Annotated in this window: 63 protein-coding genes and 5 tRNA genes (1 of these 68 cut by a window edge); 35 read left to right on the top strand and 33 right to left on the bottom strand. The window is 36.1% G+C overall.

The window, feature by feature from the left end; genetic code table 11:
- The 7 genes from lipA to Q0X89_RS04020 form a co-directional block, all read right to left on the bottom strand.
- Nucleotides 1-415: the start of a lipoyl synthase gene (gene lipA, locus Q0X89_RS04050; RefSeq protein WP_297691385.1), read on the bottom strand. Its footprint begins 461 nt before the window's first position; only the first 415 of its 876 coding nucleotides appear in the window; it begins with the start codon at nucleotides 413-415; its stop codon lies beyond the left edge, outside the window.
- Nucleotides 416-506: 91 nt separating this feature from the next.
- On the bottom strand, nucleotides 507-1,073 hold the full coding sequence (locus Q0X89_RS04045) for an RNA polymerase sigma factor (protein ID WP_297691383.1): 567 nt from the start codon (nucleotides 1,071-1,073) through the stop codon (nucleotides 507-509).
- Nucleotides 1,074-1,107: 34 nt separating this feature from the next.
- Entirely contained in the window at nucleotides 1,108-1,320 is a 213-nt protein-coding gene (locus tag Q0X89_RS04040) for a membrane or secreted protein (RefSeq protein ID WP_297691380.1), read from the bottom strand.
- Nucleotides 1,321-1,394: 74 nt separating this feature from the next.
- Entirely contained in the window at nucleotides 1,395-2,153 is a 759-nt protein-coding gene (locus Q0X89_RS04035) for an anti-sigma factor (RefSeq protein WP_297691378.1), read from the bottom strand.
- Nucleotides 2,150-2,716 carry an RNA polymerase sigma factor gene (locus tag Q0X89_RS04030; RefSeq protein ID WP_297691377.1) on the bottom strand — a complete coding sequence of 189 codons (567 nt, stop codon included), beginning with the start codon at nucleotides 2,714-2,716 and terminating at the stop codon, nucleotides 2,150-2,152. The genes Q0X89_RS04035 and Q0X89_RS04030 overlap by 4 nt, the downstream gene beginning before the upstream one ends.
- Nucleotides 2,717-2,948: 232 nt before the next feature.
- A complete protein-coding gene (gene murB / locus Q0X89_RS04025; protein WP_297691375.1) occupies nucleotides 2,949-3,965 on the bottom strand; it encodes a UDP-N-acetylmuramate dehydrogenase in 1,017 nt (338 codons plus the stop codon).
- On the bottom strand, nucleotides 3,962-5,155 hold the full coding sequence (locus Q0X89_RS04020) for a pyridoxal phosphate-dependent aminotransferase (protein WP_297691373.1): 1,194 nt from the start codon (nucleotides 5,153-5,155) through the stop codon (nucleotides 3,962-3,964). Before Q0X89_RS04020 ends, murB begins: the two co-directional genes overlap by 4 nt.
- Before the next feature lie 113 nt (nucleotides 5,156-5,268).
- On the opposite strand from Q0X89_RS04020, the gene Q0X89_RS04015 reads away from it, so the two are divergent.
- The gene (locus Q0X89_RS04015) at nucleotides 5,269-6,642 is read left to right on the top strand and encodes an aspartyl protease family protein (RefSeq protein ID WP_367176952.1); all 1,374 of its coding nucleotides are present in this window, start codon (nucleotides 5,269-5,271) and stop codon (nucleotides 6,640-6,642) included.
- Nucleotides 6,643-6,695: 53 nt separating this feature from the next.
- Here Q0X89_RS04015 and Q0X89_RS04010 read toward each other — a convergent pair whose 3' ends face one another.
- Nucleotides 6,696-7,082 carry a DUF1573 domain-containing protein gene (locus Q0X89_RS04010; protein ID WP_297691369.1) on the bottom strand — a complete coding sequence of 129 codons (387 nt, stop codon included), beginning with the start codon at nucleotides 7,080-7,082 and terminating at the stop codon, nucleotides 6,696-6,698.
- Nucleotides 7,083-7,284: 202 nt separating this feature from the next.
- On the opposite strand from Q0X89_RS04010, the gene Q0X89_RS04005 reads away from it, so the two are divergent.
- From Q0X89_RS04005 to Q0X89_RS03980, 6 genes are all read left to right on the top strand, one after another.
- A complete protein-coding gene (locus Q0X89_RS04005; protein ID WP_297691367.1) occupies nucleotides 7,285-9,915 on the top strand; it encodes a valine--tRNA ligase in 2,631 nt (876 codons plus the stop codon).
- 83 nt (nucleotides 9,916-9,998) lie between these two features.
- Nucleotides 9,999-10,658 carry a hypothetical protein gene (locus tag Q0X89_RS04000; protein WP_297691365.1) on the top strand — a complete coding sequence of 220 codons (660 nt, stop codon included), beginning with the start codon at nucleotides 9,999-10,001 and terminating at the stop codon, nucleotides 10,656-10,658.
- 104 nt (nucleotides 10,659-10,762) lie between these two features.
- Nucleotides 10,763-10,966 (top strand): hypothetical protein, encoded by a 204-nt coding sequence (locus Q0X89_RS03995; RefSeq protein ID WP_297691363.1) that lies wholly within the window; start codon nucleotides 10,763-10,765, stop codon nucleotides 10,964-10,966.
- 17 nt (nucleotides 10,967-10,983) lie between these two features.
- Nucleotides 10,984-11,208 carry a hypothetical protein gene (locus Q0X89_RS03990; RefSeq protein ID WP_297691361.1) on the top strand — a complete coding sequence of 75 codons (225 nt, stop codon included), beginning with the start codon at nucleotides 10,984-10,986 and terminating at the stop codon, nucleotides 11,206-11,208.
- 77 nt (nucleotides 11,209-11,285) lie between these two features.
- Nucleotides 11,286-12,554: a sterol desaturase family protein gene (locus Q0X89_RS03985; protein WP_297691359.1), complete on the top strand. Its 1,269-nt coding sequence runs from the start codon at nucleotides 11,286-11,288 to the stop codon at nucleotides 12,552-12,554.
- Nucleotides 12,555-12,563: 9 nt separating this feature from the next.
- Nucleotides 12,564-13,331, top strand: coding sequence for a creatininase family protein (locus Q0X89_RS03980; RefSeq protein ID WP_297691357.1), 768 nt, complete (start codon nucleotides 12,564-12,566; stop codon nucleotides 13,329-13,331).
- A 6-nt stretch (nucleotides 13,332-13,337) separates the two neighbouring features.
- Here Q0X89_RS03980 and Q0X89_RS03975 read toward each other — a convergent pair whose 3' ends face one another.
- The 6 genes from Q0X89_RS03975 to rsfS are packed head-to-tail and all read right to left on the bottom strand — an operon-like array spanning nucleotide 13,338 to nucleotide 18,102.
- Nucleotides 13,338-13,604: an acyl-CoA-binding protein gene (locus Q0X89_RS03975; RefSeq protein WP_297691355.1), complete on the bottom strand. Its 267-nt coding sequence runs from the start codon at nucleotides 13,602-13,604 to the stop codon at nucleotides 13,338-13,340.
- The gene (locus Q0X89_RS03970; protein WP_297691353.1) at nucleotides 13,594-14,262 is read right to left on the bottom strand and encodes a phosphatidylserine decarboxylase family protein; all 669 of its coding nucleotides are present in this window, start codon (nucleotides 14,260-14,262) and stop codon (nucleotides 13,594-13,596) included. Before Q0X89_RS03970 ends, Q0X89_RS03975 begins: the two co-directional genes overlap by 11 nt.
- On the bottom strand, nucleotides 14,252-15,055 hold the full coding sequence (locus Q0X89_RS03965) for a phosphatidate cytidylyltransferase (protein ID WP_297691351.1): 804 nt from the start codon (nucleotides 15,053-15,055) through the stop codon (nucleotides 14,252-14,254). The genes Q0X89_RS03970 and Q0X89_RS03965 overlap by 11 nt, the downstream gene beginning before the upstream one ends.
- A gap of 1 nt (nucleotide 15,056) precedes the next feature.
- A complete protein-coding gene (locus Q0X89_RS03960) occupies nucleotides 15,057-15,668 on the bottom strand; it encodes an LUD domain-containing protein (protein WP_297691350.1) in 612 nt (203 codons plus the stop codon).
- A gap of 55 nt (nucleotides 15,669-15,723) precedes the next feature.
- Nucleotides 15,724-17,715 (bottom strand): ATP-dependent zinc metalloprotease FtsH, encoded by a 1,992-nt coding sequence (ftsH, locus tag Q0X89_RS03955; RefSeq protein WP_297691348.1) that lies wholly within the window; start codon nucleotides 17,713-17,715, stop codon nucleotides 15,724-15,726.
- A 9-nt stretch (nucleotides 17,716-17,724) separates the two neighbouring features.
- A complete protein-coding gene (gene rsfS, locus Q0X89_RS03950) occupies nucleotides 17,725-18,102 on the bottom strand; it encodes a ribosome silencing factor (RefSeq protein ID WP_297691346.1) in 378 nt (125 codons plus the stop codon).
- A gap of 94 nt (nucleotides 18,103-18,196) precedes the next feature.
- Here rsfS and Q0X89_RS03945 point away from each other — a divergent pair, with 94 nt between their 5' ends.
- Nucleotides 18,197-18,928, top strand: coding sequence for a biotin--[acetyl-CoA-carboxylase] ligase (locus Q0X89_RS03945; RefSeq protein WP_297691344.1), 732 nt, complete (start codon nucleotides 18,197-18,199; stop codon nucleotides 18,926-18,928).
- Between the two features lie 35 nt (nucleotides 18,929-18,963).
- On the opposite strand, the gene Q0X89_RS03940 is transcribed toward Q0X89_RS03945, so the two are convergent.
- Complete coding sequence (locus tag Q0X89_RS03940) at nucleotides 18,964-19,356, bottom strand: SRPBCC family protein (protein ID WP_297691342.1); 393 nt, start codon at nucleotides 19,354-19,356, stop codon at nucleotides 18,964-18,966.
- Between the two features lie 4 nt (nucleotides 19,357-19,360).
- The gene (gene pyrE, locus Q0X89_RS03935; protein ID WP_297691340.1) at nucleotides 19,361-20,002 is read right to left on the bottom strand and encodes an orotate phosphoribosyltransferase; all 642 of its coding nucleotides are present in this window, start codon (nucleotides 20,000-20,002) and stop codon (nucleotides 19,361-19,363) included.
- A gap of 7 nt (nucleotides 20,003-20,009) precedes the next feature.
- Between pyrE and Q0X89_RS03930 the strand changes: the two genes are divergently transcribed.
- Nucleotides 20,010-20,597 carry an NUDIX domain-containing protein gene (locus Q0X89_RS03930; RefSeq protein WP_297691338.1) on the top strand — a complete coding sequence of 196 codons (588 nt, stop codon included), beginning with the start codon at nucleotides 20,010-20,012 and terminating at the stop codon, nucleotides 20,595-20,597.
- A 161-nt stretch (nucleotides 20,598-20,758) separates the two neighbouring features.
- Here the strand turns inward: Q0X89_RS03930 and Q0X89_RS03925 are convergent, their stop codons facing one another.
- The 4 genes from Q0X89_RS03925 to Q0X89_RS03910 form a co-directional block, all read right to left on the bottom strand.
- Nucleotides 20,759-21,163, bottom strand: a complete 405-nt coding sequence (locus Q0X89_RS03925; protein WP_297691336.1) for a response regulator — start codon at nucleotides 21,161-21,163, stop codon at nucleotides 20,759-20,761.
- Complete coding sequence (locus Q0X89_RS03920) at nucleotides 21,150-23,807, bottom strand: PAS domain S-box protein (protein WP_297691334.1); 2,658 nt, start codon at nucleotides 23,805-23,807, stop codon at nucleotides 21,150-21,152. Before Q0X89_RS03920 ends, Q0X89_RS03925 begins: the two co-directional genes overlap by 14 nt.
- A gap of 190 nt (nucleotides 23,808-23,997) precedes the next feature.
- Nucleotides 23,998-24,453, bottom strand: coding sequence for a pantetheine-phosphate adenylyltransferase (gene coaD / locus Q0X89_RS03915; RefSeq protein ID WP_297691332.1), 456 nt, complete (start codon nucleotides 24,451-24,453; stop codon nucleotides 23,998-24,000).
- Nucleotides 24,454-24,488: 35 nt separating this feature from the next.
- On the bottom strand, nucleotides 24,489-25,463 hold the full coding sequence (locus tag Q0X89_RS03910) for a D-alanine--D-alanine ligase (RefSeq protein WP_297691330.1): 975 nt from the start codon (nucleotides 25,461-25,463) through the stop codon (nucleotides 24,489-24,491).
- 109 nt (nucleotides 25,464-25,572) lie between these two features.
- Here Q0X89_RS03910 and Q0X89_RS03905 point away from each other — a divergent pair, with 109 nt between their 5' ends.
- From Q0X89_RS03905 to Q0X89_RS03890, 4 genes are all read left to right on the top strand, one after another.
- On the top strand, nucleotides 25,573-26,160 hold the full coding sequence (locus Q0X89_RS03905) for a PASTA domain-containing protein (protein ID WP_297691328.1): 588 nt from the start codon (nucleotides 25,573-25,575) through the stop codon (nucleotides 26,158-26,160).
- A 3-nt stretch (nucleotides 26,161-26,163) separates the two neighbouring features.
- A complete protein-coding gene (locus Q0X89_RS03900) occupies nucleotides 26,164-27,189 on the top strand; it encodes an RluA family pseudouridine synthase (RefSeq protein ID WP_297691326.1) in 1,026 nt (341 codons plus the stop codon).
- A gap of 97 nt (nucleotides 27,190-27,286) precedes the next feature.
- Complete coding sequence (gene yaaA, locus Q0X89_RS03895; RefSeq protein WP_297691324.1) at nucleotides 27,287-28,048, top strand: peroxide stress protein YaaA; 762 nt, start codon at nucleotides 27,287-27,289, stop codon at nucleotides 28,046-28,048.
- A 57-nt stretch (nucleotides 28,049-28,105) separates the two neighbouring features.
- Nucleotides 28,106-28,471, top strand: a complete 366-nt coding sequence (locus tag Q0X89_RS03890) for a hypothetical protein (RefSeq protein ID WP_297691322.1) — start codon at nucleotides 28,106-28,108, stop codon at nucleotides 28,469-28,471.
- Here Q0X89_RS03890 and Q0X89_RS03885 read toward each other — a convergent pair.
- Entirely contained in the window at nucleotides 28,468-28,596 is a 129-nt protein-coding gene (locus Q0X89_RS03885; protein ID WP_297691320.1) for a 30S ribosomal protein THX, read from the bottom strand. The genes Q0X89_RS03890 and Q0X89_RS03885 overlap by 4 nt on opposite strands.
- A 130-nt stretch (nucleotides 28,597-28,726) precedes the next feature.
- Here Q0X89_RS03885 and Q0X89_RS03880 point away from each other — a divergent pair, with 130 nt between their 5' ends.
- Nucleotides 28,727-29,419, top strand: coding sequence for a uracil-DNA glycosylase family protein (locus Q0X89_RS03880; protein ID WP_297691318.1), 693 nt, complete (start codon nucleotides 28,727-28,729; stop codon nucleotides 29,417-29,419).
- A gap of 237 nt (nucleotides 29,420-29,656) precedes the next feature.
- Nucleotides 29,657-32,203: a phosphoenolpyruvate carboxylase gene (locus Q0X89_RS03875; protein WP_297691316.1), complete on the top strand. Its 2,547-nt coding sequence runs from the start codon at nucleotides 29,657-29,659 to the stop codon at nucleotides 32,201-32,203.
- Between the two features lie 76 nt (nucleotides 32,204-32,279).
- On the opposite strand, the gene Q0X89_RS03870 is transcribed toward Q0X89_RS03875, so the two are convergent.
- The 12 genes from Q0X89_RS03870 to Q0X89_RS03810 form a co-directional block, all read right to left on the bottom strand.
- Nucleotides 32,280-33,794 carry a M20/M25/M40 family metallo-hydrolase gene (locus Q0X89_RS03870; protein WP_297691315.1) on the bottom strand — a complete coding sequence of 505 codons (1,515 nt, stop codon included), beginning with the start codon at nucleotides 33,792-33,794 and terminating at the stop codon, nucleotides 32,280-32,282.
- 260 nt (nucleotides 33,795-34,054) lie between these two features.
- On the bottom strand, nucleotides 34,055-34,828 hold the full coding sequence (trpA, locus tag Q0X89_RS03860; protein ID WP_297691311.1) for a tryptophan synthase subunit alpha: 774 nt from the start codon (nucleotides 34,826-34,828) through the stop codon (nucleotides 34,055-34,057).
- A 14-nt stretch (nucleotides 34,829-34,842) separates the two neighbouring features.
- Nucleotides 34,843-36,024, bottom strand: a complete 1,182-nt coding sequence (gene trpB, locus Q0X89_RS03855) for a tryptophan synthase subunit beta (protein ID WP_297691309.1) — start codon at nucleotides 36,022-36,024, stop codon at nucleotides 34,843-34,845.
- A 14-nt stretch (nucleotides 36,025-36,038) separates the two neighbouring features.
- A complete protein-coding gene (locus Q0X89_RS03850) occupies nucleotides 36,039-36,680 on the bottom strand; it encodes a phosphoribosylanthranilate isomerase (RefSeq protein ID WP_297691307.1) in 642 nt (213 codons plus the stop codon).
- Nucleotides 36,677-37,462: an indole-3-glycerol phosphate synthase TrpC gene (trpC, locus tag Q0X89_RS03845; RefSeq protein WP_297691305.1), complete on the bottom strand. Its 786-nt coding sequence runs from the start codon at nucleotides 37,460-37,462 to the stop codon at nucleotides 36,677-36,679. Before trpC ends, Q0X89_RS03850 begins: the two co-directional genes overlap by 4 nt.
- Nucleotides 37,462-38,454: an anthranilate phosphoribosyltransferase gene (gene trpD, locus Q0X89_RS03840; RefSeq protein WP_297691303.1), complete on the bottom strand. Its 993-nt coding sequence runs from the start codon at nucleotides 38,452-38,454 to the stop codon at nucleotides 37,462-37,464. Before trpD ends, trpC begins: the two co-directional genes overlap by 1 nt.
- 36 nt (nucleotides 38,455-38,490) lie before the next feature.
- Nucleotides 38,491-39,054 carry an aminodeoxychorismate/anthranilate synthase component II gene (locus tag Q0X89_RS03835; RefSeq protein ID WP_297691301.1) on the bottom strand — a complete coding sequence of 188 codons (564 nt, stop codon included), beginning with the start codon at nucleotides 39,052-39,054 and terminating at the stop codon, nucleotides 38,491-38,493.
- A 19-nt stretch (nucleotides 39,055-39,073) separates the two neighbouring features.
- Nucleotides 39,074-40,471 (bottom strand): anthranilate synthase component I family protein, encoded by a 1,398-nt coding sequence (locus Q0X89_RS03830; RefSeq protein WP_297691299.1) that lies wholly within the window; start codon nucleotides 40,469-40,471, stop codon nucleotides 39,074-39,076.
- A gap of 268 nt (nucleotides 40,472-40,739) precedes the next feature.
- Nucleotides 40,740-42,281 carry an aryl-sulfate sulfotransferase gene (locus tag Q0X89_RS03825; RefSeq protein WP_297691297.1) on the bottom strand — a complete coding sequence of 514 codons (1,542 nt, stop codon included), beginning with the start codon at nucleotides 42,279-42,281 and terminating at the stop codon, nucleotides 40,740-40,742.
- Nucleotides 42,282-42,576: 295 nt separating this feature from the next.
- Entirely contained in the window at nucleotides 42,577-43,155 is a 579-nt protein-coding gene (locus Q0X89_RS03820; protein WP_297691295.1) for a YceI family protein, read from the bottom strand.
- A gap of 46 nt (nucleotides 43,156-43,201) precedes the next feature.
- Nucleotides 43,202-43,834, bottom strand: coding sequence for an NAD(P)H-dependent oxidoreductase (locus tag Q0X89_RS03815; protein WP_297691293.1), 633 nt, complete (start codon nucleotides 43,832-43,834; stop codon nucleotides 43,202-43,204).
- Nucleotides 43,835-43,842: 8 nt separating this feature from the next.
- On the bottom strand, nucleotides 43,843-44,289 hold the full coding sequence (locus Q0X89_RS03810) for a MarR family winged helix-turn-helix transcriptional regulator (RefSeq protein WP_297691292.1): 447 nt from the start codon (nucleotides 44,287-44,289) through the stop codon (nucleotides 43,843-43,845).
- 135 nt (nucleotides 44,290-44,424) lie between these two features.
- Here Q0X89_RS03810 and Q0X89_RS03805 point away from each other — a divergent pair, with 135 nt between their 5' ends.
- The 20 genes from Q0X89_RS03805 to nusG all read left to right on the top strand — a co-directional run bounded on the left by Q0X89_RS03805 (nucleotide 44,425) and on the right by nusG (nucleotide 56,733).
- Entirely contained in the window at nucleotides 44,425-44,964 is a 540-nt protein-coding gene (locus Q0X89_RS03805; protein ID WP_297691290.1) for a TlpA disulfide reductase family protein, read from the top strand.
- A 10-nt stretch (nucleotides 44,965-44,974) separates the two neighbouring features.
- On the top strand, nucleotides 44,975-45,595 hold the full coding sequence (locus Q0X89_RS03800; RefSeq protein ID WP_297691288.1) for a thioredoxin family protein: 621 nt from the start codon (nucleotides 44,975-44,977) through the stop codon (nucleotides 45,593-45,595).
- A gap of 63 nt (nucleotides 45,596-45,658) precedes the next feature.
- Nucleotides 45,659-45,967, top strand: a complete 309-nt coding sequence (locus tag Q0X89_RS03795; protein ID WP_297691286.1) for a rhodanese-like domain-containing protein — start codon at nucleotides 45,659-45,661, stop codon at nucleotides 45,965-45,967.
- 58 nt (nucleotides 45,968-46,025) lie between these two features.
- A complete protein-coding gene (locus tag Q0X89_RS03790; RefSeq protein ID WP_297691284.1) occupies nucleotides 46,026-47,306 on the top strand; it encodes a DUF2851 family protein in 1,281 nt (426 codons plus the stop codon).
- 12 nt (nucleotides 47,307-47,318) lie between these two features.
- The gene (locus Q0X89_RS03785) at nucleotides 47,319-47,546 is read left to right on the top strand and encodes a PspC domain-containing protein (RefSeq protein WP_019671389.1); all 228 of its coding nucleotides are present in this window, start codon (nucleotides 47,319-47,321) and stop codon (nucleotides 47,544-47,546) included.
- Nucleotides 47,547-47,548: 2 nt separating this feature from the next.
- Nucleotides 47,549-48,556 (top strand): TrkA family potassium uptake protein, encoded by a 1,008-nt coding sequence (locus Q0X89_RS03780; protein ID WP_297691281.1) that lies wholly within the window; start codon nucleotides 47,549-47,551, stop codon nucleotides 48,554-48,556.
- Between the two features lie 89 nt (nucleotides 48,557-48,645).
- Nucleotides 48,646-50,256 (top strand): sodium:alanine symporter family protein, encoded by a 1,611-nt coding sequence (locus Q0X89_RS03775; RefSeq protein WP_297691279.1) that lies wholly within the window; start codon nucleotides 48,646-48,648, stop codon nucleotides 50,254-50,256.
- A gap of 8 nt (nucleotides 50,257-50,264) precedes the next feature.
- Nucleotides 50,265-51,134 carry a helix-hairpin-helix domain-containing protein gene (locus tag Q0X89_RS03770; protein WP_297691277.1) on the top strand — a complete coding sequence of 290 codons (870 nt, stop codon included), beginning with the start codon at nucleotides 50,265-50,267 and terminating at the stop codon, nucleotides 51,132-51,134.
- Nucleotides 51,135-51,170: 36 nt separating this feature from the next.
- Nucleotides 51,171-52,310, top strand: coding sequence for an acyl-CoA dehydrogenase family protein (locus Q0X89_RS03765; protein WP_297691428.1), 1,140 nt, complete (start codon nucleotides 51,171-51,173; stop codon nucleotides 52,308-52,310).
- A 70-nt stretch (nucleotides 52,311-52,380) separates the two neighbouring features.
- The gene (gene rpsU / locus Q0X89_RS03760; RefSeq protein WP_019671394.1) at nucleotides 52,381-52,575 is read left to right on the top strand and encodes a 30S ribosomal protein S21; all 195 of its coding nucleotides are present in this window, start codon (nucleotides 52,381-52,383) and stop codon (nucleotides 52,573-52,575) included.
- A gap of 88 nt (nucleotides 52,576-52,663) precedes the next feature.
- Nucleotides 52,664-53,554, top strand: coding sequence for a tyrosine-type recombinase/integrase (locus tag Q0X89_RS03755; RefSeq protein ID WP_297691274.1), 891 nt, complete (start codon nucleotides 52,664-52,666; stop codon nucleotides 53,552-53,554).
- A gap of 42 nt (nucleotides 53,555-53,596) precedes the next feature.
- Nucleotides 53,597-53,914 carry a ribosome-associated translation inhibitor RaiA gene (raiA, locus tag Q0X89_RS03750; protein ID WP_297691272.1) on the top strand — a complete coding sequence of 106 codons (318 nt, stop codon included), beginning with the start codon at nucleotides 53,597-53,599 and terminating at the stop codon, nucleotides 53,912-53,914.
- Between the two features lie 86 nt (nucleotides 53,915-54,000).
- Nucleotides 54,001-54,074: transfer RNA gene (locus Q0X89_RS03745), tRNA-Thr, on the top strand.
- A gap of 23 nt (nucleotides 54,075-54,097) precedes the next feature.
- A tRNA-Tyr gene (locus Q0X89_RS03740) sits at nucleotides 54,098-54,179 on the top strand.
- A 95-nt stretch (nucleotides 54,180-54,274) separates the two neighbouring features.
- Nucleotides 54,275-54,347, top strand: a tRNA-Gly gene (locus Q0X89_RS03735).
- An 84-nt stretch (nucleotides 54,348-54,431) separates the two neighbouring features.
- Nucleotides 54,432-54,503 (top strand) — tRNA-Thr (locus Q0X89_RS03730).
- A gap of 60 nt (nucleotides 54,504-54,563) precedes the next feature.
- Nucleotides 54,564-55,751, top strand: coding sequence for an elongation factor Tu (tuf, locus tag Q0X89_RS03725; protein ID WP_297691270.1), 1,188 nt, complete (start codon nucleotides 54,564-54,566; stop codon nucleotides 55,749-55,751).
- A gap of 51 nt (nucleotides 55,752-55,802) precedes the next feature.
- A tRNA-Trp gene (locus Q0X89_RS03720) sits at nucleotides 55,803-55,875 on the top strand.
- Nucleotides 55,876-55,981: 106 nt separating this feature from the next.
- A complete protein-coding gene (secE, locus tag Q0X89_RS03715; RefSeq protein ID WP_297691268.1) occupies nucleotides 55,982-56,170 on the top strand; it encodes a preprotein translocase subunit SecE in 189 nt (62 codons plus the stop codon).
- 11 nt (nucleotides 56,171-56,181) lie between these two features.
- Entirely contained in the window at nucleotides 56,182-56,733 is a 552-nt protein-coding gene (gene nusG, locus Q0X89_RS03710) for a transcription termination/antitermination protein NusG (RefSeq protein WP_297691266.1), read from the top strand.
- Nucleotides 56,734-56,848 lie beyond the last annotated feature (115 nt).

The following is a 56,848-nucleotide window of genomic DNA, read 5'->3' as shown; positions in this document are numbered from 1 at the left end:
TCGGATTCATTCTTCTAATAGCCTTTACTGTTTCCGACCAGATAATAGACCCCATATCTTTAAGATCATCCCGATCTACGGAAGTAATTACAGCATGCTTAATTCCCATAATCTTTATGGATCGCGCCACTTTCTCCGGTTCTTCCCAATCCACATTTTCTGGCCGGCCGGTTTTAACACCGCAAAACCCGCAGGACCTGGTACAAATATTACCTAAAATCATAAAAGTGGCGGTTCCCTCACCCCAACATTCCCCCATATTGGGGCAACTTCCGGAAGTGCATATAGTATGCAAATCGTACTTATCAACCAAACTTCTTAGTTGAGTGTATTTTTTCCCTGTTGGCAATTTAACTCTTAACCATTTTGGTTTGCCTTTTGGGGGTTGTACTTGGGAAATAGTTTCAACGCTCATAGAAAATTTTTAGCAAATATACGATCAAATAGAAAAACAAAAGTAATTAGTCAGGTGTTCAACTTTTTTATTAAAACGTGATGCAATAAAACTAGCTGTTACTTTTGATTATCTCTGCTAATAACTTTTTTGCCCTGAGTAATTTTACTTTAACATTATTAACTGGTTCATCTAGTTCTTTGGCAATTTCCAAATAGGATAGTTCATTAAAATACCGAAGATTAATAACTTTTTGATAATGAGGCTTTAGTTGTTTAATATTTTGAAGAAGTTTTGCAAGATTTTGATCTGTAATTAATTGATCTTCAGCGGTTGGAGCATCATCAAGAACCTTTTTTATAGCCTCACTATTACCACTTTCTGTGACATCAAGAACATTCCTTTTTCTTTTTCTTATGAGGTCTACATGCAAATTTTTAGAAATAGTAATTAACCATGTTTTGAACTCATACGCTGGATCATAGGTATCTAATTTGTCAAAAGCCCTGGAAAAGGTTTGTATGGTTATATCCTCTGCATCGTTTTCATTTTTAGTACGTATCAGTTGAAAACCATATACATCATTCCAGAATTTATCAAGTAAATTACTAAAAGCAATCTGATTGCCTGCTTTAGCCCTTTCGATAGTACTTTTGAGTGTTTCGTCAGTTTTGTCCAAACCCTGTTATTTAAAAATCTAACCCTAAAGTGTGCTATAATGACTTAGAGGTGACCTCTTCTTTTTTGCAATCCTGCTCATTGGGAAGTTTACCACAATAGCCACAGGCATCGCCATTACTGTTGAGATAAGGATTTTGACTGGCGCAAGTGCCGGCAAACTTGCCATCTTTTTTAGACCATATTTTAATTGCAATACCAGCAAATGCTAAGGCAAGCAGACCAATGGTAAGTAAAATCAACTTCATAAAAAAAATTTGTACAAAGATACAAAAATAAAGCCCCAGCAAGGGGCTTATATGATCTAGTAAATAATTGTTTCTTAATAAGAGATATTGGCTACAATATTCTTAACTGTAGGAGAGTCATTTCCACCTTGAGGCTCTATAGTAATGTAACTAACGGCATTTTCTGCATAGGGTAGGGGTCTGAGTCGATCTTTATCATCAACATTTTTTATTACCCCCAGATTCACCATTTTACCATTAACTTCAGCCCACATCTGATAGCACTGGTTGTCAGGTAAATTAGGCAAATTCCTTACATTGATATAGGATAGCTTTTTAACAGGATTAATGTAGGCCACAGCTTTTAATTCCTTGGCCTTTTTGTTTCCATTAACCGCATACTTTTTGGTTTGAGGATTATTCAGAACAATAAACTGGTTTCTAACATCTTCCAGTTGCTCTTTCATATCCTCCTCCAATGTTCTGATCCTATTATTTACGATCACGTTTTCATCCTGTAAATTTTGGTTTTGATTCCAAAAGAAATAAGATGATCCTGCGAAAAGCAGCGCGGCTATACTTGCGGCAACAGCATATCTTTGAAATTTCCTTCTACCTGTATTCTGGGCTTTAATTCTATTAAGAATCTTGGCTTTAAGACCTTCCGGAGTTTTAAGAGCATGCAATTTTGCAAATGTTTCGAGATTCTCCTGCAACTCATTGTAGGTTTTTCTAACAGTTGGATACATGGCTATATATCGCTCCACCTGCATAGTTTCTTCAGGAGAGGTAGTTCCCAGAAGATACTTTTCAAGCAAATCAGTATCTAAAAATATTCGTATTTTTTCTTTCATGACATTAAAATTAATAGGGGCAAAAATATCATAGAGTTTCCATAAATCTTTTTGAGTTCTCTTAATCCAATTTTTAACCTGGATTTTATAGTACCCAACGGAATATTTAGTTCATCACTAGCTTCCTGCTGTGTCATTCCCTGAAAAAACAGGGCATCCAACACTACATGATATTTATGTTCTATCTTCTCCAAGTTCTCTTTTACGTCCATGAACTCGGGTTTGATACTTTCTATACCTAGATTATATACGTCCGAAACATCAATTTGGATTTCTTTATCAGATTTGGTGTTTACACTACGTAGCTTGTCAATAGCTGTGTTTCGCGTAATTCTGAAGAGCCAGGTAAATAATTTGGCTTTCGATGAATCATAGGAGTCAGATTTTTTCCAGATCTTCACAAAGCTCTCCTGCAAAACATCTTGTGCCAGTTCTGAATCTCTGACTACCTTAAAAGCAACCCCATATAACGTATCACCATAATGCTCATAAAGCAATGAAATGGCCTTATCATTGCGTTCTTGCAATAATTCAACAATATGTTTTTCAAGTAGTGTACTCATATTAGATTAACGACAACAAATAATTAGCCAGGAAAGCATCCAAAACAATATTCCGCGCCGTATATAGTGTAAACGCTAAATTATAAAATTGATTGTTAAGTAAGCGTTTTCTCAATTTTAATTAGATAAATGTGCAACTGGTTATTGTACATTTTATTTTTGGTTAGTTTGGTTTGGTATAACCCCTGAGAATACTTTCTCAGGGGTTATTTTATGACATTTGCTATTCTTTTTAACCGATTATATTTACTTCAGGGTTAATGCTGATGCTAAATCGCTCTAATACCGCTTGCTGTATTTTTTTCGCCAATTGCAGCAATTCCTGTCCGCTTGCACCTCCATAGTTTACTAAAACCAAAGCCTGATTCTTATGCACTCCTGCATCACTAAATCTTTTTCCTTTAAATCCACATTGCTCAATAAGCCATGCCGCCGGAATTTTATAAGAACTTTCAGAAATCTGATAAAAGGGTGCCTCCGGATTATTATTTAAAAAAGTAGCAAACTTATCTTTTGCAATTACCGGATTTTTAAAGAAGCTTCCACTGTTGCCTAGTTTAATTGGGTCTGGGAGTTTCCTCCGGCGAATTGCAATTACAGCATCTGAGACATCCCTGATTGTAGGGTGTTCAATGTTTTTTCCTTTCAATTCGGATTCAATTGCACCATATGAGGTATTTGGTTTATGTGGTGGTTTATTGAGTTTTAAATTGACCGATGTAATTATATATTTACCCTTTCCCGAATTTTTGAAAATTGAATCTCTATAGCCAAACTGGCAGTCAGATTTTGAAAAGGTGGTGAGTTTCTGTGTGCTAACGTCCATGGCTTCGCAGCTTACAAAGGAATCTTTTAGTTCAACACCATATGCGCCAATATTTTGTATTGGTGAGGTGCCGACATTTCCGGGAATCAGAGATAAATTTTCCAAACCGCCGTAATCGTGATCAATTGTCCAAATTACTAAATCATGCCAGTTTTCGCCGGCCATTACCTTTAGGACTACGCTGTGTTCATCTTCTGAAAGTATTGAAATCCCTTTGATATTGATATGGATTACTAATGCATTTAAATCATTGGTAATTAAGATATTACTTCCGCCACTTAGCACAATTTTATCCGGGTAATTTTCTTTTTGAAGTACTTCCCTAAGATCCTGAACTGTAGTTATTTCAACGAAATAACGTGCAAGAGCTTCAATGCCAAAAGTGTTATACGATTTTAAGGATATATTCTGCTGTATTTTCACAAAGCCTGGTAGGTTTTAAGTGCTTCTTTTAATATTTGTACCGCTTTTATCAAACGCTCCTTTTTGAGAACATAAGCAATGCGTATCTGATTCTTGCCCATTCCTTCGGTTGCGTAAAATCCGGCAGCCGGGGCAACCATGACGGTTTCGCCGTTTAAATGGTATTTCTCCAGAAGCCATTGGGCAAAATGATCGGCGTCTTCTATTGGCAATTGCGCTATACAGTAAAAGGCCCCGTGAGGTCTGCCTACTATCACTCCCTCTATTTTATCCAATTCCTCTAAAAGGAGATCGCGCCTTTCTACATATTCTTCTATGACTTCTTTAAAGTACTCCTGCGGCGTTTCTAAAGCAGCTTCACTGGCAATTTGGGCATATGTTGGAGGAGAGAGCCTGGCTTGAGCAAATTTTAATGCGGTCGTTATAACTTGTTTGTTTTTAGATACAAGACAACCTATTCTTGCGCCGCACATACTGTATCTCTTTGAAACCGAATCTACGACGATGGCGTTTTCTTCTATATCCTTTTCCCTTAAGATAGAATAGTGCTCTTTGCCATCGTAGGTGAATTCCCTGTATACTTCATCTGCCACCAGAAAAAGGTTGTATTTTTTTACCAATAATGCCAGTTTCTGAATTTCCGTTTTGTTGTATAAATAGCCGGTTGGATTTCCGGGATTGCAAATGAGAATTGCCCTGGTCTTATTTGTAATGAGCTTTTCAAATTCTTCAATAGGTGGGAGAGCAAAATTATTTTCAATACTGGCAAGAACAGGAGTAACCGTTATACCCATTGCTGTAGCAAAACCATTGTAATTTGCATAAAATGGTTCAGGAATTATTATTTCATCGCCTGGATCAGCAATGCTGCCCATGGTAAAAGAAAGAGCTTCTGAACCCCCTGTTGTTACTAAAATATCGTTATGTGTGACATGTATTTTTTGCTTTTCGTAATAGTTGCTTAATTTCTTTCTATAGATTTCCGACCCTTCTGTCCGGCTGTAAGCTAAAACTTCAATGGTATTGTTTTTGACAGCATCTAAAGCTTGTTTTGGGGTTTTAATATCTGGTTGGCCAATATTTAAGTGTATTACTTCAATACCCCGATTTTTCGCGTCTTCCGCATAGGGAACCAATTTCCTGATAGGAGATTCCGGCATTAATTGACCCTTCTTTGAGATAGCTGGCATAAAGTTGTAAGTTTTAACAAAAATGGGAAATCATTGTGGACAAAACAACATAAAAGTTATTATTATCCGTTCATCTAAGGTAATGTTAAAGTATTATAAAGTTTGGCTATTATTTGATATCTTTAATTGACATCGAACTAATTATTAGCAAGTTGCGTACCTTTTTAAAGTTTATTTTATTGTTAATCCTGTGTATTCCATTCTATGGTTTATCGCAAGGATTTAATTTGCCCAAAGGGAAGAAATTTGAAAAGGTAAAATTTAACTTAATCAATAATCTTATAATAATACCTATTGAAGTTAATGGGGCGAAATTGTCCTTTATCTTAGATTCAGGGGTAAGTAAACCTATTCTTTTTAATGTTTCGGACCAGGATTCAATTCAATTAAAGAATGTTTCGGAAATCACAATTAGAGGTCTTGGGGGTGGGGATCCTATCAAAGGATTAAGTTCAAAGAATAATTTTTTCCAATTAAACGATATCAGAAATTACAATCAATTATTATATGTAGTACTGGATAAGGAAATGAATTTCTCTCCAAGTCTCGGAATTCCTATTCATGGAATTATTGGGTATGACCTCTTTAGAGATTTTGTTGTTGAAATTAATTATAGTGCGGAATATATTAAATTTCATGATCCCGAATTTTATAAAGAGAAAGAGAATAAGAAATCGCAGACATTACCAATAGCTCTAAGACGAAACAAGGCATATATTGACGGAAATGTTGGTTTAAGCACGGCAAAAGATGTACCGGTTAAACTTTTAATTGATACAGGCAGCAGTGATGCCATTTGGCTTTTCCAGGACGAGGAAAAAGGCCTTGGGATTCCCGAACAAAACTATCAGGATTTTTTAGGTGAAGGTTTAAATGGAAGCATTTTTGGTAAACGCACTAAGGTAAATTCAATTAATTTAGGGGAGTTTGCTTTAAAGGACGCAAAAGCGGCATTTCCGGACATGGAGACTTTTAGTACATCGGTAGTTACCGGGAATAGAAACGGTAGTATTGGTGGTGCAATTCTTAAACGTTTTAATATTGTTTTTAACTATCCTGCAAAACAAATTACCTTAAAGAAAAATAGGCATTTCAGTGCTCCTTTCCAATACAATATGAGCGGTTTGCAATTGCAGCATAATGGGGTAAGATATATTGCAGATCGGATTGCAGATAGTAGAGGCTTTGTTTTAAATAGTAATAGGACCTTTGGAGATGTTCAGATCCTTATGGAAAATCAAACCCGACTTAGTTTGGTACCCGAGATAATTGTTTCCGGAATCAGAGCTGGTAGTCCGGCGGAAGTGGCCGGTTTACAGGAGGGTGATATTATTTTAGCTGTAAACGGAAAGCGTATACATAGCTATAAACTTCAGGAAGTGATGAAAATGCTCAATGAAAAGGAAGGTAAACGGGTAAAGGTACTGATAGAGAGATATAATAAGGATTTACTATTTTCTTTTGTGCTCAAAAAGGCATTTAAATAAAAAAACCGGAATTTTCATTCCGGTTTTTAATTTTTATAAGCAAGTGGATTTTTCTATTTACCGTCCACGCTTTTTACTTCGCCTTTAATTTTTAATACTTTGGTAGGCGTATCAGCGTTGGATATTACTGTTATAGCCTTTCTAATAGGTCCAACACGCTTAGTGTCATATTTAACTTGAATTTCTCCTGTTTTACCCGGTAAAATTGCTTCTTCAGGTTTTTTAGGAATAGTACAGCCACAACTAGAACTTACCTTACTAATAATTAAAGGCGCTGTTCCTGTGTTTGTGAATTCAAATACTCGAACGCCATCGCTACCTTTTTCGATCACACCATAATCAACGGTTTCTGTTTTAAATTCAATCTTAGCAGCTTTATCCTGGGCGTTTACACTTAATGCAAGTAGGCCTACAAATAATACTAATACTATTTTTTTCATTACTTTTTGGTTTTGGGTGAATCTCAAATGTAAATGTTTTAGTATCAACATCCAAAATTCTTTTGTTATCTACTAACGTTACTTATTTTTGTTTCGTATTTCCAATCAGGTAAATATTAAAATGATTATCGCAAGTTTAACATTTTAAGTGATAATCATTTTTTGATACCCGGATTGTTATAACAAAAACTATACCGAAATTATGGATATTCCATCAAAATATGAGCCGCAGATAGTAGAAGACCATTGGTATAACTATTGGATGGAGAATAAATACTTTCATTCAACACCCGATGATAGGGAGCCCTATACCATTGTTATACCACCGCCAAATGTCACAGGGATTCTGCATATGGGTCATATGTTGAACAATACTATTCAGGATGTCCTGGTTAGAAGAGCGCGCCTTCTTGGTCTGAACGCGTGCTGGGTACCGGGAACAGATCATGCTTCTATTGCAACGGAGGCCAAAGTGGTAGCCAAGCTTAAGGAACAGGGAATTGGTAAAAAGGATATTTCAAGAGAAGATTTCTTAGAGCATGCGTGGGAATGGACACATGAATACGGGGGCGTAATTTTAGAGCAGTTAAAAAAATTGGGGTGTTCTTGTGACTGGGATCGCACAAAATTTACGATGGATGACGATATGTCTGCCTCAGTAATCAAAGTTTTTATTGAATTATATGAGAAAGGGCTGATTTATCGTGGATATCGAATGGTGAACTGGGACCCCCAGGCAAAAACAACATTATCAGATGAAGAGGTAATATATGAAGAGCGCAGTGGCGAATTATATTACCTTGCTTATTCCATTGAAGGTTCCGATGATAAGGTAACCATTGCAACTACACGTCCTGAAACCATTCTTGGTGATACCGCCATATGTATTAATCCAAATGATGAGCGTTTCCACAGTTTAAAAGGTAAAAAGGCAATCGTACCTATATGCAACAGGGTAATTCCAATAATTGAAGATGACTATGTTACTATGGAATTTGGAACTGGTTGTCTAAAAGTTACACCCGCACATGACGAAAATGACAAGCTTCTTGGAGAAAAACATCAACTGGAAACTATTGATATTTTTAATGACGATGCATCCTTGAATTCATTCGGATTGCATTATGAAGGAATGGACAGGTTTGAAGCGCGAAAAGCAATTGTCAAAGAATTAAAAGAAAAAGGGTTTTTAACGAAGGTGGAACCATATGTAAATAAAGTAGGAACTTCTGAAAGAACAAAAGTTGTTATAGAACCAAGGCTTTCAGATCAATGGTTCCTTAAAATGGAAAATTTAGCCAAGCCCGCCCTTTCCGCTGTTCTGGAAACCAGGGAAGTGAAATTTTTTCCAAGAAAATTTGAAAACACATATCGTCACTGGATGGAAAATATCCGGGACTGGAATATTTCGCGTCAACTGTGGTGGGGACAAAGAATACCCGCGTATTATTATGGAGATGGCGAAAACGATTTTGTAGTAGCAGCATCAATAGAGGATGCATTGGTCAAAGCAAAAGATAAATCCGGGAATCCCGGGCTAACCGTAAAGGATTTAAAACAAGATGAAGACGTACTGGACACCTGGTTTTCTTCCTGGTTATGGCCAATTAGTGTTTTTGGTGGAATCATGGACCCGGAGAATGAGGAGGTTAATTATTATTATCCAACAAGTGATCTGGTTACTGCACCCGATATTTTGTTTTTTTGGGTAGCCAGGATGATCGTTGCCGGGTATGAATTTAGAGGAGAAAGACCATTTGACAATGTCTATCTAACCGGGTTGGTACGTGATAAAGAACGACGTAAAATGTCTAAATCATTGGGTAATTCTCCTGATGCACTTAAATTAATATCAAATTTTGGAGCAGATGCGGTGCGAGTTGGTTTATTACTTAGTTCTGCGGCTGGGAATGACTTATTGTTTGATGAAGCGCTTTGCCAGCAGGGTAAGAACTTTGCCAATAAAATATGGAATGCATTTCGACTTGTAAAGGGTTGGGAAATTGCCGAACTACCGCAACCCGAATCTTCTTTGAAAGGGATTGAATGGTATACAGCCAGGTTCAATCAGGTGCTTACGGAGATTGAGGACCATTTTAGTAAATATCGCATATCTGAAGCTTTAATGACCATATACAAGTTGGTTTGGGATGATTTTTGTTCATGGCTACTAGAAATTGTAAAGCCGGCCTATCAGCAGCCAATTGATAAAAAGAGTTATACTGCAATCATAGGTTTATTTGAGAACAATTTAAAACTACTGCACCCATTTATGCCTTTCCTATCTGAAGAAATATGGCAGCGTATTTCAGATCGTAAACCATCCGAGGCTCTTGTCATCTCTTCCTGGCCGAAATTAGAAAGTTTTGATCCTGATCAAATTAAAGCATTTGAATATACGGCTGAGGTAATATCGGGTATCCGAAATATCCGCAAGGAAAAGAATATTCCATTAAAAGAATCTTTGGATCTTTCGGTTCTGAATAAGGAAGGTATAAGTGAAGACTGGGATGTTATTATTAAAAAACTTGCAAATGTAGGGCAAATCAATACCGTTACTAAGGCTGTTGACGGGGCACTTTCATTTAGAGTAAGAAGTAATGAATATTTTATCCCCGTTGCGGGAATGCTGGATATAGATGCTGAAATTAAGAAGATCAAAGAAGAACTGTCTTATACTAAAGGGTTTTTACAATCTGTAAACAAGAAATTGGCAAATGAGAGGTTTGTGAAGAATGCCCCGGAGACTGTCGTTGCCATGGAAAAAAAGAAAGCAGCAGATGCAAAGGCAAAGATCTTAACGCTAGAAAAAAGTCTTAGTAATTTGGAGTAATAAAATTAATGTATTTTTATAATTAATACTTTACTGCCTGGTTTTTAAGGCTTTATGATATGCATTGAAAAAGAAAATAAATAATGAGAAAAGAATTATATGTATTCGCCTTGATATTTTTACAGCTCGTAATTGGTTGTTCTTCGGATAACAATAATAACGAGATTATCGATATTCAGGTTACGAAACCCAGGACAGATATTCCTGATATTATGTTTGAAAGGGCACTGATAGAACTAAAATTTGATGATGTGGAAGATGGTTCTGTACTTACAAGTGCAATTGAAAATGTAAAAGACCTGGTTATCGAGAATAAGGACATTAGCAGTTTATCCGGAATAGCAGACTTTACTGCCTTAGAAGGTCTTTGGGCAAAGGAAAATATTCTTACTACTTTGAATGTTTCTGAAAACTCCAATTTAAAATTTGTATATGCCAATGATAATAATCTTACAAGGCTTAACGTATCTGATCTGAGTAATTTAGAAAAGATAAATATGGAAAACAATGCACTTACACAGCTGGATATTTCAGGGAATCCAGCATTACAACAATTAAGTCTGGCTAATAATTCATTGCAGGCTATAGATATTTCCAATATTCCCAGTCTTATTCAGTTAAACACCTTTTCCATAGAAAATAATCCCTTGGATTGTATTAAGGTAAATTCAACACAAATTGCAAATATACCGGCTCAGTGGACCAAGGATGAAACTGATGTATACGACTTAGAGTGTAATTAGTATCCGGGTATTTAAATTAGAGGGCTTCGTCAATCAATGATTTAAGGATTATTTTTTTGAACATATCCTATCAGATCGTTACCTTTAAAATAAAACAAAGACATATGAGAACTTCTTTATTTGCCTGTTTCCTGTTTATTTCAGGGATTGTTTTGGCACAGGAAAAATCAGTAAAAATTCTCCCCGTGGAGATTCAAATAAAAACGGCGGTCTTACCGGCACCTGATGAAGACAAAGCAAATGCCGAGAACTTACCGCCCAGGGTAAAAACTTTAAAGAAAAAAGAGCAATCAGAGGTGAGGAAGTAGCTTCGGGTAAGCTAAAAATGCCCGAAGAACCCAGCATGATGTACATATTTTATGGTACAGATGAGAATTATGATAAAACTACCGGTGATTTAAAAGACGGCAAGTTTCGATATGTAATATATACACCATTCGCCACAACTGAATCTACAGGGCTACCCAGTAAACCTCACGCGCCCGGAATGCCATGGTTGATGGATCCCGGAACCCATAGAGCACATATAATGGTTGGTCCTTTCAAATAGCAAACACTACCAATTAATTTTACCCTAATCGTTAATTGCTGAATTTTTCTATCTTTGAGTGAAGCATATATTTTTAAATGGAATCTTACGCAACTGCACTCCTTTATGCCATTCCTTTTTTTATTTTTTTATTGGGTATAGAAATACTCTATGGTTACTTTGTAAAAAATCAGAAGTATAAGGTTCTTGACACAGTTAGCAGTATCAGTTCTGGCCTGACTAATATATTAAAGGATACTCTTGGCCTGGGAATCATAATTGTTAGTTATCCCTATTTGCTGGAAAACCTTGCCCTGACAGAAATTAAAGCCAGTTGGTTAGTTTGGGTTATTGCATTTATTGTAATTGATTTTGCCGGTTATTGGAATCACCGGCTAAGCCATCATATTAATTTTTTTTGGAATCAACACGTTATTCACCACAGTAGTGAAGAATTTAATTTGGCATGTGCCTTGCGCCAGTCAGTTTCTAATTTAATTGGCTATTTTCCTCTTTTATTGCTTCCTGCAGCACTTCTGGGTGTTCCTTCAAAGGTTATAGCTATTCTGGCACCCATACATCTTTTTGCTCAATTTTGGTATCATACTCAGCACATAGGAAAAATGGGTTGGTTAGAATATATAATTGTTACACCCTCCCAGCATAGGGTTCATCATGCAATAAATCCGGAATATATAGATAAAAACCTTGGTCAGGTATTATGCATATGGGACCGTATGTTTGGAACTTTTCAGGAAGAACTTGCCGAGGTGCCTCCACAATACGGAATTTTGAAGCCCGCACGTACCTGGAATCCATTGCTTATTAATTTCCAGCATATCTGTCGTTTAATTAAAGACGCCTGGCGTACCAACAGCTATTGGGATAAAGTAAGGATTTGGTTTATGCCTACAGGTTGGAGGCCGGCTGATGTAAAAGAGAAATATCCGGTAAGTGTTATTCAGGATGTATATCATTTTAGAAGGTATAATACTAAGGCTTCTCTTGCTTTTAAAGGCTACGCAATTTTTCAAATGTTAGCTACTTTGATTTTATTACTATTTATGTTTTATAACTATACGGAAATTGGGTTTAATGGTCTAATCATATTCGGAGCCTTTGTATTTCTTGGAATATATGGCTATACCACACTCATGGATAGAAGCAAAAATGCTGTGTGGATAGAGCTATCTCGAGGCATACTTGGCCTTTTTCTCATTTTTATTACAGGAGATTGGTTTGGCATTAATGTGCAGCTTTCTGGCGGAAGTTATATAGTAGCAATGTATTTTGTTATTACAATACTGGGGGGTGTTTATTTTACTTATATAGAAGGAGAATCATTAACTGCTAAAGCAGTTTTATAAAAATTGAATATGGAGATAAGACCATACATACTTGCTGAATCTAATTGGGAAGCTAACAAAGTTGAAGATTTTGATATGGCAATTCTACCCTGGGGAGCTACAGAAGCACACAATTATCATTTACCATATGCCACAGATATTTATGAAGCTGATTATCTTGCAGCTGCTTCGGCCAAAATCGCTTGGGAAAAGGGTGCAAAACCAATTGTATTGCCCACGATTCCGTTTGGTGTAAATACGGGACAATCTGATATCTATCTGGATATAAATATTTATCCCACAACGCAGCTGGCTATCTTGAACGACATTATAGAAACCTTAAATAGACAGGGAATTAAAAAACTATTAATATTTAACAGTCATGGAGGAAATAATTTTAAGCCTTTGGTTAGAGAATTAGGACTAAAATATCCTGATATGTTTATTTGTTTCTCCAATTGGTTTCAGGCCATGAACAGATCGGACTACTTTGAAAAAGAAGGTGATCATGCAGAAGAAATGGAGACAAGTCTTATGTTATATCTAAAACCTGAATTGGTGTTGCCTAAGGATAAATGGGGCTCCGGTAATTCCAAAAAATTTAAGATAAAGGCATTTACTGAGGGTTGGGTATGGGCAGAACGAAAATGGTCAGAAATAAGTGAAGACACCGGTGTGGGGAATCCTGAATTTGCCACCAGGGAAAAGGGTGAGCAGTTCTTTAAAGATGTATCCCTAAGATTTGGTAATTTGATTTATGATTTGTGCAATGCTGATATTAAGGATCTTTACGAATAGCTATTCTTATTGCTTGTTAACAATCTCCTTTTGCACCAAATTCACATATAGTTTCATAGCCTCTTTCCGATCAATATTCTGGGCCTGAATTAAAGCATTTGCCTTAAAAGCGTTTATTAATGGAGTCTTGCTTCCGGGGTTGTTATAGTTTTTATTGGCAATTTTATAGTATGCGTATAATTTCAATAATAAGTCTGCGGGTAACGGATTTTTATATTCATTTACCAGTTGCACTGCCGCTAAAAATTCGCTATTTAATTTATCATTCTTCATCCTTATGAGGAGTTGTGGCTAAACAGGTTCTGCCACCCACCACTTTCTGGTTTAATTTGACTGTGATAGCGCTGTCTAATGGCAATAATAAATCTACTCTTGAACCGAATTTAATAAAGCCGGAATCTGCACCTTGCTGTACATTTTCTCCAACCTCTGCATAATTAATGATACGCCTTGCCATTGCGCCCGCTATTTGCCTGTAAAGAATATCCCCAAATTTTGGAGTATGAATTACAACTGTTGTGCGCTCATTTTCTTCACTCGATTTTGGATGCCAGGCCAAAAGATATTTGCCGGGGTGATATTTAGAGTATTTAATAACTCCACTAGACGGATAACGTGTTATATGAACATTAGTTGGTGACATAAATACGGAAACCTGTATACGTCTGTCTTTAAAATATTCCTTTTCTTCTACTTCTTCTATAACCACCACCTTGCCATCAACAGGAGCCAATATATCATTAAAATTTCTATTAATGACTCTCTTTGGGTTTCTAAAAAACTGGAGAATAAAAACTAGTAATATTAAAGCCAAAATTTGGACTGTATTCTTTATCCAAGGTTCGGCGATATAAAATTGAGCCAATACAACTATAATACCAACGCTAAAAAAAGTTGTCAATATAATTTTCTGGCCTTCTCTATGAAACATATGAAAACAACATTAAAGTTAAATAAGCAAAAGGGGCAGCAAATATTAAGCTATCTAAGCGATCTAGCATGCCGCCATGTCCCGGCAAAATGGCACCACTATCCTTAACACCAGCCTGTCTCTTTAATTTAGATTCAACCAGGTCACCCAAACTCCCGGTTAGCACTATAACACCGGCCAATATAACCCATTGTGTGGGGTTTACAATATGTTCGTATTTCGCCATAATATAGGCAGCTCCCAAAGTAAAAACCAATCCTCCTACGGATCCTTCAACAGTCTTTTTAGGCGATACCGCCGGATATAGTTTTGTACGGCCCAATGTCTTGCCTACAACATAGGCAAATGAATCGTTTACCCAAATTAATATAAAAATTCCCATAATTAGGTATTTGGCAAATTCATTGTCCTTATATGGGATCATAGTCAAAAAAATGCATCCGCCTCCAACATAGAAAAGACCTGCAATAAATTTTTCGTAATTATAATAGATTTTTTTCTTTTTAGAAAATAGGTAGTAAATCAAACTAAAGTTCACAATGATGGTAAGAAACATGAGTACATTGATCAAAATTTTATCATCTATAAGATAAATATAAGCCCACCATAGACCTAGGTAGGCTATAAAAATATAGTATCCCCTTAGGGATACCAATCTTTTATATTCATACAAACAAGCAAGGCCAAAAACCATAAAGAGAAAGTCAAATGCATCTGAACTTAGAAAAACGGCGGAAAGAAGTAGAATTACATAAACAGCGCCAGTTAATAATCGCCTAAGAAGTTCTTTCATACTAAAGGTCTTCCATAAGTAATAAATACAAGTGCTTTGTGCTGCTTCCGTAGGTTAGAAAATCATTCGCATTTTCTTCAGTTCCTTGAAAATGTTTAATGGTAGTAATATTTGCAGGAATGCCTTGTCTGTATTTTTTCTTGATTGTTTTTAAGCCCTCACCAATAGTATCCACCAACTGACTGGTGGTCGCAAAAACAATAACATTATCCGGCACTTCGTTCAGCTTCTTCTCTTTAAGCTGGTTTGAGCAAACCAATATAGAACCGTTTTGAGCTACTAAATGTTCACAAGTAGTAAAGAAAATTTCACTTTCGTTTGCCTCATCAGTAAAGTGTATATTATTCTTGGAAAATTTCTCTCTTAGGCGAGGATTCATTACGAAGAAAAGATTTTCCTCCCAATGATTTTCTTCAATTATATTTTTTAAAGCTTCAGTAACTTCATCGAAAGAATCGCAATAAATGAATTTTCCGCCATTCTTTTTGAAATGAATAGTAAACTTTTCATCAACAGGAATATTTAGGTCGGGCATATGCATACCTCTCGTTTCCACTGTTTCTTTGGAAACTTTCTTTTTACCGCCGCCAAATAGCTTGTCAAATAGACCCATCGATATATCTAGTCTTCAAATAATACTCGATTTATTTAAAAAACGCCTAGAATTACTAATTATTTTCTTCGGTAGATTCTTCAGGTGTAAGCTTTTCAGTAGAGACTATTTCCTGACCTTTTTGATCAAATTCTTTTTCAAAAGGGCGACTACCGAAAATTTTAACTAAATCCTCTTTAAAGATAACTTCTTTTTCCAATAAGCGCTCAGCCAATGCAATAAGTTTATCTTTATTTTTTTTCAGCACATCAATAGCTCGTATATACTGCTCTTCAATTAATTTGGAAATTTCCTGATCAATTACCTGAGCGGTATCTTCGCTATAAGGCTTGGTAAACCCATATTCATTTTGACCTGAGGAATCGTAATAGGTAAGGTTTCCAATTTCGTCATTTAGCCCATAAATTGTTACCATGGCACGGGCTTGTTTGGTTACCTTTTCCAAATCACTTAGGGCACCAGTAGATATTTTATTGAATATCACTTTCTCTGCGGCCCTTCCTCCCAAAGTAGCACACATTTCATCCTGCATTTGTTCCGGACGAACAATAAGTCGTTCTTCGGGTAAATACCAGGCCGAACCCAGAGACTGACCTCTTGGTACAATTGTGACTTTTACCAATGGTGCTGCATGTTCGAGCATCCAACTTACTGTTGCATGACCAGCCTCGTGATATGCAATAGTCTTCTTTTCTTCAGGAGTAATAATTTTATTCTTTTTTTCAAGACCACCAACAATTCTGTCTACTGCATCCAGGAAGTCTTGTTTGCCCACTGCCTTTTTTTCCTTACGCGCTGCAATAAGTGCTGCCTCATTACAGACGTTGGCTATATCTGCTCCGGAAAATCCGGGTGTTTGTCTGGCCAGAAAATCAAGATCCAGTGTCTCAGAGGTTTTAATAGGTCTAAGATGTACTTCAAAAATTTCTTTTCTTTCCCGGATATCCGGAAGATCTACATAAATCTGTCTGTCAAATCTACCTGCACGCATCAAAGCTTTATCCAAGACATCTGCTCTGTTGGTAGCAGCCAATACAATTACATTGGTATTTGTGCCAAAACCATCCATCTCTGTCAGTAATTGGTTCAAGGTATTTTCACGTTCATCATTAGATCCTGTGAAGTTGTTCTTACCTCTTGCCCGTCCTATGGCATCAATTTCATCGATAAATATAATTGCCGGAGACTTGTCCTTTGCTTGCTTAAACAGATCTCTAACTCTTGAGGCACCAACACCAACAAACATTTCTACAAAATCTGATCCTGATAAGGAGAAAAACGGAACTTTTGCTTCGCCTGCTACAGCTTTCGCCAACAAGGTTTTACCGGTTCCCGGAGGTCCTACCAGCAAAGCACCTTTAGGAATTTTCCCGCCCAGGGAGGTATACTTATCAGGGTGCTTTAAAAATTCTACTATTTCTTCTACTTCTTCTTTGGCTCCCTCTAAGCCTGCAACGTCTTTAAAAGAAGTCCTGGTATCTGTTTTTTCATCAAATAACTTAGCTTTAGATTTGCCGATATTGAATATCTGACCACCGGCACCGCCTCCGGCGCCTCCTGACATTCTGCGCATAAGATAAATCCATATCCCAATAATCAATACAAATGGAAGAATAGATAATAGCAATTCCATAAAGACATTAGACTCTTTATCAAATTCTACTATGGTATCTAAGTTATTCTCCTTTTTTATTTCGGTTATCTCATTTTGAAAAATTTGCAAATCCCCATAGTCCAGTACATATTGCGGAACAGAACCTGTTGAAGGAAACAAAGGTTTTTCTGATACATCTTTGTGCACATCCTTGGCGAGTGCTTCATCAGATAGGAAAACTTTAGCCTGATTGATATTGGTGATAATCAATATCTTGGTAATATCTCCATTTCTCAGGTATTCCTGTAGTTCAGAAGTAGTTGTTTTTTTGGTAGAGGCCAAATTATCGCTTCCAAAGAATTGGAAAGCAATTAAGAATATTGCAATTAAGCCATATATCCACCAGGAACTGAATCTCGGTTTCTTTTGCGGGGTATCATTATCTTTTGCCATTGTCTTTTTTTACTGATTAAAACTACTTTCTACCATTGTGACTTTTGCGTCTCCCCAAAGCCCCTCAACATCATAAAATTCTCTTATATGTTTTTGAAATACATGAACAACCACGTTTACATAGTCTAACAGTACCCATTCTGAATTTTCTGATCCTTCAACATGCCAGGGCTTGTCTTTTATTGCCTTACTTACTGTTTTTTGGATTGAATTTACTATCGCATTTACATGCGTATTAGAAGTGCCATTACAAATTATGAAGTAGTCACAGACAGTATTCTCTATTTCCCTTAGGTCAAGTACATTTATCTCGAGTCCTTTAACTTCTTCTATTCCATCTAAGATTAAAGTAATTAACTCATCTGCACTTGCTTTGCTTTTCTGCATTCAATAATTTTAATTTATACAAAGTTATTGTTTTTTTGTTTTCTTAGCTATTGTTTTTAACATAACATTGTAGATCAAAAACGAATAAGCCTACATGATAAGGATCAAACTTGATGCCACGGATTCGACAAATGCATACCTAAAAAACTTAATGCTTTCAGAGAAACCAGAAGATTTTACAATTGTTACGGCAAATCAGCAGTTGCATGGTCGCGGGCAAATGGGGTCTCAATGGGAATCTGAAGCAGGTAAGAACCTAACGTTTAGCGTTTTAAAGTATTTTAAGAACTTCCATATTCAGGAACAATTCTTATTAAATATAATCACTTCATTAGCAATTTATAATACACTTAAAAAATTAGTTATACCAAACTTACAGGTTAAATGGCCTAACGACATTATGTCAGGTAATTTTAAGATATGTGGTATTCTAATAGAAAACAATTTGAAGAATAATTTAATTCAGTCCTCTATAATTGGTTTTGGATTGAATGTGAATCAATTAGAATTCGGGAATTTAAAGAAAGCTTCATCATTAAAAAGAATTACAGGGAAGACTTTTAGTCTGGATGAGGTGCAAACATGCATAGTGCAGAACCTGCAAATACTCTTTGATGATTTTGAATCTGGAAAAGATACGGATATGCGCCAAAAATATAAAAGCTTACTTTTCAGGATGGATAAACCGTCTACTTTCAAAGACAGTAATTCTAAGCTGTTCACAGGCTATATTCGCGGAGTCTCTGAAGTTGGAAATTTAATAGTGGAATTAGAGGATTCCATTTTAAAAGAATATGCATTCAAGGAATTGGAACTCTTGTATTAAATTGTATGGAGGATAATTAAATTGAGAATTGAAAGTTATATTTCGCTCAAATTCTCCGATAACGCATTCATAAAATTAGTAATAGGCGTTTTTATCATCATCGCCATCATTGCATTAAACTCTCCTTCAAAGCTTAAACCAACTTCTGTTTCATTGTCGTTTATAGAGGCTATATCCACAGTAAGTGTAAATGGCAACTTTTCACTGGCAGCTCCCAATACCAGCTGGTTAAAAGGTTGTTGATTATTTCTTTTCAGTACTATCTGTGGCATCCCTTTAAGAGCAAATAGGAAAGTATCGTTGTCTAAAACTTCAAATTTATCGATACTATCGGGCATTAATTGCTCAAAGTTTTTAAGATCGATAACAAACTCATAGACATCCTTTATGTTTTTAGAGACGGTTTTCTTTTTAGTTGTTATTTCCATTTTTTTATGATTTCCATATTGAAGGATTGTTTCTCCATTCAATGAGTGTTTTTAATTGGTCCTCCTTAATATGTTTGCTGGATGAGGCTTGCTCAATAAGATATTCATAATCACTAAGCGTATGAAGTTCTATTTCTTTGGCTTTAAAATTCTCTTCCGAGATGTTGAAACCATACGTAAAAATTGCTAACATTCCTTTTACAACCGCCCCACTTTGTTTTAAGGCTTCTACCGCGTTCAGGCTGCTTTTACCAGTGCTTATGAGATCTTCAATAACAACAACAGTCTGATTTTCAGATAACTGTCCTTCAATTTGATTTTGTCTGCCATGCGACTTGGCTTCGGGCCTCACATAAATAAAAGGCAAACCCAGATAGTCCGCAACAAGCACCCCAATACCTATTGCCCCAGTAGCAACCCCGGCAATTACATCTGGCTTACCGTATAAGTCTACAAGTTGTTTTGCAATTTGTTCCCTTATATAATTTCTGATATCTGGAAAAGATAGGATTATCCTGTTGTCACAATAAATTGGAGATTTCCAGCCGGAGGCCCATGTAAAAGGATTTTCTGGTTTCAACTTAATTGCATTAATTTGCAGTAGGAGCTCGGCTGTTTTTGCCGCAGTGTTCTTATCTAAAACCATTTCACAAATGTATAAAGTTTTTGTTAAAGATGCCCCTTTGATTTTAACAAACAGACTGTCTGATACCGTGAATGGTGAGTATTTTATGTTAAATGGCGAAGCCATTAGCAATGCTATAGATGCCTTGGCAAAAAAAAAGATGCAAAGGGCATTTATTTACCATCCTAACCATGAAGAAATTTTAAAAAAGTTTACAAAAAAAATTCCTTTGGAAATTGCTGGAGGGGGGGTTGTAACCAATAAAAAGGGAAAAGTTCTTTTTATATATAGGAATGATAAATGGGATCTGCCTAAAGGAAAACTTGAAAAAGGCGAGACTATTGAAGAATGTGCGCTTAGAGAAGTTGAGGAAGAAACAGGGGTAAAAGGGTTAAAGATTGAAAATTTTCTTCGGAAAACTTACCACATTTTTAAGAGAAACGGAATCTACAAACTCAAGGAAGTTCATTGGTATGCTATGAAAACCTCTTACAAAGGAAAGTTGGTAGGTCAAAAAAAAGAGGGAATAGAGAAAGTAAAATGGAAAGGTCCTCAGAAAATTCATAAGGCCCTGGAGAATTCTTATACCAATATCAAATCACTATTTGCAGATTAGTTTTCTTTTACGCCATTAAGTGTATCCTTAGGAATGCGAAAGACAGGATATTGCAAATGTGAGGCTTCATAATATTCAGACCACAAATAGATCCACACCAATTGTTAATATGAATTCTGATAATTCCCTTATCAAAATTAAGTAAAAATCTGGCTTATAAATTAAGCCGCTCTTGTAATCTCTTCAATTTCCTTCTTTTGTATAGGTTTGTTTTTATAATCTATGATGTGGTGTGTTTTGGTCATATAGTATTTCCAGTTCTCCCTGTCAGCCGGATCTATGGACGAAGTCAAAATGTTGATTCTTATTTTATGCGTAATAGGCAGTGTAATGAATTCCTCAAGAAATTGCCATCCATCCATTATAGGCATATTTATATCTAAAAATATAACCTCTGGGATCTCTGCCTTATGATTCATCAGGCTCTTAAAATCATCAATGGCTTCCTTCCCATTCACATAACTTTTGATATTTTCACATACATTTAAAGTGCTTAGCATTCTTTTAATCCCAAATACTGTTATTGGGTCATCATCTATTATAGCTATCGATTTAATTTTTGTCATTAAAATATATGTTAAACGTAGTTCCCTTGCCCACTTCACTGCAAGCCATTATCTTTCCATTCATGGCTTCCACCTGATTTTTTGTAATATACAACCCAATACCTCTTGCATCTGAATTATCATGGAATGTTTTGTACATTCCAAATAATTTTTCACCATATTTATTCAAATCAATACCCAGCCCATTATCCTCAATACTTAAAACAGTATAATGTGTTTTTTTAGATACAGATAATTTTATTACCGGATCACGGCTGTCATCCTTATACTTTACGGAATTGGTTATAAAGTTCATGAGTATGCTGTCTATATACGCCGGTATTACCTTAATAAAAGTATCATCGGGTATTTTATTGATAATTTTAGCATTGTTCTTTTTAAGGAACGCCCCTAAATTTTTCTCTGCAGCTACAATTTTCTCATTTAAATTAACCGGTTTTTTATCCAGATTTACGTTGGTACTTATGGCCACTACTTCATTTAAGTTGTCCAGTGTTTCCAATAAGTTATCGGACGCTTCTGTTAACATTTTTATTAAATTATCCTGCTCCTTCTCATCTTTTTCATCAACCAGAAACTCTAATAACATAGAAAAATTGGCAGTATGAGACCTTAAATTATGCGATACAATGTGTGCAAAATTGATTAATTGTTTGTTTTGAATAGAAGTAACATTTATTAGGTCTCTAAGCTCCTCCTCCTTTTGCTTAAGATCCGAAATATCCATGCTAATACCTATCAGGCCGCTGGCTTTACCATCAGGACCAATAAGCGGAATTTTGGATGACATAAATCTAGTCAGACTCCCATCTTTTTTTACGCTTATGGTTTCCTTACCCAAAATTGGTTTTAAGCTATTAATTACACTTAGGTCTTCTTCTCTTGAAATTATGGCAGATTCTTTATCGTAAAAGTCAAAATCATTTTTACCTAAAACTTCCGATTCGTCCTTAAATCCACAATAATTCAATTCTGCCTTATTTACTAATACTTTCCGCGATTGCAAATCTTTGATGTAGACATTAAGTGGCAGGTTATCTATTAAGGTCTTTAGTAATTTTTGTTCGTCCCTAATTTGTTTTTCTTTTTTCCTTACTTCCGAGATGTCCTGTGCTGTAGACCAAAGCAGTTTTCTGCCTTTTTTATTTCCTACCAGAGATCCACTGATTAAAACGGGATAAGTTGTTCCGTCCTTTTTACGAAACTTATGTTCGAAAGGTCCATAAGTACCTTTTAGATCTACTTCCTTTAAAAAATTAATTAATTTGTGTTTTGATGAATCTGGCAGAAGATCGGAGTACCTTAAATTTGCTAAATCTTCTTTCCCATATGCTGTGGCATTTTCAAAAGAACTGTTACAATCCAGTATCTCTCCAGTTTCAAAATCACTAAGGATGTAAGCAATTGGAGACAACTCGTATAGGGATCTAAATTTCTTCTCACTTATTTTCAGCTTCTGTCTTGCCTCAACCATTTCTTTGATCATACGGCCCTCGGCCAAAAGAGATACTACCTGCCCATCTTCGTTATAAATAGGTTTTAAACTGAAATCTACAGGAATAGGTTGTTTATTTTTATCAATAACAACGATCTCACTTCGCATAAACTCGCCCTGGGCTGCGGCAGCTACGACCTCCTTTAACCCTTCTTTAACCATGTCTGGAATTGGCCACCAATAGGCGTCCCAAAACTTTTTATTAATTATATCTTCCTGTTTAAGATCTGAAAATTTTAAAGCAGTATCGTTTATCTCAAGGAAAGTACCTTCGGTATCCAAAATACCTGTAAACTGATAGGAAGAATTAAATATGCTGCTAAAAATCCGCTCTTGTTCTTCTGTTTTTGCCTTGATTAGTACTTCATCCGTAATATCTTGGAATGTCCCAATTAGACCCAAAAACTTTTCATTTTTAAATACAGGCTTTCCTGTCGCAATAACAGATATTTCTTTTCCATTAGCTGTAATTAAATTTAAAGTTTCGTTCCAGGCTAATCCTTTGGTCATGGCAATATCTACCGCCATGGCTATAGTGTTTCTGCTATAGCCTTCTTTATAAAAATTGATACCACTTTCCAGATCCGGTTCAAAGTCTTCAGGGACTTCATGCAGCTTTTTAGTGACTTTACACCAGCTTAATTTATCCTTAACAGCATCGTACTCCCAGCCTCCGATTTTTGATGTTTTGGACTTACCCTTCAGTAAAACTTCAAGTTTTTCTAACTTAACATCATCAAAAATAGTATCTGTTATATCCTTTGTTTTAATAATAACACCAATAATGTTTTCCTGTTCATCATACCAGGGAACATTTACCCACTCAAACCACTTTTCGTTGTTTTGAGAATCATAAAAGTTTTCTACTCCAGAAAGGAGGGCCTTGCCTTTAATTATCCTATTGAGATCTTTTTTCCATGATATACTGATATCACCAAAGAGTTCAGACAGCGACAAGCCAATTACATCCCTGTTAATGAAATCGAAATCCGTAATCCACTTATCTGAAGCATGGATTATTTTGAATTTTTTATCTACAAAAACCGTTGATACAGGTAACTGTTTTATTAAGTAATCATTAGAAGATGTCTGGGTTTCACGCAACATTCTACCGTAATTTCCTACTAAAGTAATCCGATTATCCATCATTTGTTAATGATTGTTGTGAACTGCTCCAAACTAGTTGTGTGACTTCAATTTTACATGGAGTACACGATAAAATAACTCAAAATGAAAGTAATTTCCTACTAAAATAGAATATTTTATGAAATAATGTGCTCTAAATAATAAAAAGAAAAAGGCCGTAAGAATAATAAACAATGCGGCTAATCGGCAAACTTCAGGATAATTTAACAGTTTTGGGTACTAAAACACTATAATCCCCTCCATTTCTAATAACATCTCGTACAATAGATGAACTGATAAAGGATTTACCGGAAGCTGTTAAAAGAAAAACCGTTTCAATTTCTGAAAGCTTCCTGTTAGTATGTGCAATAGCTTTTTCAAATTCAAAGTCCGCAGGGTTCCGCAAACCACGAAGGATATATCCGGCCTTAACTTTCTTGCAGAAATCTATTGTCAGACCTTCATAAGTCATAATTTTAATTTTGGGTTCATCCTTAAAGGCTTCTGAAATAAATTTCATCCTTTCTTCAAGAGAGAACATATATTTTTTTTCGGCATTTATTCCTATAGCAATGATTAATTCATCAAATAAAATTATTCCCCTTTCAATAATATCTGAATGACCCAAGGTTATAGGATCAAAAGAACCCGGAAAAATAGCACGTTTCATGTGGATTTTTGGTTTACAAGTTAAATGTAATCAATTTACTTCATTGCTTCTGTTATAGCATTTTCAAAAAGTTGGGGTAGACTTATACCTGCTATTTGCGCCTGTTGCGGCAAGATACTCTCTTCTGTCAGGCCAGGAGTTGTATTCATCTCCAACATATAAGGTTCATTGCCTATAAAAATAAATTCGCTTCTTGAAAATCCTTTCATTTTTAAAACCTCATAAGCCATCTTTGCCTGACGCCTTATATTTTCTTCCTGTTTTTCGGTTAAGCGGGCCGGGGTTATTTCCTTTGATTTTCCTTCATATTTGGCTTCATAATCAAAAAAATCATTATCTGTTACAATTTCTGTTAAAGGCAACACAAGGGTTTCACCTTTAAAGGTTATAACACCTACGGAAACCTCTGTGCCGTCAAGGAAAGACTCAATAATAATTTCATCGTCCTCATGAAATGCCTTGTCAATTGCCGCCTGCAACTGTTTTTTCTCAAAAACCTTGGAAATTCCAAAACTACTTCCAGCTCTATTTGCTTTTACAAAGCAAGGAAGCCCAACTTTCTCGACAATAGCAACATGATCAATAGTATCGCCCAAATTCAAATAATAAGAATTGGCTGCTTTAATACCGTAGGGCTTTAGGGCACTTAATAAATCTCTTTTATTAAAAGTAAGGGCCGCCTGATAGTGGTTGCATGAAGTTTGTGGAATTCCCAATAGCTCAAAATAAGCCTGCATTAATCCGTCTTCTCCCGGAGTACCATGAATTGCATTAAAAACACAATCGAACCTAAGATGTTGATTGTCAATAACTACGGAAAAATCATGCTTGTTTACCGATAGTTCATTTTCGTCTTTATCCAGATAAACCCATTTTTCTTTGGAAATAATAATGCGATAAGCATTAAATTTCTCCTTATCCAAATATTGAAAGACTACATTGCCGCTCTTTATTGAGATCTTATACTCACTGGAATAACCCCCCATGATAATGGCAATATTTTTTTTCATCTAAAGTTATCTATGCAAGCTCTAAACCCATTTAGACAAATATCACGATTTTAACGTAAATAAAAAATGATAGGGTTTCCTATCTTTGTGTCCGACATAAAAAAATGCAATGAAGAATTTTTGGAATTTTCTTAGAAGTAAAGTTTTTTTATTGAATATTGGCCTGGCTTTTCTGGTAATAGTGGCTATATCTATATTTGCTTTACAGTGGTTAAAAAAATCTACAAACCATGGAGAATTTATAGAGGTTCCTGATCTATCGAAGTTATCGGTAATGGAAATGAGAGGAGTAATAGAGGATGCTAATTTACGCTACGAAGTATTGGATTCAGCAAATTTCAATCCGGATTACCCGAGGTTTTCAATAATTGAACAGGACCCACCTGCAGGCAATAGAGTAAAAGAAAATAGAAAAATATATATTACTGTTAACCCTTCGGGTTATAAAAAAGTTACCGTTCCGAATATTATTCAGGTTACACAACGCAATGCAGAATCTATGCTTCGTGCTGTTGGATTAGACGTTGAACGCGTTACCTATATTGATGAGTTGGGGAAGGATATGGTATACTATTTAAGGCATAAAGGAAAAACAATTAATCCGGGCGATAAAATACCAAAAACTTCAAAAATTGAACTGGTCTGTGGAAACGGAACTATAACCGGCCGGGCGAAAGTCAAGGCCGATTCGGAATAAGAAATGGCATCTAACAACACTTCAGATCCTCAAGAGGATGAGCTTTACGAGCATTATAGTTTTGTAGCTTCAAAAGGGCAGGAACCTTTACGGGTTGATAAGTTTTTAATGAACTTTATAGAAAATGCAACCCGGAATAAAATTCAGTCCGCTGCAAAGGAAGGCCATATATGGGTTAACGAATCTGTAGTAAAACAAAACTACAAGGTCAAAGCAGGTGATGAAGTCAAAGTGTTTTTTGAACATCCACCTTATGAGTTTTTGTTGTCTCCGGAAGAAATACATTTGGATATTGTCTATGAAGACGAAAGCCTTTTGGTTGTAAACAAACCCGCCGGAATGGTAGTACATCCGGGGCATGGAAATTATTCGGGAACCTTAATAAATGCGCTATTATATCATATAAAAAATTTACCTGTAAATTCTGATGAGAGACCGGGGCTTGTTCATCGAATAGATAAAGATACCTCCGGATTATTGGTTATTGCCAAGACAGATCAGGCTATGACTCACCTGGCCAAGCAATTTTATGATAAAACAAGCGAGAGAGAATATGTTGCCTTGGTTTGGGGCAATATAGAAGAAGATGAAGGAACCATAGAAGGGCATATTGACCGCAATCCAAAAAACCGACTTCAAATGCAAGTATTTCCGGAAGGGGAAAAAGGGAAAGAGGCGATTACCCATTATAAGGTCCTGGAACGCTTGGGATACGTTACATTGGTTTCTTGCAAGCTGGAGACCGGAAGGACACACCAGATAAGGGTTCACATGAAACATATTGGCCATACCATTTTTAATGATGAACGTTATGGCGGGAATAAAATACTGAAAGGAACTACTTTTACGAAATACAAACAATTTGTAGAAAATGCTTTTAAAATCCTGCCCAGACAGGCATTGCATGCTAAAACCCTAGGGTTTATGCATCCGGTTAGTGGTAAAATGATGCGTTTTGATAGCGAATTGCCGGATGATATGGCCAATTGCGTTGAGAAATGGAGGCATTACTCACTACATTCTCGGTAGCAATAAATTTAGCTGATAGGAGTATTGAAAAGTCTTTTCACTCTTAGTAGGGAATTCACAAAAATCCTCTTTACTTTTATCTTTAAATTATTAAATTATGAAGATTGTGCTTTCTCCGGCTAAGTCATTAAACTTTGAACGTCCTGTTCCCACCACAAAATATACACAACCTGAATTTTTGGAACAGTCAGAAAAACTTAATAGGATATTGACTAAGAAAAATCCCAGGTCCTTGTCCAAATTAATGAGTATTTCAAACGACCTGGCTGAACTAAACTGGGAGCGCAATCAAAATTTCTCACCGCCATTTACTCCGGAAAATGCCCGCCCGGCAGTTTACGCTTTTAATGGGGACGTTTATCAGGGATTAGATGCATATAGTATTCCCGAAGACAGATTAGATAAGCTTCAGGATACCCTTCGAATTCTTTCGGGTTTATACGGTATTTTAAGGCCCCTGGATCTTATGCAACCCTATCGCCTGGAGATGGGGACACAATTAAAAATTGGACGTAAAAAGAATCTATACGAGTTTTGGAAGCCCATAATAACCGATTTTTTAAACGAAGAACTCAAAGAGGGAGAACTTTTTATTAATCTTGCCAGTAACGAGTATTTTAGTGCTGTGGAAGCCAAAAAATTAAAAGCCACTATTATTACACCGGTATTTAAAGATTGGAAAAACGACAAGCTTAAAGTAATCAGTTTCTTTGCAAAAAAAGCCCGCGGTTCTATGGTGCGTTATATTCTGGATACAGACGCAAGGACTCTTGAAGACATAAAAGGATTTAACCTGGATGGGTATATCTACAGCAGGGAGCATACCTTAAAAGAAAATCAGCCTGTTTTTATTAGATAGAATAATTTTCTGAAGCAACCGTTTATACTATGAAGATTCATTTATAAACAACTTGTAATGAAAAATATTGGTTTTGTTTTACTAACCTTTTTAGTCTTTACTTTTAGCTGCACAGACAGGGACGATAATGTAGATACCATCAATATCCGCATCAAAAATGATAGTAATATTAATTTTGATGAGGTACAGGTAAGCACTAACGAAGAATTATATACAAATGTGGCGCCAGGCAAATATTCCGACTATTTGGTGTATGAGATCGCTTATCAATACGACTTTGTTGAAATCAAATCTGGAGAAGACATCTACGTACTACAGCCGATTGATTTTGTAGGGGAAACAGAACTTCCCATTGGTTTTTACACCTATAAACTCAGCATAAACGAGGAAGGTGAAGTAGGGCTTGAATTCGTTGTGGACTAAGATTTACTTTTAGTCTTTTTTTTCTTTGTAACTACAACTTTAGCTTTTGACTTTTTAGGTCTTCGTGCACCGTATGATTTATTGGCAATCTTACCTCTTTTAGTTTTTATATCCCCTTTACCCATTGGTATTGTATATTTCTTTCAATTTACAAAATTTGGCATAAAAATGCAATCTGCCATTTTACCCATTCGCAAAATACTATCTTTATAAAATAGTAGATTAAGGAGATAATACCGATAATTAGGATTCAATTTGTTTTTACATACCCACCCTTATAGACCTTTTATATTTCATAATACCACTAAGCTTATTGTGGGGACTTTACCGCCACCCAGATTCACTACAGGGGATTTAAAGGAAGGAGATGTTGATTTTTGTTATGGAAGCAGAGATGGACAGTTATGGAAAATTCTGGACCAGATTTTTGAATTGAATTTAAAATTCGAATCAACCGGGGAAGCTGTAAAACAGCGTATGGATTTTCTGAAGGAACAAAAATTAGGAATTTGTGATATAGTTCAAAGTGCGGAACGTTTAAAAGTAGATGCATCAGATCTTGGTATGAAGAATGTATCACTCAGAAATCTAATAGGGTATTTAACTAAATATAGAAAGGTTGAAACCTTATTGTTTACTGGTGGAAACAGTAAGAACGGACCGGAATATTTTTTTAGAAAACATTTAAGGGAGTTTGGAATAAGATTGGAACAAATTTCCGGCGAAGTACCGAGAATACACAGTTTTACAATGCCGGGAGAACAAAATAGAATCGTTACCACTGTTTCGCTGACAGCTCCTTCAGGTTCTGCAAACAGGGCAATTGGCAGCTTCAACTCTTATAAAAAGATCAAAATGGAGAATCCGGGATATTCAACTTTGCAATTCAGAGTAGATCAATACCGTACTTTCTTTAAGTACCGTAATTTTGCTGGTCTCACTAGTTGAATGATCCTGGTCGCTTAAAAAAATACCTATGAATTCCTATGTTTTAAATCTGAAGTGTTTGTTTTTCAAATTGGGTTTTATGGCTAGAAATATGTTGGTTTTTTAATGAGGAAAAATTATTTCGTGATTTGTCGTATTAAGGTTTAAATATTATATTATTATACGGATATTTAGAGGATTAAAACCAATAAGAAACTTTCGCAATTTAGGGGAGTCAATTGAATAGTTAAGAATTTTATGCATCAGACAGATAGATTAGAAGAATTTAAAAAATCAGTTAAAAATAAGTTCTACGTTTATAACAGCTTGTTTTTAAATTTACCATATCAGGGTATTGAGAATGTGGGGATGCTCATTCCTCTTTTATTTGATCAATGCGAAAAAGGGTTAAAATCCGGCAAAAATCCACAACAAATTTTAGATTTATTTTTCAAGTATTACGCCAATATTGATACTGAAAAAGAAAGAATTGATTTTATGTTCAGTGTAATACAGTATGTTGAACGGCAAGTGGTATTATATGACAGTGTAGAGGATGCTGCATTTCCCAAATTGCATGAACATTCAACCTCTTTATCCATAAAGGACTACTTTCAATTAGTAAATAAGACTAAGAGCTGGGAAAAGATTGCGAAGAAATTATCGAGTTTTAGTGCGCGTATTGTTTTAACTGCTCATCCAACTCAGTTTTATACTCCGGCTGTCCTGGATATCATTGAAGAATTAAAATCACTTATTCTTGAAGATAAGATTAATGATATTGATCTTGTTCTTCAGCAGTTAGGGCTCACTTCTTTGATAAATACAAAGAAACCAACACCATTAGATGAGGCCAAAAATATTATTTATATTCTTAGAAATGTTTACTATGCCGCCGTCGGGGATTTATTCTCTTATGTAAAAAGCAATATAGAGAATGATGAATTTGACAATTATGATATAATTAAACTTGGGTTTTGGCCAGGAGGAGATAGAGACGGAAATCCATTTGTAACGGCAGATATTACTAAAGACGTGGCTGATGAGCTTCGTACGAATTTAATGAAATGTTACTATAATGACCTCAAAATACTTCGTAAGAAGCTTACATTTAAGGATTTGCGTCCGGACTTGAATGCTTTAAGAGATAGGCTATATGTTTCAATGTTTGATCCTGAAAAAGTAGTAAGTTATGATGATATTGTTGTGCCATTGCTTAAGTCACGGGAAATATTAATAGACAAGTACAATTCGCTCTACCTGAAACAACTGGAGGATCTAATTGACAAGGTAAAAATTTTCAAAACACATTTCGCAACTCTTGATATTCGTCAGGATCATAGTAAACATAAACAAGTAATTGAAACAGTACTTAAAGGTAATGGTTATATTAATGAAAGTCTTGGTGAACTTGCAGAAGACGAATTAACAAATTTACTGCTCAATGAAAATTTGAAATTAGATTCTAAGGATTATAAAGATGAAATTGTAAAAGACACCATTGCAAATATTTCCCAATTAAAGGAAATTCAGAATAAAAATGGTGAACAAGGTTGTAACCGCTATATTATAAGTAACTCTGAGGATATCTATTCAGTTCTATTTGTCTATGCGCTTTTCAGATGGTGTGGTTGGAAGAAGGATAGTATTACTTTTGATATTGTTCCGCTTTTTGAAACAATGAAAGGTATGGATACTTCGGAGCATACCATGCAGTCCTTATTTGATTTACCGGATTACCTTTCTCACCTTGAACAACGGGGTAACAGGCAAACCATGATGCTCGGATTCTCGGATGGCACAAAAGACGGCGGTTATTTAAAAGCCAATTGGTCTATTTTAAAAACCAAGGAGGTTTTGTCAAAGGTTTGTTTAAAAAACGGTATCGATGCCATATTTTTTGACGGCCGCGGCGGACCGCCGGCGCGTGGTGGCGGAAAAACACATCGTTTTTATGCTGCTCAAACTAAGGACATAGCCAATAACGAAATACAATTAACTATTCAGGGCCAGACCATCACAAGTACGTATGGTACCAAGGAACAGTTCATGCATAATTCTGAGCAGTTATTGACTGCAGGATTATCCAATAATCTCTTTGGCAAAGAAAATATAATCCCAAAAGAATCACGAAAGTTGATGGAAGAACTTTCTGATCTTAGTTTTGCTAAATATGATGCTCTTAAGCAGCACGAGATGTTTATTTCATATCTTGAAAACAGGAGTACTCTTAAATATTATACTAAGGCTAATATAGGCAGCAGACCCGGAAAGCGGGGGCAAAAGGCAAAATTGGAACTCACAGATCTCAGGGCAATATCATTTGTGGGGTCATGGAGCCAGCTCAAACAAAATGTCCCCGGATATTTTGGAATAGGTACGGCTATAAAAAAGCTGAAAGATGAGGGAAGGTTAAAAGAATTAAAGAAGTTATTCAGGGAAGTTCCGTTCTTTGAAACTTTAATGCTTAACAGTATGATGTCCTTATCTAAGTGTTATTTTGAGTTAACGAGTTATATGCAGGACGACGAAGAATATGGTGATTTCTGGAATATCCTTCACGATGAATTTATGCTTTCCAAGGAGATGTTATTGCTCATAAGCAATTCGAAGATACTTATGGAACATGAAGCCGTTTCAAGAGAATCAATTAGAATTCGAGAGAATATTGTACTTCCGTTATTGGTAATTCAACAATATGCCTTGCATCAGGTAAGTGAGAATTCAGAGTATAAAACACTTTATGAAAAAATAGTTACACGTTCTTTGTACGGCAATATCAATGCAAGCAGAAACTCTGCATAGCTGAGGTATGCAGCAGCTTTATGCTATTTTTTAGAATGAATAAGACATTTTTATCTCAAAGCAGGCTGAAAATCAACTATTCCATTTTGTTGCTTAAAATCCCATAAAAGACTTCTATGCCGTAGGCAATCTGCCCTATTTTTAAATTTTCATTAGGGCTATGCTGATTATTATCGGGATTCACGAGGGGGACGAGAAAGGCTGGAATTTTTAGTTCGTTAACAAAGGGTGCAATTGGAACAGTACCCCCCATGATCCTTATTTGTACAACATCTTCTGAAAATGTATTTTTAAAAGTATCTACAAGGTAATTGCCATACAGATTGTCCAAATCTGTCCTGAACGCATCTGTGACTGTACCTTCGGTAATGGATATGATCTTATCATGCTTCATTCTTTGACTAACATCCGGAACATCGGTCATTACAAAATACCCTTCATTTTCGATATGCTTTTTGACAAGGTTTTTCAGTCGATTACCATCAGTTTCAGGGACCAGCCTGATATCTATTTCAGCAGTGGCACTTTCAGGCACTATGGTACGTGCTTTTTCACCAACCCATCCTGAAGATAACCCCCTAATATTCAATGATGGATATTGCAGGGCTTCCTGATAAAAAGAGCCCACTTTTTCGGGTTGTTTAATAGCCAGGTGGGTATTAATTGTATTGGCATCATCTGGCACACTATTTAGTATATTCTTTGTTGATTCGTCTATAGTAATGCCATCATAGTATCCTTCAATCAATACTCTGCCCTCCTTATCTTTCATGCTCGCCAATACCTGAGCCAATTGAAACCCGGGATTAGGAGCATAATTGCCATAATGGCCACTATGCTGTGGATTTATAGGGCCATAGGTGGTTAGGGTTAAAGAAGTTATTCCTCTTGCGCCATACGCAATTGTTGGATTACCGGAAGAATGGACAGGACCATCTGATATGATCAGAAAATCTGCTTCTAACAATTCTCTATATTCTTTAACAGCCTTTGGCAGGGGTGCGCTACTTTTTTCTTCCTCTCCGTCTAATATTACTTTTACATTAAAAGGAATTTCTACATTGTTTTTCTTCAAAAGATCTATTGTGTTCAGAAACATAACAATTGGTCCCTTGTCATCTGAGGTAGAACGACCAAAAAGGCGCCAATCATAATTTACATCCTCCTTTAAATCATCGAATGAATGTGTTTTCCATGTATCGTTTTCCTTTGCTTTCAGTACTACTTTATAAGGATCTGGCTGATCCCATTTAGAGGGATCCACAGACTGCCCATCGAAATGCATATAAAATAGAATTGTCGGTTTGTCATCTTGCATAGGAAGGGCCGCAAAAAAAAGTGATTCACCTTCGGTGGGAAGCACAGATGAATTAAAGCCTCTTTCATTGAATTTTTTAGTGAGCCAAGAAAGATTTCTGTTGATATCTGAATGATCTAAAGCATCGTTAGGGATTGCTATAAATTCTCTTAGCTCGTCTATAGTATGCCTGACTTGTGCTTTTACCTCTGCTTCTTGAACTTTAACCTCTACTTCTTGCGCATTGTTGATCCAAAATAATAAAAGACATAAACATGTTGCTAAATTTTTCATGCGGTAAGGTAAATTTATAAGGATTTAATTTTGTTAATTCTTGGAGTTGATCAAGTACTTTAATTTTAAAACAAGTAAACGAATTAAAAGGAGAAATGGAAATCCATGGAAAAAAAGATCGAACCAATCTATGGGTTTCATCCCAACACTTCCGCCAATAACCCATCTAAGTTTACCCCATAAATGAGGTTCAGGAAAAAAAGGCGCCAATCCCAGAGTTAAACATAACAAGATTATAATTTTCCAATCGTTAAACATGCTCATGATACTGGTTTAATTGTTTGGATAAATTCCGAGATTCCAACTGTTCCTTTTTGCGACAACATTTTAATAAAAGCTGAGCCAATGATGGCTCCCTTTGCCGTATTTGTAGCCTGTTTAAAGGTTTGGGCGTTACTTATACCAAATCCTACAATTTGAGGATTTTTAAGATTCATTGAGGCAATTCTCTTAAAATAGGCATCCTGCTCTTCACCAAACCCTTGCTTAGCGCCGGTTGTGCTTGCCGAACTAACCATGTAGATAAATCCATCTGAAGCATCATCTATTTGTAAAATTCGTGATTCGCTGGTTTGTGGTGTAATAAGAAAAATGTTGATGAGGTTATACTTTTTAAAAATGGTCTCATATTCTTCCTTGTAAACATCCAGAGGTAAATCCGGAAGGATAAGACCATCTATACCTATTTCCTGGCATTTTTTACAAAAGTTCTCTACGCCATACTGCAAGACAGGATTAAAATACCCCATAATGATCAGGGGTATTGAAACGGTTTTTCTTATTTCTTTTAATTGATCAAAAAGTAAATCTGTTCCCATACCATTCTTTAAAGCTATGGTAGAACTTTCCTGAATGGTAGGGCCATCTGCCAGAGGATCACTGAATGGCAAGCCTATTTCTATCATATCCACACCGTTAGTTTCCAGATCCTGAATAATGGAAACTGTATCGTTTAGATTTGGATAACCGGCTGAGAAATAAATGGAAACCAGTTTTTTATCTTCTTCCAGCTTTTTTTGAATTCTGTTCTTCATTTTATGGGAACCAATTATAATTTGAAATAATCTATATAGGTCTGCAAATCTTTATCACCTCTTCCCGAGAGATTAATGACTAAAATGTCGTCTGGTTTAAATTTTCTATGGTCAAATATGGCAAAAGCATGGGAAGTTTCTATTGCAGGTATAATGCCTTCCAATTGAGATACTAATAATCCCGCTGTCATGGCTTCATCATCGGTAACTGAAATAAATTCTCCCCTCCCGGAGGTGTACAAATGGGCATGCATAGGTCCAACACCCGGATAATCAAGACCCGCAGAAATAGAATAGGGTTCAGTTATCTGACCATCTTGTGTTTGCATAAGCAACGTTTTACTGCCATGAATAATTCCAACCTTACCCAGAGCAGAAGTTGCAGCACTTTCTCCGGAATGAATTCCTTTACCGGCTGCCTCCACTGCAATGATCCCTACATCCATATTATCCAGATAATGATAATACGTACCAGCGGCATTGCTTCCACCACCCACGCAGGCTATTAAATAATCAGGGTTAGGAGTACCTTCTTTTTCCAAGAGCTGAGACTGTATTTCCTCTGAAATTACCGATTGAAATCTGGCTACCATATCGGGGTAGGGGTGCGGGCCAACAACAGAACCTATGATATAATGCGTGTCTACAGGATTGTTTATCCAGTCGCGTATAGCCTCATTTGTAGCGTCTTTCAGTGTCCTGCTTCCCGATAGCGCAGGCCTTACTTCTGCTCCTAACATTTTCATTCTGGCCACGTTTGGTGCCTGACGGGCAATATCTATTTCGCCCATATAGACCACACAGTCAATTCCCATAAGTGCACAAACTGTAGCGGTAGCTACCCCGTGTTGCCCGGCTCCTGTTTCTGCGATGATTCTTGTTTTACCCAGTCTTTTGGCCATTAATATTTGCCCAATGGTATTATTGACCTTATGGGCACCTGTATGACATAAATCTTCTCTTTTCAGGTAAATTTTCGTTTTATACTTATCCGAAAGGCGATTAGCAAAATAGAGCGGCGTGGGCCTTCCTACATAGTCTTTTAATAATGCATGGAACTCTTTTTTGAAAGAGGGTTCCTCCATAATCTGAATATAATTTTGCCGTAGCTCTTCAGTATTCGGGTACAGCATTTCCGGGATAAATGCCCCTCCAAACTGTCCGTAATACCCTTTTTCATTAGCATTGTAAGTCATATTCTTATATTTTTTTATAAGTTGGTTTTAAACAACCGATTCTTAAATTCATTTAATTTATCTATATCCTTCAGGCCAGGAGCTATTTCAAATTTACTGTTGACATCGATAGCATGGCAATATTTAGATTCTTCTTTTTGAAGAAAATCCAAAACACTATTGAGTTCCTCCGGCCCAATTCCTCCACTAAGGAAATAGGGTTTTTTAGATGGATATCCTTTTAGTACTTCCCAGTTAAATTGATATCCATTTCCACCGGGTAACTTGCCCTTTGTATCAAATAAAAAGAAATCAGCAGATTTCTCAAATGGACCAAGTTGTGAAAAATCAAAACTGTCTTTTATGCTAAATACCTTGAGAATATCAATTTTGATATTTTGCTTGTTAAATTTCTCTTTTAGTTTCGCACAGTATTCAGGTGATTCATCCCCATGCAATTGTACCGCATTTAATGAAAATCTTTTTGTGCGACTTAAAATTTCTTCAATATTAGCATCAACAAAAACCCCAACTTTACTAATTGTCTTATCCAATTCAGGAATAGAACCGTCAAAAAAGCGTTTGGAAGGCTCCCAAAAGATAAATCCAAGGTAATCTGGCAGCATTGCTGCAACCTCCCCAATATTATCCTTCATTCCACAGATCTTAAATTTCATCTCTGCATCTGGTTTATAAATTGCCCGGCACTCTCACCCGGGTTTGATGTTTTCATAAAGGTTTCACCAATTAAGAAACCCTGGTAACCCAATTCTCTTAGCATTTTAATCGCATCAACAGAGCTAATACCACTTTCCGATACCTTTACAAATTCATTAGGGATCTGTTGCGAAAGAGATATGCTGGTTTCCAAGTCTACTTTGAAGGTTTTAAGGTTGCGATTATTTACTCCCAATAAATCCAAACTGGGCATTATTGATTTAACCAGTTCTTCTTCATTGTGAACTTCCAGTAATACGTCCATTCCCAAACTCTTCGATAATTCTGATAAAACTTTTATTTGTTTTCTTGTCAAAATAGCAGCAATAAGCAAAATAGTATCAGCTCCGTAAGCGCGAGCTTCTATGACTTGGTATTCGTCTATGATAAATTCCTTTCTTAATAGCGGAAAATCTACTGCTGCCCTGGCTAATATTAAATCGTCCAGAGATCCTCCAAAATATTTTGCATCTGTTAATACGGACATACCACTCGCACCAGCATTCATATATCCTATGGCAATATCCTGCACACTTTCATTCTGATTGATCACAGATTTGGAAGGAGACCTTCTTTTGTGCTCGGCAATAACACCGGTTTTACTATTTCTCAGAGCACTAGCCAGGGATTGAGTTGCCCTTTGGAAGAGGAATGAAGTCTCTAATTGCTTGAGAGGGATTACATTTTTTTTAAGGTGTAATTCTCTCTTTTTATCGACAACTATTTTTTCTAATATATCCATCAGTTACTTAATTGCTGGAGTTTTTTTAGGGCATTAAGGCCATTTCTGTTTAGGAGAGATTCTTTAGCTTTTTCAAATCCTTCTTTTGGATTAATATCCAGAACTGTGGCGATAGCTACCCCTGCATTTGCACAGACCACATTGTTTTGTGCTTCTGTGCCTTTACCTTGCAAAATATCCATAAATATCTGAGCAGATTTGTCAATACTTTCACCTCCTTCTATTTCGCTTTCCATTACACTTTCTACCCCAAAATCTGAAGGGTTTAGAATAGCCTCAGTATTATTGGAAATAGTTTTGGTGCTACCTGTCAATGAAATCTCATCATACCCGTCAAGTGCGTGAAGAACCGTATATTTTTTATCCGTGTTCTGATAGAGATACCCATACATACGTGCCAATTCCAAATTAAAAACACCAACTATTTGATTTTGAGGAAAAGCAGGGTTCACCATGGGTCCCAGCATATTGAAAAATGTCTTCACTGCCAGTTCCCGGCGTATTGGGGCCACATTTTTCATAGCAGGATGAAACAATGGAGCGTGTAATACACATATCCCGGCTTCGTCCATAGACTTTCTCAGAAAATCCTCCTCATTACTGAATTTTACACCTAAAAATTCCATAACATTACTGCTCCCGCAGGTAGACGATACTCCGTAATTGCCATGTTTGGTTACTTTAATTCCGGCTCCCGCCGTTACAAAGGATGCCAGCGTAGAAATATTAAAGGTATCCTTGCCGTCACCACCCGTTCCGCATAAATCAATTGGATTGTATTCAGACAAATCTATGGCCAGACATAGCTCTAAGAGTGCATCCCGAAACCCTTCTAATTCTTCTATGGTAATACTGCGCATCATGTACACCGTAAGAAATGCTGCAATCTGACTATTGTTATAAGTACCTTTTGCAATATTTACCAATACCTGTTTAGCATCCTCCTTGGAGAGCATGTCATGATTAATCAATTTATTTAGAATCTCTTTCATTTGTGCTAAGTTTATAGTGAATCACAAACAGTTTAATTAGTTATTCAGCCAATTTTTAAGAATTTGTTTGCCTTCTGGAGTAAGTACGGATTCGGGATGAAACTGAACGGCACAAACGTCATAAGATTTATGTCTCAAAGACATCAATTGTCCATTTTCATCGAATGAAGTGGCTTCAAGGACATCGGGTAGTTTCGGATCAACAACCCAGGAATGATATCTGCCTACTACAATTTCTCCTGGCAGCCCTTCAAATAATGGTTCTTCTTTTTCAAGGTTTATTTTTGTGGCTATCCCGTGATATACTTCGTCTAAATTTATCAATTTGCCACCAAAAACTTCCCCAATAGCCTGTTGTCCAAGACATACTCCAAATATGCTTTTTGTTGGGGCATATTTAGCAATAATTTCTTTAAGAAGCCCTGCTTCATCAGGAATTCCGGGACCTGGTGAAAGTACTATTTTCTCAAACTCATCTACTTCCTCTAACTTTAGTTGGTCATTACGCTTAACAACCACCTCACAACCCAAATCCTCAAGATAATGCACCAGGTTATATGTAAAGCTATCGTAATTATCTATTACCAGTATTCTGTTCATGACTTAGTTATTATCCTTTTCAGATAGTTTCTGCAATTTCGAGGGCTTTGTTAAGAGCTCCCAATTTATTATATGTTTCCTGCAGCTCTTTTTCCGGCTCAGAGGCAGCTACCAATCCCGCTCCTGCCTGAAAGTGAAGTTGGTGATTCTTACTTAAAAAGGTACGTATCATTATGGCGTGATTAAAATCTCCGTTAAAATCCATAAAACCGATTGCACCACCGTAATAATCCCTATTAGTGGTCTCATATTTCTCAATGAGTTGCATTGCCATATGTTTGGGAGCACCACTGAGGGTGCCTGCAGGGAATGTGTCTGCCACCACTTTCATAGTAGGAGTTTCTTTTTTCTTTTGCCCAGTAACTTTTGAAACGAGATGAATAACATGTGAAAAGAATTGTACCTCCCTGTAATTTTCAACATTTACCATATTCCCATGTCTGCTCAGATCATTACGCGCAAGGTCTACCAGCATAACGTGTTCGCTATTTTCCTTTTCATCTTCTGTTAGTTTTTTGGCTAGTAATGCATCTTCTTCATCATTACCTGTTCTTTTGAAAGTACCGGCAATCGGATGTATTTCTGCCTTTCCGTCTTTCACTATTAATTGAGCTTCAGGTGAACTGCCAAAGATTTTAAAGTCCCCATAGTCAAAATAGAACAGATATGGAGATGGATTAATGGAGCGCAGGGCCCTGTAAACATTAAATTCATCGCCTTTAAACCCTTGTGAAAACCTTCTTGAAAGGACTAATTGAAAAACATCACCCCTTTTACAATGTTTTTTAGCCAGTGCTACGTGTTCTTTATAATCTTCATCATTTAAGTTTGATGAGGCCGAACCCTCTTTTCTAAAATTGTAGGACGCGAAATTTCTTATGTTAAGCAGCTGTTCAATTTCAGAAATATTATTATCTGAATTATAGCAATGGGCAAAGATATAAGCCTCATTCTTAAAATGATTAATAGCTATTATATTTTGGTAAACTGCATAATAAATATCAGGAATATCAAGGGCACCATCTTTTTTTGAAATTGAGATATCTTCAAAGTATCTGACGGCATCATATGACATATAACCAAACAGGCCATTATTAATAAATTTAAAGCCATTGGTTTCTGTTTTGAACTCTTGACTGAAATTATGTATAATATCTACGACATCGTTCTTGTTGTTTATAGCTATTTCCTTAACAGATTTATCCGGAAATAACAGTGTAATTTTTTCATCCTTTACTTTGATAGAAGCTATTGGATTGCTACAGATATAGGAGAAGGTATTGTCATTTGCCCTGTAATCACTACTTTCCAAAAGTATACTATTGGGAAACTTATCACGAATTTTTAGATATACGCTGACAGGGGTAATGGTATCAGCCAGTATCTTTTTATAATATGTTTTAAGTTCATATGCCATATTCTGTTAAAATTTAGAATTTGATACTATATATATATTTCTGAAAAATCAAAAAGGCTTGTCGTGATAGACAAGCCTTTTCGTATAGTAATACTACAATGATGCTTAGCTCACGACGTTAAACGTAAGTTATTCCACCACCAAGTATTGACTATCCTAACATTCATTGAGCCAAATATAGAAAGGAATTTTTTAAATACAAATCAATTTTAGAGAAATATAGAACCAAATGGTAAGATTACTAATGTGCTTACAGCAATATGAATGCTCAATACTTAAGTTCCATGCGTTCAGATCTGTATAAAATATCTGTTTGACCCCAGGAACCAGTTTTATTGCCATTCTCACTTTTCAAATCTAGTGTTGCTTCAAAAACCTCGTTCCCTGTCTCATAGTCTACTTCAACGATTTTGGCAGATAATTTTGTTCCTTTTTTTAGATAACCTGCAGTTACCAGTACATTATTTGAATTGTACAGATAATCCACATCACTAACAATGGTCGAGAAAAATTCCTCTCCTCTTTCCTTGCCATATTGCCATACTTGTTCTGCGGTTTTATCCTTTTCATTTATCTTATATTCAACCGCACGGGAATAGTGGACGTTATCTTCAAAATGCCTGAAGAATCCGTTGTCAAATACCATAACATTGCCATTGGGTAATAGCAATGGTGCATGCAATCCCCAGGGAAAGTCAAAATCCTCAGCACTATCACTACCATCCTGAACGCTCCTCCGGTACGGTTTCCCTTCAGCATCAACAGCGGTTAGTAAAAATGGTTTAGTGTCGAAACCGGCTCCATCCCGGCCAGATTTCCCCCAACCTTTATGTGGCGCCAGTATCCATTCCAGATTATCATTCCAGGAAATTTTTATTAATCCCTGGTTTTTCCCGGATACGATAATTGAATTATCACTTGGATTAAAAGCCAACCCATTCATATGTAACCAATCTCCTGGTCTAAAAAAATTAAGATCTTTTCTACTCACATCTAAATTTTTGGCCAAATCCCATACCCGCAAAATTTTGCCACTTTTACGGTCAATGGCAGTGATAAAATCACTATCAGATTTAACCTTCTTACCATCAAGGCTTATAAATTGTCCTCTAATACCAACACATGCGAGTAAATTTCCGTCCGGCAAAACAAGCACATCATGGTGCATGCCATAATTTGTATTTATTTTAGTTTCTTTTAGAGGTTTGCCCAACATATCAAATTCATAAATAGTATGCCTGCTGACCATTAATATTGTTCCGTCCTTAAGTCGGTGAAACGGGCTAACCATTTTACCCGCAAAACTCAGATCAAGATACCATCTAACCTGGCCCTGGTCATCAAAAATAATAGGACCGGAATTAAATTTGCCATTGTTTGCAAAATGAAGGTCACAACCGTGCATACCCAGTTCCATTTCATCCCTATTTAGCTTGTTGACGGTAATATCAGGAAAATGACTGGGTGTATTTTCTGTTTTGATTTCAATGGTATCTATAACTTGTCCTCCTTCGTAAGCCATTGTAACAACTACACTATTTAAAGTATTGGGGTATAAACCAACTACCGGAATCTCAAGATCAGCGGCATTAAAATTGAAAGTTTGTTCTACAGGAATCTCACCCAGAACCTTAACGGTAACGTTGCATGGTTTTTCGGTTTCAATTTCTAAAAGAGCAGTTAATGGGGATATATTGTAAGGGTTTAAAGTAGATTTTATGGAATATTCAAATTTGGAGCCGCAACTACTAAGAAGAAGTAATATAAAAATTAATGACCCTGCTAAGCGAGAAAAAGCCTTAAATACCATATTATATTTTTGTTCAAAAATAAAGTTTTAGCGCTAATTCCACCGATTTTTTTGTGTATATAAAACTTCATAAGTTGTTAAGTAGGTTTTAAGCAATAGGAGTGAATAGTGTATTATCCGTCCAGGTAGGATTTAAATAGCCATATTGTATTGTTACTGAATTGAACATTATCTGAGAAAAATCAGGCATTTAGATTAAAATAATTTTGACGAATTCACCTATTATTTTGGACGTTATCAAAAAAAAATCCTGAATATGATCATATTCAGGATTTAAAGAGGGAACTAAACGTTCTTAGAATTCCAAATCTACTACAAGATCAAATTCATCATAGATTGTTTTATCACCCAGATCATCGAAGAAACTACCGGAGCCATACTTAACATCGTATTGTGCTCTGTCTACTTTTAAAGTAGCTGTAGCCTTACTTCCATAAATAGATACGTCAAAAGTTACAGGCTTTGTTATACCTTTAATAGTGAGATCACCCTTTACTTCATAAGAATTTTTTCCACTGGCCTCTACATTTGTAAAAACTAAAGTAGAATTGGGATGATTCTCTACACCAAAAAAATCATCAGACTTAAGATGTCCTTCTAATTTACCTTTGTATTCTCCTTCAAGATCCGTTGAGATCAAAGATGTCATATCTACTTCGAATTCTCCACCTGTAAGTTTGCCTTCGTCAAACATTAATGCACCGGATTTTAGGTTTACAGTACCGGTATGAGATCCTGTTACTTTGTAAGCTTTCCAGGTAACTTTACTTTCATTAGCTTTTACTTCTTTCTTTTCCTTATCAATTGAAGTGTTTGCAACCGCTGTTGCTCCAAAAACTATGGCCAGTGCCAGACTTAATACATTCTTTTTCATCCTTCTAAATTTAATTTGTTTAATGATTGTTTTAAAAATTAACGATTTATATATATGTGAATAATAATTCCTTAGATTGTCTAACTTTTTTATTATGCTGAGTGTCATCCTCCTCGGCTCTATAACCTATTGCGGCTACAACAGAGGTATTTAATCCTTTGTCATTTAGACCTAAAAGTTCATTATAGGCTTCAGCTTCAAAACCTTCCATGGGGCAGGCATCGATCTTTAAGCTCGCCGCTGCTGTAAGCAAGTTTCCCAAGGCCAAATAGGTTTGCCTTGCTGTCCAGGCCTCTTTAATGTTATCAGGAAGATCCAATAATTTAGATTTCATAAAATCTCCATACCCTTCTAAATTATTTAATTCAATGTTCCTAGTGTCGCTTACATTAGCTAAATAATTATCGATGAGCTGAGCATCAAAACTGGTACTATTGGCAAAGACAACTAAATAAGATGAATCTGTGATTTGCGGTTGACCCCATGAGGCCGCTTTTAATTTTTCCCTCAATTCTTTATCCTTTACGATAAAAACATGATAGGGCTGAAGTCCGTATGAAGAGGGACTCAAACGAATAGCTTCTAACAAGGTATTTAAATCTGCATCAGATATTTGTTTTTCGCTATTAAATTTTTTTGTTGCATATCGCCAATTAAGGCTTTCCAGATAATTATTCATAGATGTAATTAAAATTTATTGAATAAATGATTTAACTGTTCCAATTCCCGGTCGGTAAAATTGGCTAACAATTCTTGTTCGGAATTTTTCATTTCAATGTCCATTTCAGACAATACTTTCAATCCCTCTTCAGTTATAGTGATCTCAACTTTACGCCTGTTAGTTGTACATACGATCCTATGAGCATAACCCTTTTTTATTAGTTTATCTACCAGACGGGTAGTATTACTCATTTTACTAACCATTCTCTCGTTTAGCGTAGATAGATTGGCAGGTTTACCTTGCTGACCTCTAAGTATGCGCAAAACATTAAATTGTTGTATTGATATTCCGAATGGTTTGAGCGCATGAGAAATTTGTTCAGACACTTTATTGTGTATAAGCATTAAATGGATAATTGTCCTGCTTCTTAGCGGGATCTTCTTATCAGTCTTTATTATAGCTTCTACATTCATGTATTTACAATATTTGTATATACAAATGTAAATTAATAAACAAGAACCCACAACATCTAAGCTGATAAAATTTTGTTAAATTTATTATGCCCTATTTATTGTTGCTTAATTTTATTTCAACAAGCCATAAGCCCAATGATTCGTTCCGTCCTGTTTTTATGTACTCTGGTTTTAACCGGATGCGATCTAAAAGATGGTAAGAAAACTACATCTGAGAATTCAGCATTCGTTAATGCTGAATTAGCTGCTGCGGATAGCCTGGGTATCCCTGTGTATAATTTTGATGAATTGGAACCTCTTTTGAATAGGAAAGACGATAAAACGTATATTATAAATTTTTGGGCTACCTGGTGTGCTCCCTGCATTAAAGAATTACCCTATTTTGAAAAAATCAACCAGGAAGGAAAGGCAAATAACCGGAAGGTGATTTTAGTAAGTCTCGATATGCCTTCTATGTGGAAGTCAAAATTGATACCCTTTATAAGGAATAAGGATATTAAATCAGAAGTAGTGGTATTAGATGATCCGGATCAAAACAGCTGGATTCCAAAAATCAATAAGAATTGGTCTGGTGCTATACCAGCAACACTGATCTATAATCGTAATAGAAGAAAGTTCTATGAACAAACCTTTACTTACGAATCGTTGAACAAAGAATTAAGCGAATTCAATTAAATAAGCAAACATGAAATATCTATTGGTCAATTTAGTTTTAATAACTGTTTTGTTGAGTCACAAGGGTTTACTTAGTGATATTGACAAGGGTTATGGTATTGGTGATTATGCTACTGATTTCAGTCTCCCAGATATAAATGGAAAAAGAGTCTCCTTAGCTGACTTCAAAGATGCGAAGGGGTATTTGGTGATTTTTACATGTAATACCTGTCCTTATGCAATTGCCTATGAAGACAGGATTATTGACCTGGATAAAAAATACAAGACTAAAGGGGTACCCGTAATTGCCATAAATCCGAATGACCCGGATTTGCAACCGGCAGATGATGTTCAGCACATGAAAAAAAGAGCAACAGAAAAAGGCTTCACTTTTCCCTACTTAGTTGATGAAAAACAGGAGATATTTCCGCAATATGGTGCAACCAAAACGCCCCATGTTTATTTGCTCGAAAAAACCGAACAGGGAAATGTAGTGCGCTATATTGGCACTATTGATGATAACTATTCCGATGCTTCCTCGGTTAAGACCAAATATGTCGAAAACGCTATAGATGCCATGCTAAGCGGGGAGCAAATACCATTAACCACTACCCGGGCTATTGGTTGTTCAATAAAATCGCGTAAGCGGTAAATGTTTGTAAAGATTAAAGGAGTTTGTACCTTCGCCCGAAAATAAATAAGAACGAAAAATAAAATGGCAGATTTATTACAAGAGGAATGGGTTGATAAATTGGAAAATGATAACAACTCTTTTATTTTGGATGTAAGAACCCCTGAGGAAGTAGATCAGGGACAAATTCCGGATGCAGCCAATCTGAATATTTATTTAGGGGCAGAATTTTTGGAGGAATTGAACAAATTAGATAAATCTAAAAATTATTATGTATACTGCAGATCAGGTCAGCGAAGTCGGCAGGCATGTGCTATAATGAATAGTATCGGCATTCCTAATGCCTACAACCTTATGGGGGGCATATTGGAATGGAACGGGGATATAATCTAATTGCTTTAAACATTTGATGCTGCAACCCACATTCAGTGGGTTTTTTTAGTTTAGGAGCATGCGCGAAGATCTCCTTCACTACATCTGGAAAAATGGAAAAATTCCATTATCCAATCTATATACTTCCGGACGGAAGTCACTACAAATTATATCACTTGGTATTCATAATCATGATGCAGGACCTGATTTTTTACATGCTAAATTGGAGATTGATGGACAACTTTGGGCGGGTAATGTAGAATTACATGTAAAGTCTTCTGACTGGTATGCGCATCAACATAATGCGGATGCAAATTATGACAACGTAATTTTACATGTAGTTTGGGAAGATGATATCACTGTTTACCGAAAAAACAAGGAAGAAATACCTGCACTTGAACTTATTAATTATATACCACTAACAATACTTGCCAATTATTATAAACTATTTGGATCCGCAAAAGATAAATTTATCAACTGTGAGCAGGAGGTAAGTTTAATTGACCAATTTAAATTTTCAATTTGGCTAGAACGTCTTTATTTTGAGAGACTGGAAGAGAAATCTAATGAAATAAACAGATTGCTGGCAGAAGCAAACAACGATTGGGAAAAGGTACTTTTTATACTATTATTGAAAAACTTCGGGTTAAAACTAAACAGCGAAGCTTTTTTAAGTCTTGGCAGAGCGCTTGAATTTGATATTGTCCGAAAGTTATCCCACAATATTTTTCAGTTAGAAAGTTTACTATTCGGTTTATCAGGGCTATTAGACAATGAATCGTCTAGGGATAAGTATTTAGAACAAATGCAGAGCGAATATTCTTATTTGAGGAATAAATTCAAAATTAATAAAAACAATGTTCAGAGTCCGTCGTTTTTTAGATTACGACCGGCAAACTTTCCTACTATCCGTTTATCGCAACTTGCTAATTTGTATGGCACAAGGTCACAATTATTTAGTAAACTTATAAATATAAAGGAGGTGGAACAGGTCTATAAAATCTTTAGCATATCTGCCAGTAATTATTGGAAAACACATTATGTTTTTGGCAAATTGTCGCCTAAAAAAGAAAATAAGCTTAGCAGAAGTTTTATAAACCTTTTGCTTATTAATACGATACTGCCAATGATTTTTTGTTATTCCAAATGGCAAGGCATAGATGTAAGCACAAAAATAATTTCTATAATACTCAAGTTAAAAAGTGAGGACAATAAAATTACCAGAAAATTTCATAATCTTGGAGTTACCTGTGGTAATGCCATGAATAGTCAGGCTATGCTACAACTTTATAATTCGTATTGTATTAAAAACAGATGTATGGAATGTGTTGTAGGAGATAGTTTATTAAAAGGAAAATAGTATTTTTAAAAAATGAATATTTTCTATCGCCTTTTATATTATTTTCAAAAACGAGGTTTTGAAGTTTGCAGACGGATTGCAGAGAGTCTCGGTATTAGGGCACGAGTTGTTAGAACCACTTTTATCTACCTAACCTTTGTAACTTTGGGCTTTGGTTTTGCATTATACCTGTTTTTAGCATTTTGGCTGAGAATAAAGGATTTAATCTACACCAAAAGACATTCAGTTTTTGATCTTTAGATATGATAAGACTTTTTCGCTCTAAAATTTACATTGCAGTTGCATTGATGTTAACTGTATTGCTGATTGGTAGTTTGGGATATCATTTTATCACCGGATTATCTTGGTTGAATGCAGTTTATATGACCATAATTACGGTTACCACTGTTGGATTTACTGAAGTTGGACCGATGCAAGCAGAAGGTAAAATCTTTACGATTTTTTTAATAATATCCAGTGTCTTTATATTTGCTTACGCCATTTCTGTGATTACAGAATATTTATTCAGCAAAAATCAGTTACAGCTACTAAAAATAAAAAAGGTGAGAAAAATGATCAAAGGTTTATCCAATCATGTCATTGTCTGCGGATACGGACGTAATGGGATGCAGGCAGTAGAACGACTTAAGGCATATAAAAGACCTTATGTTGTTATTGAAAACAACAAAGATGTTATTCAAAGGTATGAGGAAGATGTCTTGTTTGTTGAAGGGGATGCTAACGAGGATGAAACTTTATTGTCTGCAGGTGTAAAAGATGCTCAATATTTAATAGTAACCTTACCGGATGATGCAGCTAATTTATTTGTTGTGTTGTCTGCCCGACAACTAAATCAAAAATTATTTATCATAAGCAGGGCCTCTCAGGTAACATCCCAGAAGAAATTGAAATTAGCAGGGGCCGATAAAGTTATAATGCCAGATAAAATTGGAGGCGATCATATGGCATCCCTTGTGGTAATTCCAGATTTGATAACATTTATGGACAAATTATCTACTGAAGGAGAAAACACTACAAACCTTGAAGAAGTTGCAATTGAAGATTTTGCAGATCAAATGGAATGCAATTCCTTAAGGGACCTTGATCTAAGGAAGAAAACGGGTTGTACTATCATAGGTTATATAGAACCCAGCGGTAATTATATAATTAATCCTGAAGCCGATTTGCCTTTGGAGCCCAAAAGCAAAGTAATTGTATTAGGAAGGCCTGAGCAGATTAAAAAGCTCAATGAAATGTTTCATATAAACTAAACTCCTATAAATAATTATATTTTTTAGTGTTACTAATTTTTAGGATATTGCCGGCCATACATACCAAACAAAAACCAAAAAAATCTATTATGAAGTACAAACTTCTTTCAATTTTTACCTTATTTCTGCCATTTCTGACTTTTGCTCAGGACAAAGGGCTCGATGAAAAGGTAAATGATGCTTTTATGCCAGTAGCCGTTTGGTGGGAAGGTTTTATTCTTACCTCAATTCCCATAGCGGGGTACAATATGCCTATAGTGCTGCTTTTATTAATATTTGGAGCTACTTTTTTTACCATATATTTTAAGTTTCCAAATATTACACAATTTGGTTTGGCCATAAATACGGTACGTGGCAAGTATGACGAATTAGACCATCATAGTGTAGAGAAAGCAGAATTAAACATTGTTGACGGGGACCTTGTTGATACAATTGGAGACGAAAGCAAAGATGGTGAAGTAAGCCATTTTCAGGCTTTGGCGACTGCGGTATCGGGTACCGTAGGCCTTGGTAATATTGCCGGAGTAGCTGTGGCTATTGCACTTGGAGGACCCGGAGCTACTTTTTGGATGATTGTTTGTGGTTTAATAGGGATGTCTACCAAATTTGTTGAATGTACGCTGGGGGTAAAATATAGAGATGTAGGAGCAGATGGAACGGTTTATGGAGGACCCATGTATTATTTGTCGCGGGGCCTAAAGGAAAAAGGATTTACAGGATTAGGTAAAGGTTTAGGCGTTGCATTTGCCATACTTTGTGTGGGTGCCTCCTTTGGAGGTGGTAATGCTTTCCAGTCAAATCAGGCGGCTGTACAACTTTCAACGATGTTGAATTTGCAGGGAGGTGCTACCGGTGTAATTATAGGTATTATCCTTGCATTCCTTGTGGGTATTGTAATCATTGGGGGGATAAAAAAGATTGCCAGTGTAACTGAGAAAATTGTGCCTTTTATGGCCGGAGTTTATGTTTTGGCTTCTTTGGTTATAATTTTTGCAAATATCGAATATATCGGTGCTGCATTTGCAATGATATTTAATGGTGCTTTTACTCCAATGGCCGGTTTAGGTGGTATTGTAGGAGTCATAATTGTAGGCTTCCAAAGAGCTGCGTTTTCAAATGAGGCGGGTGCAGGTTCGGCTGCCATTGCGCATTCAGCCGTTAAAACTAAATATCCTGCAAGCGAAGGCGTCGTTGCTCTTATGGAACCATTTATTGATACCGTAGTTATCTGCACCATGACAGCTTTAGTAATTATTTTCTTTAATATGGATGCCGGTGCTTTTGAATATGGCAATGCCGTAAATAGTACTGTCTTAATTACTGAAACGGGCAATTATGTAGGAGGTGTTGATTTAACTTCAATGGCGTATGATTCTGTGATTCCTGGGTTCAGATATATCCTTACCGTTGCAATTATACTCTTTGCATTTTCAACTATGATTTCGTGGTCTTATTACGGTCTTCAATCCTGGAAATTCCTTTTTGGCAGGGGCAGATATGCAGATGTTGTTTACAAGATTCTGTTTTTATTATTTGTGATAATAGGTGCTGGAGCTACTTTAGATGCTGTAATTAAGTTCTCAGATGCTATGATCCTCGCATTGGTATTTCCTAATATGATAGGTTTGCTGTTTTTATTTCCAAAGGTAAAAGAAGAACTCAATAAATATGTAACGGATATAAAAAGTATAAAGAAATAAATATTTCATTGAAAAATTTCAAATCCCACTTTAAGTTCAATAAACAGGAACGGAGTGGGATTTTCTTTTTACTGCTAGTTATTTTCAGTTTACAGCTGATCTATATGTTGATCAAGAATGAAGTCTTTTATACCTCCGAGCGCAGTTTTGTTCTGGATACCAAAGTGCAAAAACTATTGGATTCAGTTAAGGGGCAAAGTATACCCAGAGAATCAACTAAAATGTATCCGTTAAATCCAAACTTTTTATCTAATTACAAAGGCTATGCCCTTGGCATGTCTAATGAGGAGATAGACAGATTACATCTATTCAGATCTGAAAACCGATGGGTTACCTCAGCAAAAGGATTTCAAAGGGTAACCCATGTATCAGATTCTTTACTTCAAAAAATAGCACCATTATTTAAATTCCCTGAATGGGCCAGTCCATCCAAAAAAGAAAAAAAGGCTAAGCAGAAAAAGTTCTCAGTAGCAAATGTTAAGTTTAAAGAATTGAACCAGGCTACAGCAGAAGAACTTAAGGTTATTTATGGAATAGGAGATAAATTATCTGCCCGGATTATTAAGTTCAGGAATAGACTAGGTGGCTTTATGGTAAGTGAACAACTATATGATGTATATGGTCTTGAGGAAGAAGTTGTCTTGAGAATACTGGAAGAATTTCGGGTTGGGCAGCAACCTGAAATCCAAAAAATTAATATAAATACAGCTACCGGAAGAGAGATGCAAAAACTAATTTATATCAATCAAAAACTTGCAAATCAAATAGTTACATACAGAGATAGTGTGGGGATTATCAAATCTTTTACTGAATTAACAAAAATTGAAGATTTCCCGGCAAAAAAGATTGATAGAATTAAATTATATTTGTCGCTCTAAAAAATTGCAATAATGACTACAGATACAATGCCTATAATTAGTTTTGATTATTCTGAGACTCAGCACCATGTTGCTGAGTCTGCCAGGAAGTTTGCAGAACAGTATATCAGGCCATACATCATGGAATGGGATGAGGCTCAGTTTTTTCCCGCCGATCTACTTAAAAAAGCGGGAGAATATGGTTTTATGGGCGTATTGGTACCTGATGAATTGGGTGGAGCTGGTTTGGGCTATCATGAGTATATAGCGATCATTGAAGAGATATCAAAAGTTGATCCATCAATTGGACTATCTATCGCTGCTCATAATTCACTATGTACAAATCATATTTTATCTTTTGCAAATGATGAGCAAAAACAAAAATGGATTCCGAAACTCGCTACGGGAGAGTGGATTGGTGCCTGGGGCTTAACGGAGCACAACACCGGTTCTGATGCCGGAGGTATGAGTACTACGGCTGTTAAAGATGGAGATGATTGGATTTTAAACGGGGCAAAGAATTTTATTACCCACGGTATAAGTGGAGATATTGCTGTTGTTATAGCAAGAACGGGAGAGAAAGGTGATAGTCGCGGGATGACAGCTTTTGTTATTGAAAAAGGGACATTGGGTTTTTCCAGTGGCAAGAAAGAAGATAAATTAGGTATGCGCGCCAGCGAGACTGCTGAATTGATTATGAATAATTGCAGAATTCCGGATTGCCAGAGACTAGGAGAAATTGGGGAAGGCTTTATACAATCCATGAAAATCTTAGATGGTGGTCGTATTTCAATAGGAGCCTTATCACTTGGGATTGCCAAAGGTGCATATGAAGCCTCAATAAAGTACTCCAAGGAACGCATTCAATTTGGCAAACCCATCAGCTCATTTCAGGGGATTTCATTTAAACTGGCTGACATGGCTACAGAAATTGAAGCCGCTGAACTAATGGTACATAAGGCAGCTTTCCTGAAAAATGAGGGCCGCGAAATGACAAAAATGAGCGCGATGTCCAAAATGTATGCTTCCGAGGTCTGTGTAAAAGTTGCCAATGAAGCCGTTCAAATACATGGCGGCTATGGATATACAAAGGATTTTCCTGTGGAGAAATTCTACAGGGATTCCAAGCTTTGCACAATCGGTGAAGGTACTACCGAAATACAAAAAGTAGTTATAGCAAAGAATATTTTAAAATAATTTGCAATCGTTAAATTTATTCATTCTATATTTGCACACGAAAATACTTAAAGAAAGGAGGTTGTAGCCTATGTTGATAATACCAGTAAAAGAAGGAGAAAATATAGACAGAGCTTTAAAGCGTTTTAAGCGTAAGTTCGATCGCACGGGTACCATGCGTCAGTTAAGAAAACGGCAACAGTTTACCAAGCCTTCTGTTGAAAGAAGACAGCAAATACAGAAAGCACAGTATATTCAGGGTCTTAGGGACCAGGAAGAAATATAATACTAAGCTTATAACATTATAGAATCTCGTTGTGATAACTATCTCGACGGGATTTTTTTATGAATATAACTAACGGTAACTTTGTGTTATGTCTCTAACTGCTTTTATATCTTACCTTACTCATGAAAAGAATTATTCACCCAATACGGTGAAGGCCTATGAAAAGGATATTAGAGAATTTGCGAATTTCTGTTTAGAGGAGCACGATTTAAAGCACCTAGAGAAGGCTGAGTATAATATAATAAGAGGATGGTTAGTTCAAATGGTTACCCTGGGTTTATCTAACAGATCTGTAAATCGCAAAATAGCTTCATTGAAGGCTTATTATAAGTTTTTATTGAAAACTGAAAACATAGTGGTTAATCCTTTGGCTAAACACAAGGCCCTAAAAACTCCTACAAAAATTGAAGTACCTTTTTCTGAAAAGGAAATGGAATTGCTTTTGCAGCAGGTACATTTTGAAGATGGATTTGAAGGAAGCAGGGACAGATTGATCATAGAATTACTTTACACCACAGGAATAAGGCGGGCAGAACTAATCAATCTAAGATTAAAGGATATTGAACTGTCACAAAAAACAATAAAGGTATTGGGGAAAAGAAACAAGGAACGAATTATTCCACTTCTTGATTCTACAATAAATTTGTTTAAGAAATATTTGGATGAAAGAATGAAGTTAGAGTCCATTAAGGAGAGGGACTATGTATTTCTTTCAAAATCAGGGATTAAAATTTATGAAACACTTGTATATAGAATTATTAATGGGTATTTTAGTAAGGTCTCTTCCAAAGTTAAAAAGAGTCCGCATATACTCAGGCATACCTTTGCCACCCACCTTCTGAATAAAGGGGCAGATTTAAACTCGGTGAAGGAATTGTTAGGTCATGCCAGTTTGGCATCTACACAGGTTTACACACATAATAGTATAGCCGAATTGAAGAAAGTACATGCGTCTGCTCATCCAAGGAGCAAGAAATAGTATAACGTTCTTTTCTATTGTTTAACTTAAAACATCTTACTTATGAAGGTGAATACGCAAGCTGTGAATTTTAATGCTGACCCCAAGCTTCTAAATTTTGTTCAATCTCGTTTAGACAAGCTCGAACTTTTTTATGATAAGATTGTCAGCTCAGATGTGTATTTAAAGGTTGAAAATACCAGTGCAAAGGAAAATAAAATTGTTGATATTAAACTGCATGTTCCAAAGGATAAGTTTGTGGTAAAAAAGCAATGCAAATCTTTCGAAGAAGCAATTGATTCGGCGTGTAGTTCTTTGGAAAGAAAATTGGTTAAAAAGAAGAAAAAACCGAGGTTTCAGACCTCTTTAAAATTTTTATAAAATAGTTTTGTTTAAAAAAATAATTATCTACATTTGCAGTCCGTTAGAAATAGCGGACTTTTTTATGCTTTAAACGGCTTTAAAACGCCGATGTAGCTCAGCTGGCTAGAGCAGCTGATTTGTAATCAGCAGGTCGTGGGTTCGAGTCCCTCCATCGGCTCGTAAGTTCATAAAAATCAAGGAGGGGAGATACTCAAGCGGCCAACGAGGACAGACTGTAAATCTGTTGGTTTTACCTTCGCAGGTTCGAATCCTGCTCTCCCCACAAATGGTAATTGAGAGCAGTTTGATGAAAATGCTTTTGGAATACCATGTCCGGAAAAAATAAGAATCCGGTGATGAAATTTTGAAAATAAAATTGCGGGAGTAGCTCAGTTGGTAGAGCGTCAGCCTTCCAAGCTGAATGTCGCCGGTTCGAACCCGGTCTCCCGCTCAAAGAAATTGAGTTAACGTTTGCTATTATGATCAAGGTTAATTTTAACCTTATAGTCAAAATACAAAACCTAGAGACCCATAAGCCGACGTAGCTCAGGGGTAGAGCGTTTCCTTGGTAAGGAAGAGGTCACGGGTTCAATTCCCGTCGTTGGCTCAAATAGATTAGGCATTAATTATTGTACACTAATATAAACTAAGATTAAATTCACTTAAAATGGCAAAGGAAACTTTTGATCGTTCCAAACCGCACTTAAATATTGGTACTATTGGACACGTAGATCACGGTAAAACTACATTAACTGCAGCTATTACAACTGTTTTGGCAAACGCAGGATTATCTGAAGTGAGAAGTTTCGATTCTATCGATAACGCTCCTGAAGAGAAGGAAAGAGGTATTACAATTAATACATCTCATGTTGAGTATTCAACAGCGAATCGTCATTACGCACACGTAGATTGTCCTGGTCACGCGGATTATGTAAAGAACATGGTTACAGGTGCCGCACAAATGGACGGAGCTATCTTAGTGGTTGCTGCTACAGATGGTCCAATGCCTCAAACAAGAGAGCATATCCTTTTAGGTCGTCAGGTAGGTATTCCTAGAATCGTTGTTTTCTTGAATAAAGTGGACATGGTTGACGATGATGAGCTATTAGAACTTGTTGAAATGGAAGTTAGAGAACTTCTTTCTTTCTATGAGTATGATGGTGATAATGGTCCTGTTATCTCAGGTTCTGCTTTAGGAGCTTTAAATGGTGAGCAAAAGTGGGTAGATACAGTTATGGAACTAATGACTGCTGTTGACGAATGGATTGAGTTGCCTAAAAGAGATGTTGAGAAAGATTTCTTAATGCCTGTTGAAGATGTATTTACCATTACAGGTCGTGGTACTGTTGCAACTGGCCGAATAGAAACTGGAATTGCCAATACTGGTGATCCTGTTGACATCATAGGTATGGGTGCAGAAAAATTATCCTCTACAATAACCGGGGTTGAGATGTTCCGTAAAATTTTGGATAGAGGAGAAGCAGGTGATAACGTTGGTATTTTATTAAGGGGTATTGAAAAATCTCAAATTAGCAGAGGTATGGTTATTTGTAAGCCTGGTTCTGTTAAGCCACATGCTAAATTTGAGGCTGAGGTTTATATCCTTAAAAAAGAAGAAGGTGGTCGTCATACTCCATTCCACAACAACTATCGTCCACAGTTCTATGTTAGAACAACGGACGTTACTGGAACCATAAACCTTCCGAGTGGAGTTGAAATGGTGATGCCTGGTGATAACTTAACTATTACAGTAGACCTTATCCAGCCTATCGCATTAAACGAAGGGCTTAGATTTGCCATCCGTGAAGGAGGCAGAACAGTAGGTGCTGGTCAGGTAACTAAGATATTAGATTAATCACTATATAATTTTTGCACTAAGGGGGGATACCTTTCAGTGTAAATATAAACGGGTGTAGCTCAGTTGGTAGAGCACTGGTCTCCAAAACCAGGTGTCGGGAGTTCGAGCCTCTCCTCCCGTGCTAAGAAAAAACAGGCGTTTAGAGAGAATTACTAAAAGTAATGATCTTGTTTTGTTGCTGAGTAGAAGAGTTTTATAATAGCCTTTAAAGGAATAAAAAAATTGGTATGTTAACTTATATAAAGGAGTCAATAGAAGAATTAAGACATAATGTTACATTGCCATCTAGAGCAGAGTCATCTAATCTTATGGTCATTGTTGCTGTGTTTTCAATATTGTTTGCTTTAGCCACCTGGGGTGTTGATACCGTATTTAGCAAACTAATACAACTTTACTTTAACGCCTTAATAAATTAAGTTTGAGACCTATGTCTGAAGTATTAGAAAAGAAATGGTATGTAGTAAGAGCAGTCAGTGGTCAGGAGAATAAGATCAAAGGCTATATAGAAAGCGAAGTAGAACGCCATGGATTTGGGGATTATCTGGAAGAAGTTTTAGTGCCAACAGAGAAAGTGGTTCAGATAAGAAACGGGAAAAAGATAAATAAAGAGAGAGTCTATTTTCCGGGATATATTATGATCAAAGCTAATTTGGGTGGAGAAATGATTCATATAATTCGCTCAATAACTAATGTAATTGGCTTTTTAGGTGAGACAAAAGGCGGAGATCCTGTTCCATTGAGAAAGGCCGAAGTAAACCGAATGTTAGGAAAGGTAGACGAATTGGCTATTAATACAGACAGTGTAGCTATACCGTTTATTCTGGGAGAAACTGTTAAGGTGATAGATGGACCATTCAATGGATTTAATGGTACGGTTGAAAAGATTAATGAGGAGAAGAGAAAACTTGAAGTAATGGTGAAAATTTTCGGAAGAAAAACACCATTGGAATTGAGTTACATGCAAGTAGAAAAAGTATAGATAATTGTTACGTATATATAAAAGTTGTGTTGCTTCCAAATTATAACACACTTTAAATTTAATTTAAAACAATGGCAAAAGAAGTAAGTAAAGTAGTTAAACTACAAGTTAGGGG

The organism is uncultured Eudoraea sp. (assembly GCF_947258525.1).
In the GTDB taxonomy this organism is placed as follows: Bacteria; Bacteroidota; Bacteroidia; order Flavobacteriales; family Flavobacteriaceae; genus Eudoraea.
Note: the sequence above shows the minus strand (reverse complement) of the source record. Positions and strands in the feature narration are given on the sequence as shown.

Coding starts and splice junctions, on each gene's coding strand:
- Q0X89_RS04040 (WP_297691380.1), bottom strand. CDS start 1,320: ATGAAGTTGATTTTACTTACCATTGGTCTGCTTGCCTTAGCATTTGCT.
- Q0X89_RS04035 (WP_297691378.1), bottom strand. CDS start 2,153: ATGAAAGAAAAAATACGAATATTTTTAGATACTGATTTGCTTGAAAAG.
- Q0X89_RS04030 (WP_297691377.1), bottom strand. CDS start 2,716: ATGAGTACACTACTTGAAAAACATATTGTTGAATTATTGCAAGAACGC.
- Q0X89_RS04020 (WP_297691373.1), bottom strand. CDS start 5,155: ATGCCAGCTATCTCAAAGAAGGGTCAATTAATGCCGGAATCTCCTATC.
- Q0X89_RS04010 (WP_297691369.1), bottom strand. CDS start 7,082: ATGAAAAAAATAGTATTAGTATTATTTGTAGGCCTACTTGCATTAAGT.
- Q0X89_RS04005 (WP_297691367.1), top strand. CDS start 7,285: ATGGATATTCCATCAAAATATGAGCCGCAGATAGTAGAAGACCATTGG.
- Q0X89_RS04000 (WP_297691365.1), top strand. CDS start 9,999: ATGAGAAAAGAATTATATGTATTCGCCTTGATATTTTTACAGCTCGTA.
- Q0X89_RS03995 (WP_297691363.1), top strand. CDS start 10,763: ATGAGAACTTCTTTATTTGCCTGTTTCCTGTTTATTTCAGGGATTGTT.
- Q0X89_RS03990 (WP_297691361.1), top strand. CDS start 10,984: ATGCCCGAAGAACCCAGCATGATGTACATATTTTATGGTACAGATGAG.
- Q0X89_RS03985 (WP_297691359.1), top strand. CDS start 11,286: ATGGAATCTTACGCAACTGCACTCCTTTATGCCATTCCTTTTTTTATT.
- Q0X89_RS03980 (WP_297691357.1), top strand. CDS start 12,564: ATGGAGATAAGACCATACATACTTGCTGAATCTAATTGGGAAGCTAAC.
- Q0X89_RS03975 (WP_297691355.1), bottom strand. CDS start 13,604: ATGAAGAATGATAAATTAAATAGCGAATTTTTAGCGGCAGTGCAACTG.
- Q0X89_RS03970 (WP_297691353.1), bottom strand. CDS start 14,262: ATGTTTCATAGAGAAGGCCAGAAAATTATATTGACAACTTTTTTTAGC.
- Q0X89_RS03965 (WP_297691351.1), bottom strand. CDS start 15,055: ATGAAAGAACTTCTTAGGCGATTATTAACTGGCGCTGTTTATGTAATT.
- Q0X89_RS03960 (WP_297691350.1), bottom strand. CDS start 15,668: ATGGGTCTATTTGACAAGCTATTTGGCGGCGGTAAAAAGAAAGTTTCC.
- ftsH (WP_297691348.1), bottom strand. CDS start 17,715: ATGGCAAAAGATAATGATACCCCGCAAAAGAAACCGAGATTCAGTTCC.
- rsfS (WP_297691346.1), bottom strand. CDS start 18,102: ATGCAGAAAAGCAAAGCAAGTGCAGATGAGTTAATTACTTTAATCTTA.
- Q0X89_RS03945 (WP_297691344.1), top strand. CDS start 18,197: ATGATAAGGATCAAACTTGATGCCACGGATTCGACAAATGCATACCTA.
- Q0X89_RS03940 (WP_297691342.1), bottom strand. CDS start 19,356: ATGGAAATAACAACTAAAAAGAAAACCGTCTCTAAAAACATAAAGGAT.
- pyrE (WP_297691340.1), bottom strand. CDS start 20,002: ATGGTTTTAGATAAGAACACTGCGGCAAAAACAGCCGAGCTCCTACTG.
- Q0X89_RS03930 (WP_297691338.1), top strand. CDS start 20,010: ATGTATAAAGTTTTTGTTAAAGATGCCCCTTTGATTTTAACAAACAGA.
- Q0X89_RS03925 (WP_297691336.1), bottom strand. CDS start 21,163: ATGACAAAAATTAAATCGATAGCTATAATAGATGATGACCCAATAACA.
- Q0X89_RS03920 (WP_297691334.1), bottom strand. CDS start 23,807: ATGATGGATAATCGGATTACTTTAGTAGGAAATTACGGTAGAATGTTG.
- coaD (WP_297691332.1), bottom strand. CDS start 24,453: ATGAAACGTGCTATTTTTCCGGGTTCTTTTGATCCTATAACCTTGGGT.
- Q0X89_RS03910 (WP_297691330.1), bottom strand. CDS start 25,463: ATGAAAAAAAATATTGCCATTATCATGGGGGGTTATTCCAGTGAGTAT.
- Q0X89_RS03905 (WP_297691328.1), top strand. CDS start 25,573: ATGAAGAATTTTTGGAATTTTCTTAGAAGTAAAGTTTTTTTATTGAAT.
- Q0X89_RS03900 (WP_297691326.1), top strand. CDS start 26,164: ATGGCATCTAACAACACTTCAGATCCTCAAGAGGATGAGCTTTACGAG.
- yaaA (WP_297691324.1), top strand. CDS start 27,287: ATGAAGATTGTGCTTTCTCCGGCTAAGTCATTAAACTTTGAACGTCCT.
- Q0X89_RS03890 (WP_297691322.1), top strand. CDS start 28,106: ATGAAAAATATTGGTTTTGTTTTACTAACCTTTTTAGTCTTTACTTTT.
- Q0X89_RS03885 (WP_297691320.1), bottom strand. CDS start 28,596: ATGGGTAAAGGGGATATAAAAACTAAAAGAGGTAAGATTGCCAATAAA.
- Q0X89_RS03875 (WP_297691316.1), top strand. CDS start 29,657: ATGCATCAGACAGATAGATTAGAAGAATTTAAAAAATCAGTTAAAAAT.
- Q0X89_RS03870 (WP_297691315.1), bottom strand. CDS start 33,794: ATGAAAAATTTAGCAACATGTTTATGTCTTTTATTATTTTGGATCAAC.
- trpA (WP_297691311.1), bottom strand. CDS start 34,828: ATGAAGAACAGAATTCAAAAAAAGCTGGAAGAAGATAAAAAACTGGTT.
- trpB (WP_297691309.1), bottom strand. CDS start 36,024: ATGACTTACAATGCTAATGAAAAAGGGTATTACGGACAGTTTGGAGGG.
- Q0X89_RS03850 (WP_297691307.1), bottom strand. CDS start 36,680: ATGAAATTTAAGATCTGTGGAATGAAGGATAATATTGGGGAGGTTGCA.
- trpC (WP_297691305.1), bottom strand. CDS start 37,462: ATGGATATATTAGAAAAAATAGTTGTCGATAAAAAGAGAGAATTACAC.
- trpD (WP_297691303.1), bottom strand. CDS start 38,454: ATGAAAGAGATTCTAAATAAATTGATTAATCATGACATGCTCTCCAAG.
- Q0X89_RS03835 (WP_297691301.1), bottom strand. CDS start 39,054: ATGAACAGAATACTGGTAATAGATAATTACGATAGCTTTACATATAAC.
- Q0X89_RS03830 (WP_297691299.1), bottom strand. CDS start 40,471: ATGGCATATGAACTTAAAACATATTATAAAAAGATACTGGCTGATACC.
- Q0X89_RS03825 (WP_297691297.1), bottom strand. CDS start 42,281: ATGGTATTTAAGGCTTTTTCTCGCTTAGCAGGGTCATTAATTTTTATA.
- Q0X89_RS03820 (WP_297691295.1), bottom strand. CDS start 43,155: ATGAAAAAGAATGTATTAAGTCTGGCACTGGCCATAGTTTTTGGAGCA.
- Q0X89_RS03815 (WP_297691293.1), bottom strand. CDS start 43,834: ATGAATAATTATCTGGAAAGCCTTAATTGGCGATATGCAACAAAAAAA.
- Q0X89_RS03810 (WP_297691292.1), bottom strand. CDS start 44,289: ATGAATGTAGAAGCTATAATAAAGACTGATAAGAAGATCCCGCTAAGA.
- Q0X89_RS03805 (WP_297691290.1), top strand. CDS start 44,425: ATGATTCGTTCCGTCCTGTTTTTATGTACTCTGGTTTTAACCGGATGC.
- Q0X89_RS03800 (WP_297691288.1), top strand. CDS start 44,975: ATGAAATATCTATTGGTCAATTTAGTTTTAATAACTGTTTTGTTGAGT.
- Q0X89_RS03795 (WP_297691286.1), top strand. CDS start 45,659: ATGGCAGATTTATTACAAGAGGAATGGGTTGATAAATTGGAAAATGAT.
- Q0X89_RS03790 (WP_297691284.1), top strand. CDS start 46,026: ATGCGCGAAGATCTCCTTCACTACATCTGGAAAAATGGAAAAATTCCA.
- Q0X89_RS03785 (WP_019671389.1), top strand. CDS start 47,319: ATGAATATTTTCTATCGCCTTTTATATTATTTTCAAAAACGAGGTTTT.
- Q0X89_RS03780 (WP_297691281.1), top strand. CDS start 47,549: ATGATAAGACTTTTTCGCTCTAAAATTTACATTGCAGTTGCATTGATG.
- Q0X89_RS03775 (WP_297691279.1), top strand. CDS start 48,646: ATGAAGTACAAACTTCTTTCAATTTTTACCTTATTTCTGCCATTTCTG.
- rpsU (WP_019671394.1), top strand. CDS start 52,381: ATGTTGATAATACCAGTAAAAGAAGGAGAAAATATAGACAGAGCTTTA.
- Q0X89_RS03755 (WP_297691274.1), top strand. CDS start 52,664: ATGTCTCTAACTGCTTTTATATCTTACCTTACTCATGAAAAGAATTAT.
- raiA (WP_297691272.1), top strand. CDS start 53,597: ATGAAGGTGAATACGCAAGCTGTGAATTTTAATGCTGACCCCAAGCTT.
- tuf (WP_297691270.1), top strand. CDS start 54,564: ATGGCAAAGGAAACTTTTGATCGTTCCAAACCGCACTTAAATATTGGT.
- secE (WP_297691268.1), top strand. CDS start 55,982: ATGTTAACTTATATAAAGGAGTCAATAGAAGAATTAAGACATAATGTT.
- nusG (WP_297691266.1), top strand. CDS start 56,182: ATGTCTGAAGTATTAGAAAAGAAATGGTATGTAGTAAGAGCAGTCAGT.